We start from the raw sequence: 55,822 nt of genomic DNA, 5'->3' as shown, positions 1-55,822 counted from the left end.
CCGCGGAACTCGTACGCTACGAGACGAAGGTGGACTGGGCCGAGCGGCTGTGGGTGGGCTTCGCCGACAGTTTCGTGCCCGGCTGGTACGACTCCGGAACCGGCCGGATCGCCATCCCGCTCGGGCAGGGTGCCCTGTACCTGGCGATTCCTTTGGGGCTGCTGTTCTACGTCCGGCACCGCATCGGAGCGAACACCTGGAGGCGGCTGCACCGTTTCGTGATCGTCGTCTACGTGCTGAGCGTGTGGCACACACTGCTGTACGGAACCAACGTCTGGTACGGGGAGTGGCCGCGCACTGTCCTGTGGCTGCTGCAACTCCCGGTCGCGGTGCTGCTGTTGCTGCGTCTGATGAGGCCGGCCCGGCGGGCCGAACGGCTGGGCTCTCCCGGAAGGGGTGGAGGCGCGGCCCGGTCGGGGTGGTGGCTGCGGGCGGCAGGACGGGCCGCCGCCGGGGCCGTCGTCGTCGGGCTGGTCGCCGTGGTGGCGTCCGGCCGTGACGGTGGGCGAGACCGCCCGACCCATCCGCCCGCGACGGCCCCGCACTCCCAGGAGACGGACTGAAGGCTCGAACGGGGCGGTGGGACGGCGTCCCGGGATGGGATGATGTCCGGTGACAAGGCGACGGCGGACGAGGAAGCCGGTGGAAATCCGGCGCGGTCCCGCCACTGTGATCGGCGAGCGAGTCCCGACAGGCCACTGCCCGGCAGCGGGCGGGAAGGCCGGGAGGAGCATCGACCCGAGAGCCAGGAGACTCACGCGGTCGCCTCCTCGACGGACCACCGGGGCGGATCTCCCCGGAGAGAGGGACGGCACCGCATGCCCGCAACGCCGACCGGACGAACGACAGACGACACGAGGGCCGCAACGGCCGCCGCCCAGGTGCCGTGCCGCATCGTTGTGTGCCGCGACTGCTGCTGCGGCAGCCCCAAAGTGACCGGCGTCGACCACACGGCCCAGACCGACCGCCTGCGCGCCGCGGCACCGGTGCGCGTCTCCGACTGCCTCGACGTCTGCGACCAGGCCAACGTCATCGTCGTACTGCCTTCCGCCGAAGGCCGTGCCGCCGGTGCCCGTCCCGTCTGGCTCGGACTGGTCAACGATCCGGACGCGACCGAGGACATCGCCGCGTGGGCACGCGCGGGCGGACCGGGGGTGGCACCCCCGCCGGACATCCTCGACCTGTACGCCATCAAGCCGCCGCGACGGCGCACGGCTCCCTGACCGTACGGACGGTGAACCGGAGGAGGGCATGAAGCGTGCTCGACGGCCGCGCCCCCAACCGTGTCCGTTCACGCCGCCCCGCACGACGCGGCGGGCTTCGTCGGCTTCTTCGCCCCGAGAGTCGGCGGACGGGGCGAAGGCCGGCATCCGGTCGCCCTGCCCTGCGCGGCAGGCTTCACCGACCTCGCCGAACCCGTCGCACGCCGCCACTGTGACCACGCTGCCGGAACCGGTCTTGATCCTTAACACCCCCCGGTCAGTCAGAGATCGAACTCGCGGGGTGGGAGGCAGAGGGCGTGACACACCTCGCGAACGACTGCCTGGTCGTCCTGAGCCCCCGGGCGATGCGGCCCGGGGTCGTAGAAGGCCGGTGTCGTGGTCGGGAAGCGGATGGCCGAGCGGGTGGCTCCGCATTCCTGCACCCGGGGTGGGCTGTCGCTCAGTCCTCGCTCTCGTCGTCGCCCTCGAAGAAGTCCCCCACCTCGTCGACGACTTCGGCGGCGACCATGCCGCCGACGACACCGACCGCGAGGCCGGCGGCTCCGGCAGCGATCGCCGTTCCCACACCCGGACCGGAATGGCGGTGGTCGTCGTGGTGATGCTCGGCGTGTCCATGGTGTCCGTGGCCGCTGAAGGACGCACCGTGCCCGGATGCGGACCGGTGCTCGACGAGCTGACGGATCCAGCCGTCGACTTCGGCCGTCCAGTCGCGGGTGTCGTGGTGGCCGACGGTGAAGCGGGTGAGCGCGTCGTGGCCGGAGAAGGAGAGGCCGCCGCGCTTGTCGGCTTCCAGGACCACCTCCAGTCCTGCGGGGTTGGCCAGGAAGGTCAGCTCGATCTCGTTGACCTGGTGCGCGTACTGGGGCGCGGGGTGGAGTTCGATTTCCTGGTAGAAGGGGAGCTGTTGCCCGGTGCCGCCGATGTGTCCGTATTCGAGGTCGGCGGACTTGAAGCCGAAGCCGAGCTGTCCGAGGGCTTCCAGGACCGCTTCCTGGGCCGGCAGCGGGGCGACGGTGAGCTGGTCCAGGTCGCCCCTGTCCCTGGCATCGGCGACGGCGAGCTCGGTGCGCACGCCGAGGACGATGCCCAAAGGCTGCCCGTACAGCTCGGTGACGGGTGTCTCCCAGGGCAGCGCGACGGTGAAGGGGACGCTGCGTGTCTCTTCGGCGGCCAGCCGGAAGCCGCCGCCGACGGTGAACCGGTCGAACACGACGACCCCCTCGCTCTCCCCTTCCTCGTGCTCGGCCTCGACCCGGGCCACGAGGTCGAGCGTGATGTGCTCGATGTCGAAGTCGGCCTGGCCGCCCTTGAGGTGCACCTGCCCGCTGAGCGCGCCGCCGGGTAGGACGGGAGCCGGGTCGAGGACCGTGTCGACCGTGGGGGCGCCCACGCCGAGCGAGCCGAGAAGTCGCTTGAACACCATCGTGGCGTCCACTCCTTATACGTGCGTCTGTTCCATCGGTAAGGTGCCGTCCGCGGCGACGGACGGCACCACAGCCGTTGACCGGCCGGCTACTTGGCCGCTTCGAGGGCAGCGAGGGCTTGCGCCCAGCGGACGTATTTCAAGTCAGCCAGGTCCGCGACGGTCTTGACACCGAAAGCCTCCTGGAGCAGCTCACCGTCGCGGTCGGAAACCCCCTTCAGCGCTCCCACGGGGGCGGCGAGTATCTCCTGCAGGCTCTTGTCCGCCCATGCCTTGTCCAGGACTTTGTCCAGGTCGATCGAGGCCATGTGTGTCGTCTCCAGAGGTGCGTGGCCTGGGCTGACCCAGGACCTGTTTCTACAAACGTGTAGAATCATAGAGTGGGTCAGGCGGGTGGGCAGTGCCCTGCGGGCCGCCTCGCAGGGAAAGGCTTGAATTCGCTCCTGGGCTGGCCAGCGACTGCTTGGTTCGACGACCGGGGTTCGGCCCTTCGGGGCGCGGCCTTCTACCATTCCGGCGTACGGTTGTTGTCTCCTGCTCTCGGCGGGCCGCGCCGGCCGGCCCGGTGCCCTCTTCAAGGGGCTCGGGTTTGTCCGATCTGACGGTCACCCTGTGTGCCTTTCCGCCCTTCCCGCGCGGAAGCGGCGACGCCCTGCGGCCGCAGCCTCTGGACCGCAAGCTGCGCGCCCCCGCGTCTTCTGCAGGAACTCACCCGCTCCGCACCCACCCGTCGGCGGCAACCGGCCGGTCCACGGCGTCCCAGCGTGACGAGGCGGCCCCCGTCGCCACGAGCAAGGGCGTGTCGTGTGGAGCGGTTCGCTGGTGGTACGTGACAGTCGACTTCCGGCTCCGACTCACACCCGCGAAGGATGATGTGCACCGTGCTGACCGAATTGTGGCCGCTGAGCTGGAGCATCGGCGTCTTCCTCCTGGCCACGGCAGTCACCGTGCTGTGCAGTATCCGGCTCGCCGGTGTGGGTGACACCCTCGCCGATCGCACCGGATGGGGCGAAGCCCTGTTCGGGGCCGTCCTGTTCGGGCTCGTGACGTCCCTCTCGGGCATCGTGATGACCGCCGTCAGTGCCGCCTCGGACCAACCCGACCTCGCGTACAGCAACGCCGTCGGAGGTATCGCTGCCCAGACGGTCGCCCTCGTGGTCGCCGATGCCTTCCTGCGGAAGGTCAACCTCGAACACGCCGCCGCATCGGTCTCCAACATGCTCTTCGGATGCCTGCTCATCGGCCTGTTGGGACTCGCTCTGATGGCGGCGTTCAGCCCGTCGGTCACCGTCCTGGGGCTGCACCCGGCCTCCGTGGTGATGGTGGCCTTCTACATCGGCGGCCTACGGCTCATCAACAACCACGGCGCACCCATGTGGCGAGCGGTGCGAACGGAGGACACGCTTCCCGACGTGCCGGAGGAAGCCACCCAGGGACTGGCCCGGCACAGAACCTCACGGCTGTGGACCGAGTTCGCGGCAGTCGCGGCCCTCGTCGTGGTCGGGGGCTGGGCGGTGGCCCGCGCAGCGGAGGGCATCGTGCAGCACACCGACCTGAACGCCGGTCTCGTGGGCGCCGTGTTCATGGGTCTCGTCAACGCCCTGCCGGAAACGGTCACCTCCATCGCCGCCGTCCGGCGCGGAGCCGTCACCCTCGCCATTGCCGCCATCATCGGCGGCAACTGCCTGGACGCGCTCAACCTGGTCGTCGGCGACGTCGCTTACCGAGACGGGTCCCTGTTCCACGCTGCCAACCCGGACGAGCTGTTCCTCACCAGCGGGGCGATGGTCATGACGGCGGTCCTGCTCGGTGGCCTTCTCGTCCGCCAGAGGCGTGGCTGGCTGCGGATCGGCTTCGACGGCATTCTGCTCATCGCCATCTACACGAGCACCGTCGCCGTGCTCGCCGTCTGAAGCCTCGGCCGGTTCCGAGGGTCGTGAGAGCGGCGATCCTGTGAAGCTGAGCCTGGGGATCCACGAGTGCCGTCCTGCGCCCGGGGGCGCGCCGATGCGGCTCAGTGTGCCGAACAGCTCGGTACCGCCACCGCGCACTGTCAGCTCGGACCACCCGGTAGCGCACGCGGGACGGAACCGTCGGCCCGACGCGGCGCGTGACCCGGCCGTCGCGCACCAGGTTCCGCAGCGTCATCGCGAGCATCCTCTGTGAGATTCGGTTCCCGGCATCCGGTGCTGCGGTTCCGCGAAGCGCACCTTCTGCGGGGCGGCCTCCATCAGTACCTTGACCGCCCCGTGCCGATCCGTCGAGCACTGCGGGGCGAACAAGTCACCGCGGGCGCCCGAAGCGCCCCTGGCCGACGCCGCCGTTGTGGGCATCGACGCCGGCACCCCGCGCGCCTTGCTGCTGGCCATGCGTAGGCCGGGCTCGTACCGGGGCTGGTGCTCACGGAGTCGCTGCTGGGCCGGCTGTCCGGGGCCGATGCATGGACTCGATGACGACAGCCGCCGCTGCACATAGCCCGAGGCATTTCGCCCCCGACAGGCCAGGGCGCACTGTCGCCAGCAGGATCGGCAGGGGCACGAACATCAGTGCGTTCGCCACCCATTGCCGTACTGTCATCTCCTTCTCATGGGCAGTGACGTAGGTGCTGTCCGCTGTGAGCGTTTCGATTCCCGGGCTCAGCCAGAGTCCGCCGCCGCTTCCGCCAGTGCTGCCGTCAGAGGCGGCGAACGTTGCCACGGCTATGAGCGCCAGCCAGAGAGCGAGTGCGAGAGAGCCGAGGCGGAAGACGGCCCGCGGCCAACGGTCAGAGGCACTCCGGAGTACCAGTGCCCCCGGTAGGGGCAGCGACAACGCAGCTGCCACCGTCACAGGCGTCAGATGCAGAACGACGCGCCACACGGCTGTCTCTTCCTCTGGTCCCTGAAGAGCATCTTGCGCGGCCGGGGATTCCAGCCGTTGATCAACTCGGAGCTCAAACCGGTCGACGGAGTCCGTCGCAGCGACCACAAAACTCAGCCGACCCGACAGCACTGATCGTCCACGATGGAGTAATCACACGCAAGGCGCGGCCTACGGCGCTGTCTTGGGCGTCAGGACGCCTCCGTGTTCCTGCGGATCGGCGATACCGTCTTCGCCGCCTGTCCGGACGAGCCCCTCCGGTCTCTGTATCACGGCGTGGAGCAGGGGCGAGAGCCGTATGGTGGCCAACCGCGCGGTCCTGGCATGCATGTCGAGTCGTGAGGGGGGGCGAGGCGCGATCCACCGCTGAAACGCTCGCTCATACCCGCGCGGCATGTCGAGGAGAGGCAGACGGGTCGCGTACATCAGGCACCGACTTGCGATGGTCACCGGACTCGCTCCCAGCGTATATATCCAGCCATCTTCAATCGGTGACCGGAGAGCATCGGCCACCAGTCGCTCGTGTCCAACCAGCGCGGGACTCGGATGAGTTGCCTGGCCGACTTGACGGGTGCATGTGACGCTTTCCCGCCACCGTGGAATCGAACCCTCGTTCTCTGCGGTCGTCGCGTGGCTAACATGATCGCCGTGCTCGGCGGATCTGACCCGTCCGCTCTCATGCACGTCGACCAGTGACCGGGGGACACCGTCGACACGGGGGTCCGGCATCCCGGTGGCCGGCTGCTCCGCGCGCCGACCTCGCTTCGTGTGCTCCTCCGATGGCTGGGCATTTCGGCTCCTGCCGTGAGGCAGAGGCCTCGACCACCATCTGGAGGGGGGACACATGCGCAAGGGCAGGCATCAGGTTCGTGCTGGCTTGTTCATCGCTGTCATGCTGCCCGGCACTGCGAGCAGCACCGTGAGTTCGCATCGACCGCGGCCACGACTCTGGCCGTGCGCTTGCTGCCTGCCTCACGCACCGTACAGCGGGGGGCCGGCGCCGGGACGGCCGTAGCGGCGCCGGCGGCATGGCCCTGTGCGCCAACACCGCTTCGAAGTGGGCTCACGAGGCCCCACGCCCCCAAGACACACCCGCAGCCTGCCGCGCCGGAGCCGCCCGCACCGCGGTCTCCGCGTTCGTCCCCGCTCTGGAGTCCTGATAGACGTGCGAACAACACTCACCGACCGCCTGACGAGCAGCCCCGTCGCCGCGCTCGTGGCCCTGGCAGGAGTCGCCGCCGGCGTCCTGGTCGGCCACGGCGGTCTCGACACGGTGGTCGGCTGCGGAATCCCCGGCGACAGCCACCCCTCCCGGACAGCGGAGGACTGGATAACCAACGCCGATCACGTCGTCGTGGCCACACCGACAGCCGAACAGGACACCAACCGGCGCAACTTCGCCAAGGGCCCCGTCGAGTACCGGACCGACCGAGCGGTGACCTTCCGCACGGACAGGATCCTCTGGTCTTCCTCGAACCCCCGGCAGCGGATCGGGCAGGACTTCGACATGGTGAGCGCCGGCTGGAACGTCTACCGCGACAGCGGCAAGCGCACGAAGCGAACGACCGCTGCGGCTCCCCGCCTCGAACCCGGTCACACTTACCTCCTCGCTCTGCGATGGGCCTCCGGCCAGTGGGCAGTACTCGGAGAAGGCGCCGCCGTCCCCTTCGACCACCAGACCGTCGGGCAAGGAGAATGGTGCGGACGCAACCTGAGCAAGGAGGATGTCTCCCGCGGCGAACGCTTCTCCCGCAAAGACGATCACAGCCTCGAGAAGGCGGTACACGGCCAGGACGAACAGGCTGTCATTCGAGAACTCGAACGGGCCAACACCGAATCACGGGCAAGAAAAGACTGATGCGTGATGACGGTGCCGCCCTCCAGGACACGAAGGCAATCTCCGAGCTCCCCTGCTTTCTGGGCGGCGTGGTCGCTCAGGGCCAATGGTGGTCGCGTCTGAGTTCTCCTTCCGGTGGCGTCCAGACACAGCTCGACTGCCCCGGCCTGGGCACGGGCGAACACATGCGCCAAGGTCCGAAGCCCATGTCAGGAGAGCCGGGGACCGCACACCCCGCTCGGCCAGGAGCCCCCGTACTCCTCCCCGGTGCCGGGCGCCTGCTCCGGTCGGGCACGGCTGGTCGGGCACGGCAGAGCCAGTCCCACACTCAGCCGCCGCCCCCCCGGCGTCGATGCGCCGACCGCGTGAGGCGTCCACCACGACGGGGATGCCGTCCGGGATCCGGCCCTCCAGCCGTTCGAGCGGAGACTCCACCGGTGGCAGGGTCCCGGGGACGCGGACGTGGACGTGGACGTGGACAAACATCGTTCGTGAGGTCGCGTCGACACTCGTGACGGACGTGCCCGGCTCGTCGGTAAGCCACTGCTGGGCCACGTCCTTGGTCCGCCCGGTCCAGACGTTGAGCAGTACCGTGACCACGGTGTTGGCCGTCAGCGGGACGAACACGGCGGCGAAGAGCAGGACCATGGCGGCGTACGTCCTGCGGGGGCCGGCCGGCCTGCTTGGTCGGCCTCCGCGGCGTAGCCCAGTGAGGCGAAGACCACGATGCCCCCGAGGACCAGGGCGAAGAGGTTCGACACGAACAGCACCAGCGCGCCCAGTGCCAACCATCCCGAGAGAGGACGAGCACTCCCTTTCCCTTCCGCACGGCCCCCGCCGGTGCCGTCCGTGCCCGCGTGCTGGCTCGCCCGGACGCGCCCCCGCGCGACCTTCCTCGATACCGGCGGACAGGCCAGACTCCAGCCTCGCTCCCTGACCCCCGTGTGCCAGGTCCGTCATCGCCACGTCTGGAACCGCGCCCGCCGCCGGTCACCGCGGCGGCCGATCCGGAGCGCGCCGTACGCGACTCCGACATCGCCTCACCGCGCCTTCGACGCGGTCACGCGCCGGTGCCTCGTGCGACGCCCTGGTCGACGCTCGTGCGCAGTCGGTGCAGGCCGCGGCGAGAGTGGCTCTTGACCGTGCCCAGGGGCAGGCCGGTGCGCTCCGCGATCTGGACCTGCGTCAGGTCCTCGTAGAAGGCCATGCACAGCACCTCTCGCTGAGCGTGCGGGAGCCGCAACAGGGCCTCGACGAGCAGCACGCGGTCGAGCACCTCGTCCGGCGCCCGCTGGACGAGCTCGCCCGGCGCGGTGTCCTGCGCGGCCGACTCGACCAGGGACAGGCGCCGCGCCCTGGCCGCCAGGGCATCGACGATCTTGCGGCGCGTGATGCCGACCAGCCAGGCGCCGAGCGCGCCCCGCTCGGGCCGGAAGCCCTTCCGCCCGCGCCAGGCGCCGATGAACACCTGCTGGGTGACGTCCTCGGCCTCGTGCGTGTCGCCGAGGGAGCGGGTGGCCATGGTGTGCACCAGTGCGCCCCACCGCCGGTAGATGGCTGCGAACGCCTCCTCGTCGGCGCGGACGAGGCCGCGGGCCAGCTCCTCCTCGCACCGCGTCTCCTCCACGGGCGGGACGAGGGTCGTCGTCGGTCGTGGGTGCGTGTTCATGGCCTTTCCTCCTGCGCCGTACGGAGACGGAGGGCCGTCCGCCGAACGGCGGGTCCGCCGGTTCGGCTCGCGCCGTCACCGTGCGCGTGCTTTCAGTCTTGGACGCGAGAACGACGCGGACAACATGCGTCGTTTGTGCGTCGTACATTGGAGGTATGAGCGCGCAGAGGGAGAACGGTGAGGGCCGGGCCGACGAGGGCGGCCCGCGGGGAGGCGGGCTGACCACCGGCGAGGTGGCCCGGCGTCTGGGGGTGGCACCCACCACGGTCCGCACGTGGGACCGCCGGTACGGGCTCGGGCCGGACGTACGCACGGGCGGCCGGCACCGGCGCTGGTCGGCCGGGGACGTGGCGAGGCTGGAGCGGATGTGCGCGATGACGGCGACCGGGATTCCGCCGGCCGAGGCGGCTCGGCTGGCGCGCAGTGAGAAGCCGCCGACGGCGGCACCCCGCTCGCGAGGCGCCGCCGGCGCACCGTGCCCCTCGAACCGCCCCCGAAGCCGGGCGGGCAGCGGCCTGCGACTCGGCGACGTACGGCAGGAGTGCAGGGGCATCGCCCGGGCCGCCCTGCGCCTGGACGCCGCCGCCCTGGACGAACTACTGCTCGCCGCGATCGACGAACACGGTCTCGTCGCCGCCTGGACCGAGGTGATCGTGCCGACGCTCCAGGCCGTCGGCCGCAAGTGGCAGACCTCGGGCGAGAAGTACGTCGAGGTCGAGCACTTCCTGTCGTGGCACGTCTCCGGCGCGTTCCGGCGAGCCACACCGCACACGGCCGCGGACCGTCCCGGGGCCACCGCGGTGCTCGCCTGTGTGCCGGGGGAGAACCACACCCTGCCGTTGGAGGTACTGTCCGCGGCACTGACGGAGCGAGGGGTGCCGGTGCGGATGTTCGGCGGTGCCCTGCCCGTCGAGTCGCTCGTCGCGGCGGTGCGCAGGACCGGGCCGGCCGCGGTGGGGCTGTGGGCGCAGTCCCGCACCACCGCGAGCCGGCCGCTGGCCCAGCACGTGGCCGCCATGGAGTGGGGAGTGCGCGGCGCCCGCCGCAGGCCGGCCGTGCTGACCCTGGGCCCTGGCTGGGCCGGGCAGGCGGTGGCCGGGCTGGCGCGTCCGTCGGGCCTTGCCGAAGCGGTCGCCGCGCTGACGTCAGCGGTGTCGTCGCGGTCCTTGTGACGTGCTGCCTTCCGCCGGCTCTTGGCCGTGGCGCCTGGGCAACGGTCGGGGGGAAGGGCAGGATGCCTGGTGCCCCGGGGATGTCCGTGAGGCCGTACTCGCGGACGCGACGGGGCTCGTGAAGGTATGTCATTCTGGGCCGGGCTGTCGGTGCCCATGGCAGGATGAGTGGAGTGATCCCCAGGCTCGTCGCTGAGCGGACCGGGTGTATCAGGGGGTGCGTCGGGTAGGGCTGTGGCCACGAGGAGTTCGTGGTCGACGGGGGGAGAGTTGGCCTGCATGCTGCCCATGAAGGTGTTCCGCACCGCGGATCTGCCGCGCGGCGAACGGTTCGATGCTTGGCGGGACTGTATGAACCGCACCATCGCCCCGATGGAGACCGTGTGCGACCGGCCCTCCGAGTTCATGGCCGTCCAGCACCTGCTGCGGCTCGGTCCGCTGGTCGCGTGGCGGACAGTGTTCCGGCCGTGCCGTCATAGGCGAACAGCCGTGGACATTCGCAGGTCGGACCCGGAGCTGCTGCATCTCACGCTGGTCCTGCCCGGCAGTGTCCCGCTTTACACCGAACAGGCCGGCAACAGCGACACGCATCATGCGCACGACCTCTATGTGATCGATGTTTCCCGCCCCTGCGAAGTCGGGGCACCGTTCGGCGACTCCCCGATGGTGGCTATCGGGCTGGAGATCCCCAAGGCGCTGGTTTCCTTGCCCCCCGCCCTGCGTTGCCGTACCGACCGGCTGCTCGGGCGGAGTCTGTCCGGGCGGCGTGGCTTCGGGCTGCTGGTCGCGCAGACCCTGGTCCAGCTCTTCGGCGAGCAAGGCGGCTACCGTCCGTCGGACGGCGGGCGGCTGGCCACCTTGCTGGTCGAGTTGGTGACGGGGATGCTGGCGCATGAGTCCGAGACCGCGGCCGGGCTCCCGGACGAGAGTCGCGAGCGTGCTCTGGTGCTTCATGTGCGCGAGCACATCCGACGGAATCTGCATGACCCCGGACTCTCTCCGGCCACGGTCGCCGCTGCCCACCACTTGTCCGTCCGCCAGCTGCACCGTCTCTTCGAGAGCGAGGAGGAGACGGTGGCGGGTCTGATCCGCACCGGCCGCCTCGATGCCGCCCGACGGGATCTCGCCGACCCCGCGCGGCGTGGAGTTCCCGCATGCCGCGTTGCCCTCCGTTGGGGCTTCACGTCGGCGGCCCATTTCGGCAGGGCGTTCCGTGACGCCCATGGCATCCCGCCGGGCGAGTACCGGCGGCGTGTCCTCGGGGAGGCGAGGTGAGCCCGCCCGGCCAGGTGGCCGGGGCGGGACTGTGTCTGTCGCTGGTCGGGCGTCAGGCCCGGCCCTGGGTGGACTGGATCAGGTCGGTTCCGTTGCCGTCGAACAGCTTGACGGAGACGTAGGTGTCTTCGGGGATGTTCAGGTCGACGGTCCGGACGTCGATGGACTTCGCGGTGCCGGGGGCCTTGTAGACCTGGGACCCCCCGCCGGACCACGTCACCTGGGCGTAGAGGGCGTCACCGTCGTTCTTGGTGTCGTAGATCCAGAGCTTCTCGTCCAAGGGGTGGAACTCGACCTTGCCCACGATGTTGGAGGCTTTGCCCACGGTCGCCAGTATCTTGACGCCCACACCTCCGGCGTCCTTGTGGAAGTACGTCCCGTCGATCAGGTCGCCGTGCGTGCAGGGGCAGTTGTCCGTCGCTTGCCGGGTGACGTACGTGGTCGGGTCGGGGTCGTACGCCTGCGCGGGGGCTGCGGTGACGGTGGTGAGCAGTGTTCCTGCTGCGAGCATCGCTCCCGAGGTGAGCGCTGTGACTCTGCTGCGCGTGCCCATGTTCGTGCACTCCTGGTGTCGGTGTGTTGTCGATGTGCCGGGGCGTCGGTCGCCCGGCGCGGTGTGGGGCGTTCCTGGGGGGTACGCCGGTGACCGGATGCCGGACCCCGACGGCTCGACGTTGGCACGGACCCGGGCTGTTCGGTGCCGAAGCAGCTCTTCCTGGCATGGGTGATCAAGAGCGCGTGGCTTGCTTGGCACTGATCGTCAAGGCAGCGCGAGCGAGGAAGGATACGGCGCGGAGCGTGGTGAACAGGACGCTGTGCACTGGCGGGCGAGGCGGGGAAGAGCTCGTGCGCCAGTCGGTTCGGCACGCCCGCGCCTCGCGTACCCGGCCCTCCCCGCCCACGCGCCGCAGGCGCGGCGTGCGGAAGGGGCGCGCGTCACGGCCTGTACAGGGACTGGACCTTGGTCACCTGACCGGAACCGTCGAAGCTGAGGTCGTATCCGATGCCCTTGGCGAGGGCGGGGTCGAGGCCCTTCACCAGGGTGACGAACTCGGCGTGTGAGGAGGGCAGCGGCTCGGCCCTGCTGGCTCCGGGGGCCTCCTCGCGGACCGGGGTGGTCAGCAGGACCCGGGCATCCCCGGTCAGGGTCACCGTGGTGAAGTCGCCCGTGCCGGGGGTGACCACCCATGTGTCGAACTGGGTGTTGACCTCCTTCTGGGCGGGCCGCACCGACAGACGGGTCACCCCTTCCTCGGTCCAGACTCTGTCGATGGTGACGAACTGCTTGGTGCCGGCCCACGGGGAGGTCTCGGCCGAGGGGGACTTACCGGCCGACGGCTGCGCGTTCGTCGTCGCGGCGACCGGTGTGGTGGGGTCGCCGGACTCCTTGCCGCTCTCGCCGCATCCGGTCAGGACGAGGGTGCCGAGGGCGACGGCGGTGAGCAGGCGGGTGGTGGCGCGGCGGTGTGCGGCAGACATGGTCAACGCTCTCCTGAAAGGCCGGTGCGGTTGGGTCACACGGTCTCTACGCCGCACCCCGGCCTCCGGGTTGCATCCCCGTCCGCTTTTTTTCCGGCACCCTCGCCGAAGCGCACCCGCCGGTCACCAGGACGCCTCCCGCAGCGACCGCACCCGGCCCTCGCCGTCGTAGTCGACGGCGAACTGCCACCGAGGCCCGCCGCTGAGCCGGTCCACCAGCTCCCCCAGACGCATGTCCGCCGGCTCGCCACCGGCGACGTGCTCGACCTCGACCGGGAGCTGCGGGGAGAGGGTCAGTGTGTGCACCGCTCCGGTGCGCGGCTTCACGGTGACCCGGACAGAGTCTCCCGCCAGCACGGCGTCGTACACGTAGCCGATCTCGCTGGCGTACTCCTCACCCGGGGCCGGTGTCGGAGGCACGAACCCGGAAGAGCTGGGCGAGGGGTGCGCGGCGGGCGGTGCCGTTCCGGAGCCGGGCAGGGCCAGCCACAGGCCCCCCGACACGACGGCGACAGCCAGCAGCGCGCCGCCCGACACCTGGGCCACCCGCTTGCGGCGCCGACGCCGCTCCCCGCGGGCCCGGATCTGTTCCGCCGCCGGCGGCACCGCGAACCGCCGTCCCTCGGCGGCGAGATCGGCGAGGCGTTCGTCCAAGCCGGTTCCGTCAGCCATGCTCCACCTCCGACACCCGGCCCGTTTCCGACACCCGGCCCGCCCGTGGGTCCAGGTCGGTGTCGGCGAGAATCCCCGCCAGAGCGGCCCGGCCCCGGCTCAGCTGTGCCTTGATGGTACCGACGGGACAGTTCGTCTCCGCGGCCACCTGCTTCACCTCCAGATCACACAAGTGGTGCAGCACGATGGCTCTCCGCTGCGCCGCGGGGAGCTGCCGCAGCGCCTGCACCAGCAGCACGTGGTGAGTGTCCGGCGGCGGTACGTTCGGGGGCGGCCCCTGGCGCCGGGCGAAGGAGAGCGCGGTGCGCACCCGCCGCCACCGGCTGACCGCGAGACGCCAGGCCACGGTGCGCACCCATGCCTCCGGGGCACCGTCCGCGTCCAGCCGGTGCCGGTGCTCCCAGGCCCGGACGAAGGCTTCCTGGACCACGTCCTGCGCCTCGGCCCGGTCGCCGGTCATGGCGTACAGCTGGCCGATGAGCCGCCCCACGCTCCCGGCATAAAAGGCGTCGAACGCCTCTTCGTCCATCCCCCGCACCCGCAGTTCCTGGTGGCCTTACGTCCTTCAAGCACGTGCACAGTGCCACCCGGTGCGGCGCGGGTGCAAGATCCGTTACCACACCGAGCCCCGGGGCTGTGGCCGCAGCGCGCCCAGGATCCACGGCACATGCTCGCGGTCCGCCGTGAGCAGCACTTCGCGGCCGCCGTCGCGGCACTCCACCAGCAGCGGTCGCGACACACCCCGGACGTGGGCACGGCCGACCGACTCCGCGCGGTGCAGGCGGACGAAGGCCAGGGACCCGGGCAGGGGAAGGCGCCAGCTCACCCCCCGCGCATCGGGTGTGACCGCCAGGCCGCCGGGGGTGAGGACCAGGTGGTCGCAGTCGACACGGCTGTACGGAACGTCGCCCGACACCCGCGCGGGAATCACCGTCTCTGCCACCGGAACGGCGACCCCGGTCGCGGTCAGCAGCTTGGCCGCCTTCGCCTCGGCCGTGTTCCGCCGGCCGCGCCAGGCCAGGGCGGAGAGCGGGACGGCGGCGACGGCCACCGCGCCCGCGGCGATGACCGCGGCCGTGAAGCTCGGGGAGACCGCGATCGCGATCATGGCCGAGAAGCCGTACAGCACGGCCGTCACGAACGGGACCGAGGTGTGCCACCGGCCGGTGGAGACGAGGCTGCGCCCGGCACGCCGCAGCCGCCTCGACCAGTAGGCCATCCACAGGATCGAAGCGCCCGACGGTGTTCCGATCACGGCCACGAACAGCAGGGGCACGTACGAGCCGACCGGATACGCCCAGGTGGTCAGCCGCTCGTCGTCGGGCGTGGTGATCTCGCGGATCTCGTCGCGCCAGGAGACGACGGTGACCGGCTCGCCCGACTCGACCTTCCCATGGCTGTCCTTCCTCAGCCGTGCCCGCTCCTGCGTGCCGTCCGGGAAACCGATGACGAGGAAGTACTTCTTGTTGTCGCCGTTGCCGGTGACGTGCTTGGCGGCCACAGACGCCTGCCGGGACAGCAGACAGTCGGCGTCCGCAGCCGTCGCTCGCCTCGGGCACGGCGCGGCCTCGGTGTAGGCCCGTTCGTCCGCCAGCGCCGAGGGCAGCATGGCGGCGGGCACCGCGACGCCCGCCAGGAACAGCGGCAGTCCCAGGAGCACCAGCTTCCAGGGGCTGATGCCGCCACCGCGGTACATGGGCATGTCTGTCCGTCCCCCCCCGTAGTTCTCATGTACGACGCGATCAACGTATCGATCGGTTCACGACACTGTCCCCATCGGGTACTGCCGCCGCCGTGCCCGCCCGGCACCGGTTAACGTGCCCGGTCGCGGCACCGATCGCGGGCTGCGCTTCGCACTGTTCACACGGCTCACGGGGGACAACGACATGTCATGCAATCACCGCTCGGCGGAAGAGATGCCCGACCGGCGGCTGCTGCTGCGGCTGGCCGGGGGCGGCCTCGCGCTGGCGGCGTTGGGGGCGGGAGCCGCCGGCTGTCGTGAGGAGGAGACGGCCGACGGAGGGGACTTGGCAGACCGGGCAAGCCGCGCCCCGTCCACGGGGGCCGCCGAGGACGGGGCGGGGCCCAAGGCATTGTGGACGGAGTCGACCTCGGCGCAGACGTACGGGGACAACGACGAACTCGTGGCCGCGGACGGCGTGGTCATCGCGACGGGGGAGCCACTCGCCGCCCTCGACGCGGAGACCGGCGAGGAGCGGTGGTCGCTCGCGGACGCCGCCATACCCGGCGCGCCGCTCCTGCTCGGCAACGGCACCCTCTACCTGGCCAGCGGCAAGTACGACGGAAGCGTGGCCGGGTACGACCCGGCCACGGGCAAGGAGACCTGGCGCAGCCGCCTGGGAACGGAGTACCGGCAGCCGAGGCCGGTCGCGGTGGACCGGGAGCAGGTCTACGTCATCGCCGAGATACTGGAGGACGACGGCTCGTCCCACACCAACGTGATCGCCGCCCTGAACGGCACCACGGGCAAGGTGGCGTGGAAGGAGCAGCGGGACCTCGGCACTCAGCAGAACGGAGTGCGCGCCGCCGTACAGGGCCGCTACCTCGTCTACACGGACTACAAGAAGAACCTCACGGTCCGCGACACCGCCACGGGCCGCCAGGTGTGGACGCGGAAGACGACGCGGACGAACTGGGACTCCTTCGCCGTCCACCAGAAGCTGGTGATCGTCCCGCAGGGGCGGAAGCTGCAGGCCTTCAACCTTTCCGACGGCAGCGAGAAGTGGTCGTTGGAGACCGAGAAGTACGGTTCCTTCCAGGCACCGGCCGTCCTGGAGGACGAGTTGTACGTCGCGGACGGCGGCAAGACGCTCTGGGCCGTTGAGCCGCAGACCGGCAAGGAGATCTGGCGGAGCACGGCCCTGGCGGACGCGGGGGTCCGGGAGCCGCAGCAGTTCGTCAAGGCGGGTGGCACCCTCTACGGCGCCACCCGTCTCGACAAGCGGGGCGGCGTGCACGCCGTCGACGCGAAGAGCGGTGACCTGCTCTGGACGTTCAATGACGAGTCCGGCGACTATCACGCGTGGCTGGTGGCCACCGACGGCAAGCACGTCTTCGCCCTGCACGGCAAGAACCTGCACGCCTTGCCGGCCTAGTTCCGCATCAGACGACGCCCGCCCGGTCGACGACGGCACGTGGTCACCGGTCGCCGGCAGGGCGGGATCGCCGGATGAGGTGGCGGCGGATCATGCTGTCCCGTTCCTGGTGGGTGGCACGGTCGTGACGGTCGAGGGTGAAGTCGCTCAGGGCGGTGAATCGGCCTCACATCGGCTGCTTGCGTCCGGGGTGGTGGTCGTGGAACACCGGGCCGAAGCGGTCAGGGGGCAGGCGGGGGCGGCCGTGCGTGCTGCTCGGCTGCTCGTCGGACGGCTGGATGGCCAACGCGGTCGCCGCCTGGCTCGAACGGCAGGTCCACGCACCGGAGGCGGTGGTGCTCCCGACACGCATACATCCACGGCCCCGTTCGGAACCCGCTCGGAGGGGGGCGCCGAGGCGGCGGGCGGCCGGCAGGACGTGTTCGAGCTGATGACGGGAGCGCAACGGGGTGGGGAAGGAGGGGCGGGCGCGCGGAGTGTGGAGGCTGGTGCCCGCGGTGGCCCCTGCCGCACGAGGGAACCGACGTCCCTCCACGGACGTGCGCTCGGTCGACAGCACGTGCCGTGCGGTCAGGGCCGGCCGACGCCCGGAGCGCGGGGAACTACTCCTGAACAGTGGGGCGTTGCGCGCGAGCGCGACAGTGGCACGCACGCGTACGAGCGAGTACGGACACCCACAGCGGGACGGACGATCAGCACGGCCCTCTTGAGCACTCCGGACGGAGATACGGGCCACAGGGCCGTTTGACGTGGTGATACGGGGTATTCGGATGCACACGTAGTCAGGCAGGTGCCTACCGAGGACCGCCGCTGTCACCAGGCAGCCGGGGCAGGCAGGCAGCAAGGGACGGTGGCGGGGATGCGCGCGGGAGGGAACGGTCATGCTCCAGTGGAAGGCCACTGGCCAGTGGGCCGCCGGGCGGCGTTACCGTGGCCGGCGGCAGGAGCCGGGGCCCATCTGTCGCATCATGCGGAGTGGGCGTCCCAGCCCGCGTCATGGTGTATCCGGCTCGCCGCGGTGTCGCAGAAGGCCTCCAGGCCGGCCAGCAGGGCGCTCCGTTTGGCTGCGGGCATCTGTTCCAGAACCGCTCGCAGTTCCCGCTCCCTTCGCTCGCGCAGGTCGTCGAGGAAGGCGCGGCCCCGCTCACTGAGATACAGGCGTACTTCGCGTCGGCTGGTGGCGCTGACGGCGCGTTCGACGAAGCCGGAGGCCTGTAGCCGGTCGCACAGTCGGCTGGTCGACGGCGGCGTGGAGGCGAGGGAGTCGGCGAGCGTGCGCAGGTTGATGCCCTCATGGTGTTCGAGGATGAACAGCACGCGCAACTGGGACGCCGAAGCGGGCGCCGTCGAGGCCCTGCCCCAGAGCACTTCCAGCAACTCCGCGGCCGTGGAGGTCACCCGGGCGACCTCGTCGGGCTGTGGGCGGGGACGGGAAGCAGTCACGGTCACACTCTCGCAGGCGCTGGTACGCATGTCAGCGTACTAGGCGCGCGAAGCTGGGCGAAGACCACTCGGACGACCGGGACAGCCGGCGAACGAGCCAGGTACCGAGAGCGAGGCCCGTACGGGCCCGGCAGAAGATTGGTGTTTCTATCCTCGTGAACAGATTCGTAGCCGCTGAGCGCGCTCTGCGTACGGCGGCGCCGCATCAGTTGCTCGACGCCGTTCGACGCGTGCTGGCCGAACACTACGGGGCGCAGTCGGTGGAACTGCTGATGGCCGACTATGGGTTGACCGTACTGCAGCCGGTGTCCGTGCTGCCGCACACCATGGAGCCCATCTCGGTGCACAGCAGTGCCGCCGGTCGGGCCTTCGGCGCCCAGGAGCCCTTCGTCGAGCGGGCCGGAGACGGCATGGCTCGGCTGCACCTGCCCGTCACGGTGCGCGGTGACCGACTCGGCGTGCTGTCGGTGACGTTGCCCGACGGTGATCAGGCGGCAACGGTTCTGGCCGAGCTGGGGGACGTCGCCCAAGTACTCGCGCACGAGGTCGTCGTCGCGGAGCGCGACACGGACGTGTACACGCAGGCGCGGCGCAGGGACCGATTGACGCTCGCCGCGGAGATGCAGTGGCAGTTGCTGCCCGGCCGCTCCTGCGCCCGGCCGGAGTACGAGCTGGGTGCCCAACTGGAGCCCGCGTACGCCATTTTTGGTGACAACTTCGACTGGTCCGCCACCGCGGACCACCTGATGCTCTACGTCACCAACGGAATGGGGGAGGGCACAGAGGCCTCCGTGCTGACGAACCTGGCCATCAGCGCCCTGCGCAACGCACGGCGGGCCGGGCTCCCCCTGGCCGACCAGGCTGTTCTCGCCGACCAGGCGCTCTACGCCCACTACCGGGGCCAGTGCTACCTGTCGGTGCTGATGCTCGACTTCGAACTGGCCACCGGGCGGGTATCCGTGGTGGACGCCGGCTCGCCGCGGATGCTGCGGCTGCGGGACGGCGTGGTCGATCGCGTCGAACTCGAAGCGCAGTTGCCCCTGGGTATGTTCGACGAGACCGACTACGTGTCACAGGAGCTGTACGCCGAGCCCGGTGATCGGCTGATCTTCGTCAGCGACGGTGTCTACGGGACGGCCTCCCCGCGGGGGGAGGCGTACGGAGACGCGGCGCTGGCCCGGGCCATCCAGGCCACACGCCTGCTGCCCGCGGCCGAGGTACCGCGTGCCGTCCTGAGGGAACTGGCCGACCACCGCGGCCGGTCGGCCTCGGACGACGATGCTCTGGTGGTCTGCCTGGACTGGCTGGGGCGTTGAGTGCGGGCAGGGCGTGCGGCTCCCGTCATCCATCCGGCGCGCTCGGCACGGCGTCCGCACGGTTCGGTCGGCAGGAGGATGTGCGCAGAATGTGAATCTTGGCGCTCTCGCAGCTGCCGAGCGACCTCACAACTCCCGGAAACCAAGGGATAGTCGTCCTTTGCCAGGCTGTACCGACGGCCACGGGAGAGTTCGGTGGTTGCACAGAACCACCGTGCTGGGGGACTGTTGTCTTTCGACATCTTTTCTTCGCTGAGTGAGGTGAGGGTCCACGCGAAGGGGCCCCGTTCCATGACTTCTTCCCCGGCCCGCCACCGCACCGGTGCCGCCAGCGCGGTGAGCGCTGCCACCGCCCCCTACCCGGTGGTGGTCATAGGCGCGGACGGGTACGTCGCTGAACTCAACGACGCCGCCTCGGTGCTCTTGCCGACCGCGCGTCCCGGTCGGCGGCTGCGGTCCCCTTCGTGGCTCGCCACCGCCACCGGGAGGGCCGCTCGTCCTGTCTCGGTGAGCGGCGCGGTGGGCAAGCGGTTCTTCTCCGCGCATCCGTCCGTCCTGACGGCCGGGGCAGTCGCCTGGTGGTTCGTGGACGAGACCGAACACCAGTCGCTCCTGGTCGAACTCGCAGCGGAACGCGAGCGCACACAGTTCCTGAACCAGGCCTCCACCGCGCTGTTGGCCTCCCTGAACCTGGACCGCTGCATGGAGGTCACGGCGCGCCTGGCCACCGAGTATCTGGCGGACGCCGCGCTGGTCATCGCCCCCAGTGCGACCAACAAGCTGCCGATGGTCGTCTGTGACCAACGCGGTCGGCTCTCTTACGGCACTGTCGCGGGACCGCCGGACAGCGTGCCGGGACTCACCGAGGCGCTGCGGGGCTTCCCGCCTGTCCCCTCGCAGTGGATAGACCCGGCTGCTGCTCCGCGGTGGCTCGTACCCGAGGGATTCGGAGAAGTCGGATCACTGGCCATCACGCCGCTTCCTGGCCACGGAGTGCCGGCGGGTGCGCTGATACTGCTGCGCCGGGTGCGAAAGGTCGCCTTCACGGAAGGGGAAGAGGTGGTGGCGAGGCTCTTCGCCGCCCGGGCCGGCGCGGCGATGTCCGCGGCCCGTCTCTACGCGGAGCAGAACACGATCTCCGACACCCTCATGCGTGAACTGCTGCCGCCCACCCTGCGACAGGTGGAGGGAGTGCAGTTCGCGGGCGCTTACCGTCCGAGCAAGGACACAGAACGCGTCGGCGGTGACTTCTACGACGTGCACCCGCCCGGCGATGACTTCCCCGAGACCCTCGCCGTACTCGGAGACGTGGCAGGCAAGGGGCTGGAAGCCGCAGTACTCACGGGCAAGATCCGCAACACCCTGCACGCTCTGCTCCCCATGGCCGACGACCACACCAGGATGCTGCGCTTGCTGAACAACGCGATGCGCACCAGCCATCACACGCGCTTCGCGACCCTGGTGCTGGCCTCCGTCCGCCGGGAGGAACGCGATGTGGTGCTGCGCGTCACCGCGGCCGGCCACCCCGCACCGTTGATCATGCGAAGTGACGGGTCAGTGGAGGAGGCCGACACCAACGGAACCCTGATCGGCGTCCTGCCCGCCGTCACGGCCCGCACCGCACACGTACGGCTAGCACCCGGGGAGACCTGCCTGCTGTTCACCGACGGTGTCACCGAAGCCAAGGGCGGCCCCCTGGGTGACACCATGTTCGGCGAGCAACGCCTGCGGCGCGCGGCGGCGGAGTGCGTCGGCATGCCGGCCACGGCGATCGTGGAGCGGATCCAGATGATCACCGCGCAGTGGCTCGACGCCGGTCGTCACGACGACATCGCCGTCATGGCCATCACCGCCCCGCGCGGCAGCCACCTCAGTGCCGTGGACGGAACGACACGGGGCAGGTATACGGCATGAGCACCCGCGCCTTCCGCATCGACGACGCATCGGGCCCGCGCGACGACGGCGCCCGCCTGCTCACCCCGGCTCGTGGCGACGAGCGAGCCCTGCAATGGGTGGACGAACTGTGGACGGCCGTCCGCGCCGGAGACGAGTTCTCGGCCGTCGACGTCGTCCACGAAGCGCTCGACGCGGGACTCCGGCCGGAGACCTTGCTGCTGGACGTCATCGGCGCCGTCCAGCGCAAGGTCGGCATCGAATGGGCCGCGAACCGGATGAGCGTGGCCGACGAGCACGCGGCCACCGCCATCAATGACCGTGTCATCGCCTGCCTGCCAATACGGCGCCCCACCGCGCCGCGCGGACGTGTCACGGTCGCCTGCGTGGACCAGGAATGGCACGCCCTGCCGGCGCGGCTGGTGGCCGAGACACTGCGACTTCGGGGCTGGCAGGTCGAATACCTCGGCGCCCAGGTGCCGACCGCCCACCTGATCGGCCACCTGCACCGCACCGGGCCGGACGCGGTCTGCCTGTCCAGTTCCCTGCCCACCCGCCTGCCAGCCGCTCACAGCGCGATCACCGCTGTCCAGGCCGTCGGTACCCCTGTCATGGTCGGCGGCCTCGCCTTCGGCGCCGACGGCCGCTACGCCCGCCTGCTGGGGGCCGACGCCTGGTCGCCCGACGCTCGCGCGGCCGCGGACAGACTCGCCACCGGCCCTCTGCTCCGGCCGCCCCCCGCCCATCAGACGATCGACGACCTGCCGCATCTGGACGACCAGGAATACACGATGGTCGCCAAGACATCCACCCGTCTCGTACGCGACGCCTTCCTCGGCCTGGAACAGCGTCTTCCGGCAATGCGTGACTACACCGACGAGCAACGCGAGCGCACTGCCGAGGACCTCGCGCACATCGTGCACTTCCTGGCCGCGGCCCTGTACGTCGACGCATCGGAGATCCTCACCGACTTCCTCACCTGGACAGCGGAGGTACTCGCCGCCCGAGGCGTTCCCGCGCAGTGCCTCCTGCCCGGCTTGGAACTGCTGGCAAGGCAATTGCGCGACTTTCCGCGTGCCCGCCGCTTCATCGACGCCGGGCGCGACGCCCTCGCCGCCTCCCATTGACCCCGAAACGTTGGACGAACACCGTGACCACCTCACCGGACGAAGACCCCACTGCCGCTTCGCCCTCCGTCACCGGTCCGCACACCGTGCGCCTGGCCCTCGACGGCGACCTGGATTACGACACCTGCGGTGAACTGCTCCGCCGGGTGCGGCTGGCCCTTGACGAGCGTGCGGACGTCGAGGATCTCCGACTGGACTGCAGGGAGCTGGGAGTGGTGGATTCCATGGGTTTGTCGACGCTCCTGCAGATCCACCGTTCCGCCTGCCGGGACGGCATCGGCTTCCACTTGGACAACATAGGCCCGGCACTCAAGCGACTGCTCGAACTCACGGGTACCTACGACTATTTGGTCAGCCCCCAGCGCACGGCGGCTCCCGCCGACGAATGACCGGCAAAGGCTCGCTCACCCTCTGCTCGCTTCGGGGGGCGGTCGCGGGTCCCTTCCCACTCACGCGGTCGTGCTTGCGTTCCGGGTGTTCGCTGTTCGCTGTTCCAACCGGCTCCGTGTTCCACCCAGTAATTCCTGCAAGCGGTTCTGATCGGTGAGCGGTCCGACTCCCCGGCTGAGAGCGACAGGGAACGGGGACGCCGCCGCGCCTGGGGCGAGCGCCGTGGATGACGGGCTGGTCGTTCGGCGGGCACTCTCCCAAGAGCGACGACCTCGCCACATCTGCAGGTGGCTGAGGAGTGCACGATACGGAAGCGGGGCCTCGGTCGTGCTTCCCCGCTCTACCGGCTGCCGGACGGTCGATGACCGGGTCGATGACCGCTCCTGTCCTCCGGGCTGGGCACTCCCCGCGACCGGCGCTGAGTACGTTCGGCCGGGCGCGGCGCGGTCATGGGCCAGGGGTCCGGCAGAAGGGGTGTGCGAGGTCCAGCCCGTGAGCTTGCCTCGCGCATGGTCCCGCGACCCGGGGGCAACCGACAGACACCTCTCACGTTCAGGAGTCCCACATGATGATCGTCGGGATCGTCGCAGTGTGTGTCGTCCTCGCTCTTCTGGCCTTCCTCTTGCCGCGTCTGTCCCGCCATCCGCAACGCGGTGCTCAACGCTCACTCGGTTTCGGGTCACGGGCCGGCGGGAAGGCCCCCGGCATCCTTGGACGAGCGCTCAGCAAGCCGTTTCGCAGCAGCTCCAGGGCTGTCGGCCGCAGCGGGTCGGCCGGCCGGCGAGCCCGTGGCCGCATGCCTTTCTGACCGCCGACGTGGTCCGTGGTGAGCACGCCAGGAGACGGTATGCACTCGGACGATGCCCTGCGCGCCGTCGCTCACAAGGGCGGCGAATCCCACCCCCGGCTCGTACTCACCGCCATCGGCGCTGATGTTCGTTCTCGCGTTGCGCAGGAAAGGGCAGTGCGGAGATGCCCAACTATCCGCATTAATAAGTGTGTTGATGGGTATTCGGGGCATTCGGCCCAATAGGTCGGCGTGACGAGGCGGCGGCTGGTACTTGTTGAGGAGATGGGGATTCACATGCGTCACAGGGTGACGAAGGCCGGAGCGGTCGTGGTTGCCGCGGCGATGGGGAGCGTCGTCCTTGCGGGTTGTGGTGACGGCAGCGGTTCGCAGGCCGACGGGGGCGGCGCGACACCGAGCGCGAGCAGAGGCGCCGAGGCCCAGGAGCAGGGCACGACGCAGGTCCGGGCCGCTTACGAGAGGACAGCCGAAGCCGAATCCGCCCGGATGACGATCAAGATGGATGTGGCCGCGGCGGGCAAGAGGATCACGTCCGACGGCGAGGGCGTCCTCGACCTGGCCGAGGGCGACAGCGTCATGACCATTACCGCGCAGGACAGGACCATCGAGCAACGCGTGGTCGACCAGGTTCTCTACCAGCAGGTGTCGGGCCAGAAGTCTCCGGGCGGCAAGCCCTGGATCAAGATCGACCTGGAGAAGGTCGCCGCACAGCAGGGCCTGGGCGATCAGCAGATCGGCGACCCGGCCCGTACCGCCGCCTACGCCAAGGCCATCACGGACCAGGACGTCACCAAGGTCGGCACCGAGAAGGTCGGTGGAGTCGACACCACGCACTACAAGGTCTCTGTGGACGTCTCCAAGCTGCCGGGCGGCGAACGGATGAGCCAGCAACTCGGCTCGACGCTGCCGATGCAGATCTGGCTCGACGACGAAGGCCGGCTGCGCCGCCAGCAGATCGACATGACCGTCAAGGCCCCGGCCTCCGCCTCTGCCAAGCCGGAGGGCAGCGCTTCGGCGCAGCAGCTGAAGATGAGTACGGTGATGCAGTTTTCGGACTTCGGCGTCGAGGTCAATGCCGAGGCCCCGCCGGCCGACCAGGTCGCCGACATGACCGACAAGGCCTTGCAGGGCAGCCGGCAGTCGAGCTGACCGGCACGCACCGGGGCGAGGCCCTGCGGTACCGGCGTCCAGCGGCTGCACGTGTCGTAGGGGGCCGGTGTCGCAGCCGATGGCGGCCGGGGCGGTGCCCCCGTAGAGGACGATCTCGTTGATTCGTCCCGATGCGTGGCTCGCAAGAGTGCGCACCTTGCCGGGGGCTCTCGTCGTCACAGTTGACGCCCCGGACGCCGTGGCTGCCCGCGTGCGGAGTCTGGGGCACGGAACGCCGGGCAGTCCCGATCCTGTCGGTGACCAGCGTCCTGTCCGCGTGGACACGGACTGACGTCGCGTATCCACGCGGCCACCTCGAGAAGCCGAGAGGGAAGGCGTCCGCAAGGCCGTTGTGCGGCGCCGGTGGTGGGCGGAGGCCAGACCGAGACACCCTGCTCGGAGCGTGCGGGCGTCCAGGCGGATGCGGAGAGTGGCGGCGGAGTCTTCGACGCGGCTCAGCTGGATACGCGGCTCCTCGATCTGGCGGCCGAGGCCCGTTCGGTCCGAGAGTCACGCCGTCGGCGTCGGCCACCCCGCCGGCGCACCGCGTGCAAGCCGTCGCTCACCATGTAGACCGCGCTGCTTCCCTCCCGCATCCGCCCGTGCACGCTGGCGCCGTGGCGGGTCGGCCCGAACACGAGCGCAGCGCCGCCCCCGGCGGCGCCGTAGTGCAGGTCCGGCCAGACGGATGACGGAAAGGCATCGGGCGCCCGAGCCCTGCGGAGGTTCACTCTCCCGGGGTCTGGAGCTCCGATCAGTGTGCGTGCATCAGTGTGCGTACATCAGGCGCGTACAGAGAAACCGAAGAGCACCTGGCGGGAACACCGTTTCCGCCGGGTCCACGAGGTGGGGCACTGCCCTGGCTTCGACTCGGGTCACTGGATCGCGGGGCGCCGGTCACCATGCGCTGATGACCGGCACACCGGGTTCGTGGTGCCGCCAGGCCTCATTGAGGCGCGCGAGCCGCTCCGCGGCGGCGATGCCGCGCAGCGACGCGATCTTGCCGTCACCGATCTCGAAGGCCACGGCGCCCACGACCCGGTCGCCGACCACGGCCAAGACGGCCGGAGAGCCGTTGACCAGCGCGAAGTGCATCGTGGGGGAGCCGCCGGCCAGCCGCCGCTTCGCCGGAGTGGCCTTGAACCCGGCCCGTACGAACGAGGCGACACGCTCGCGCGTCGTGTACCGCAGCAGCCGCCTGGCCAGTCCGGCACCGTCCGAGACCGCGGTCGCGTCGGCGGTGAGCATCGCCACCAGCCGTTCGGTACGCCCCGACGTGGCCGCGGCGAGGAACTCCTCGACGATCCGGCGCGCGGACGCGGGGTCCACCTCGTGGCCGCCCCGGCGCTCGGCGGTGACCCGCCGTCGGGCCCGGTGGACGTGCTGCTGGCTCGCGGACTCGGTGATGTCGAGGATCTCGGCGATCTCGGCGTGGGGGTACGAGAAGGCCTCGCGCAGGACGTAGGCGGCCCGCTCGACCGGCGAGAGGCGCTCCATGAGGGTCAGGACGGCCAAGGACACCGATTCGCGCTGCTCGAAGGTGTCGGCGGGGCCGAGCATCGGGTCGCCCTCCAGAAGTAGCTCGGGCAGCCAGTCTCCGGCAGCGCGCTCGTGGCGCGTCTGTGCCGAACGGAGCCGGTCGAGGCAGAGGTTGGTGACGACCTTGGTCAGCCACGCCTCCGGTACCTCGATGCGTTCACGGTCTGCGCCTTGCCAGCGCAGGAACGCGTCCTGCACCGTGTCCTCGGCGTCGGCGGCCGAGCCGAGCAGACGGTACGCGAGCGAGGCCAGCCGGCCCCGGCTGGCCTCGAACCGATCGATGGCTGCGCTGTCCATGCGGAGGAGCTTATGCGGCGACCCTCGCACCGGCACGGTCAGGTGCGGTGGCCAGGCGGCGCTTGCGCTTCGGCATGCCGAAGGTCGGGTGGGCGATACCCCACCCGGCCCCCCTGAGCACGCCCGACTTGAGCCGCGCGGCGGTCCGGCCGCCCAGGTACCAGGTCTTCGACCGGGCGTCCCCGTCCACCATCTGGAAGATCGCGTCCCGCCGTCCGAGGCTGATGTGGTTGCCGTAGTACTTCATGCCGGTGTTCGGTACTTCGCCGCCCGTCAGGCGCGCGATGATCGCGGCGGTCGCCTGCATGTTGGTGAGGCCGGCCGAGGCGCAGGACATCGGCAACGGCCGGCCGTTGTCCCCTATCGCGTAGGCGCAGTCACCGGCGGCGTAGACGTCCGGGTGCGAGACCGAGCGCATGGTGCGATCGACGACGATCTGGCCGCTTTCGGCGACCTCCAGGCCGCTGGCCGCCGCGATGGGGTGCACGGCGAACCCGGCCGTCCACACGGTCACGTCGGCCGGGAGGGACGAACCGTCCGCCGCGATCACCCGCGTCGGCTCGACGGCTTCGACGGCGGTGTGCTCGTGGACCGTGACGCCGAGCCGGTCGAAGGCCTGGCGCAGGTGGCGGCGGGCCTTCGGGGAGAGCCAGGTGCCCAGCTCGTCGCGGGCGGCGAGGGCGACCGAGAGGTCGGGCCGCGACTCGGCGAACTCGGTGGCGGTCTCGATACCGGTCAGTCCCTCACCGACGACCAGCACGGTGCCGCCCTCGCCCAGGCCGGCCAGGCGCTCGCGCAGTCGCAGCGCCGAGGACAGGCCGGTCACATCGAAGGCGTACTCGGCCACGCCGGGGACCCCATGGGGGGCCACGGAGCTGCCGAGCGCGTAGAGAAGTGTGTCGTACGCCAGCTCGTCGTCGCCGTCCTCGCCGGTCACGGCGACGGTCCTGCGCTCGGGGTCGACGCCGGTGACGCGCGCCAGGCGGAGCCGGACCCCGGTGCCCGCGAAGACGTCGGCGAGCTTGCGCCATGCGAGGTCCTGACCGATCGCGAGCTGGTGGAGCCGCATCCGCTCAACGAAGTCCGGAACGGCGTTGACGACGGTGATCTCGGTGTCGGCGGGGGACAGCCGGCGGGCCAGGTTTCCGGCGGCGAAGGCCCCGGCGTATCCGGCGCCCAGTACGACGATGCGGTGCTTCATGGTGATGCTCCTGTCTGGATCGCGTGCCCCTTGAACGAGACGGCGCGCCGGTTGCTGACAGGAGCCGGGTGTGACGTGAGTCACTAAACTGGGTGAGCGGCGCAGCCTTCGACGACACTTGGAAATTGTCATGGGCAGACAGAACGGGGCGATGGCCAAATCCAGGCGGCTGCTCGTAGCTGCCGAAACGACTGACCTGTGCCGCCGAACCGCAAGCGTGTGCCGATGAGAATCCAGCGGTGCGGGCCCGTTCGCTCGCATTCCTGGCGGAGGATGTCGAGAAGGCGCCACCGGCTACGTCCCAGGGGTACCGGCGTCCGCGGCGGCTGAGGAGGAAGGCAGGAGTCAGCATGGCGATTCAGCGGATGGACAACGTCGGCATCGTGGTCGAGGACCTGGATGCCGCCGTCGCGTTCTTCGTGGAACTCGGTATGGAGCTGGAGGGCCGGGCGGAAGTCGGGGGCCCGGTCGCTGACCAGTGCACCGGACTGGACGGCGTCCGCTGCGACATCGCGATGCTCCGGACCCCTGACAGGCACAGCCGACTCGAGCTGGCGAAGTACCGCAGCCCCGCGGCGATCAGCGCCGCGCCGCGCAATCAGCCGCACAACGTCCTGGGTACGCACCGCGTCATGTTCGCCGTCGACGACATCGAGAACACGGTTGCCCGCCTGCACGCCTACGGCGCGGAACTCGTCGGCGAGCTGGCGCAGTACGAGGACAGCTATCGACTCTGCTACGTCCGCGGGCCGGAGGGCATCATCGTCGGACTGGCCGAGCAGCTCGGCTGAGCACCCGCGAACGCCGAGTCCTCCTCGGGCCGGGACTGCTCGAGGGCGTAGCGGACGACGTCGATGTCCTCATCCCCGGAGACGGATCCGCTTTGCGCACTCAAGAAGCTCCCGGCATGCGGGATTGGCGATCAGCAACCGCCGACCGACAGCCGGGACCGTCATCCACTCCGGTCACGGCGTCCAAGGCGAATTCAACCGGCCGTCGCGACATCTGGATCACAGAGGTCTTTGCCGTTGGCCCGCTACGTCATGGCGGCGAGACGTGACCGCGGAAGCGGCTCCCGCCGGGTGTGACCGCCCCTGATGCGCCCGACCCATTGATCGACTACATGCCGTGAGCGGACCTGGACGCGTCGTGCGTGTCGGGCCTGTTCGCCGCGGCGCTGCGCGGCCGATCCGCGGAGATGACGAAACTCTTACGGGCACGCCGCCACAGCTGACACACGGGTGCCCCACGGTATGCACTCTCAACAGCCGAATACTTGATCTTTCGATGGAGTGAACATGAGAGGGATACGTTCCATGGTCACGGCGGCTCTGGGCCTGGCCGCCTTCCTTGGCGTTCCTGCAGCCGCGTCGGCGGCCACGACGACCGACGTGCCCGAGACGTTGCGGATCTCCGACGGCCCCTACGCGGGCTTCCAGCTCTGCGGCCGTCAGCCGCAGCCGACGTTCAGCACGGCCAATACTTTCGGACCACTGTTCGCGGCCTCGGTCAAGGGCTTGGACCCCCAGCCCGACCTGGGCGGGACGCTGGAACTCGCGCGCCTGGGCGAACAGCCTTTCCAGACCATCGCGGTCAGTACGGGACCGCTCGGCCACGGGTGGGACGTCCAGTTCCCCACCAGCACCTTCACCCCAGGTGACTACCGGTGGCGGATTCGCGCCGAGGGCCCGCACGGCCCATCCGCCTGGTCCGCGTGGTGCACGTTCTCCGTGACCGGCCCGACGGCCGCCCCCACGCGCTTCACCTACAGCCCTGATGGCGGCGCACACTGCTTGGACGTGAGCGGCGCCGCCAAGGAGAACGCCACGCCGGTGCAGTTGTGGGACTGCAACGGCTCCCTGGGACAGATCTGGGAGACCACACCCGAGGGCACCTTGACGAATCCGAACTCCGGCAAGTGCTTGGACGTGGCCGACGGGGCGACCGCCAACGGCTCCAAGGTGCAGATCTACACGTGCAACGGCACTGGCGCCCAGCAGTGGCGCTACGGCCAGCTAGCCCCGACCGCTTTCACCAACCCGCCGTCCGGCAAGTGCCTGGACGTGCCCTATGCGGACTTCGCCAATGCGATACGGGTCCAGATTCACGAATGCAACGGCACCGGCGCCCAGTCCTGGCAGCAGTTCATCCCCGCCTGACCCGACGACCTGACGGTGGCCGCCGCCCTCCCGAGAGCAAGCCCGGCTCCGAGCAGTTCCCCAACGTCCAGGACCCGGCGGAGCGCTTGGGCGTCGGCCTTCCGTCAGATCCTGCTCGTCTGTTGCGCTAGGACATCCGTCGTGGGTTCGTTCTACGCCGCGTCCGCCGACTGCAAGGACGGGGAGGCCGGGGCCGGTGTCTCGACAACGGCACTGGAGATCCGGGGTCGTGAGGTGCTCTCGGGTCCTGTGGGGCGGTTCGGGGGCTCTTCGGGAAGGCAGGAGAAGAGTCCCAGGAGAACGGCGAGCGCGGCCGCGCCTGCCAGGATGCGCCCGAGGCGGCGTATTCGCCCGCGTGTGTCGAGGTGACGCCATGGGCGTTCGGACAGTGCGTCGTCGCAGTACCAGATGTCGCCCACGTGGCCGCTTCTCTCCGGATGTCCGGTCCGCCTCCAAGCTGATGGCTCTCGCGGTGCGGACCGGGCGATGGCTTCCTCGTTGTCCGTGAGGAATCGTGTCCACACCGAATCGGGGGTGGGGTTCGGCACTGTCGCTCACTTCCGGGGAGTCGGTGTGTCATGGCCGGCACGGCGCGGCTCGTCCGGTGGACAGGTGTCTGCCTCGAGGCGGACGAAGGGGATCGTGCGCCCGGCCTCGCGCAGGGCCGACTCGGAGCCGTCGGCGGGCAGTCCCAGGTATGCGCACAGGCGACGAGCGGTGCGGGGGTGGCGCCGGCCGTAGCCCGTCATGATGTCGGCGCCTTCGTCCGAAGTGAGGAAACGGGCGGTGACGGCGTGGTGGCGGTTGCCGAACTGTACGACCGTCTTCGGCTGGGCACGCAGGTTGCGATACCAGTCGGAGCGCGGACCGAAACCGGAAGCGACCGTCCAGCAGCGATACGGCGCCTTGTACTCCACGACTTCGAGAACCACCCGGCGGTCGCTTCCGCTGACCCGGCCCACATGGTGCAACAGCAGGAACCGTCTGCCGAGTAGCGGCCCCAGGCCGGCCCTGAACAGGAGGATGGGCGCGCGAGCGGCCAGCCGGCGCCAGCCGGCGGGGACGCGTGGTCTGGCGGGGTCCGCTTCGTCAGGTGTCATGCTCGCCTTCCAGAGGGTGGGCGGTGTCCACTCCCCGCTTCGACGGGGCGGAAGACCCAAGGACGATCACTTCGGCAGGCAAAATTTTGCACAGTCTAAATGAAGTGTCCCGGTAGAAAAGACCCATGATGGAGCGCGAGTCCCGCGAGGGGACCATGGAGGATGTCGATGCCGTCACGCGGGAGGTTCTGACCGCCTCCCGTCTGCTGGTGGCGGTCTCCGCCCGTTCCCTGTCCGCCGTCGAGGACCGGGCCACGCTGCCGCAGTTCCGGATGCTGGTCGTCCTGTCCACCCTGGGCGCCACCAAACTCGTCGCTCTCGCCGACCTCCTCCGCGTCGCCCCCTCGACGGCCATGCGCATGGTGGACCGGCTCGTCGCCGCCGGGCTGGTGGACCGCCAGGTCAATCCCGACAACCGGCGGGAGACCCTGCTGCGGCTCACGGCGGAGGGACACCGTACGGTCGAGGAGGTCACCGCCCGGCGGCGCACGGAGATCGCCGTCATCGTCGAACGTCTGAGCCCGGAGAGGCGGCGGGCGCTCATCGACGCCCTGGCCGCCTTCAACGAGGCGGGCGCGGAGCCCTCCGCCCCGGCCGGGGACACCCGGCCGTCCCCTCTCGGCTGGGAATGACGACACCGTACTCTGTTTTGCACAGTGCAATGAACCGAAGGAGCGGGTCCCGTGCCCGTTGCGGGCGTGAGGGGGCCCACGTATGAGCAGACGGCGCCGGGTCCCGTCCGAGGACGGGTCTCGCACGGCGGCTCACGTGCGCGCCATGGTCTGGGGGGCGGCGGAGTACACGGGCCTGCCGCCTCGGTGGTTGATCGGTGAGGGTCTCTTCGCCGGAATCCTTGGATCAGCGCTGATCGTGGGCGCCGGGGTCTTCGGCGCGTGGACCGGCGAGTCCGCCTTCGCCGCCGGCGAGGTGGGCTTGGTGTGCGCGCTGGGCCTTGTCCTCTACCTGCTCCTGGTCCGCGCCGGCCGGGCCATGGTGGGGATCGTCGCCGTCCTTGCCGTGGGCCTCGCACTGCACACGCCTCAGACCGCCGCCGGAGTGGTCCTCACGGCCCGGGGGCAGGAACGGCCCGTGGTCGTGACATCCGTCCAGGCGAGTGAGAGGGCGTCCGGGGCCCGGGGCCGTTATTTCTGCTCGGTGGAAAGCCGGGGCGGAGCGCCCTCCACAGCCCGGATCTGGCGGGGGTGCACCCAGACCACCCGCCCAGGAGATGCGCTGGCGCTCGTCTACGACCCGAAAGGGCTCGTACCTCCGCGTGGGCTCGAGGGCGCGACGGGCATCGTGGAGGCGCTGAGGGGCCTGGCCGGCTGGGCCGTCGGGCTGGTCATCGCCTGCGCCATCGCGGTGGTCCGATCCTTTCGCCTGCTCGACCGCCCGGTCGCCTCCGACTCCGATCGTTCTGGTGGCCGGAGTCCGACTCGTGCGCATCGTCGGGGGACGGGGGGCAGCGGGGGGCGACGACTTCGACGAGAGGACCGCTCTGAGGGGCCCGCTCCGACATGACGCGCTCGGGTCACGCGACTGGTCGAGCGTCTCTGTGCTGACCGGTCCACTCCGGGGTACCTGTCCACCTGATCATCGGCGAACTGACGAACGGGCAGGTGAATGAACGGATGGAGCGGTACGTACAGCCGGCCGACTGGATCGAGGCGGTGGCCTGGTTCAGTCTCGCCGTGGCCTTCGCCAGTGCGCTCGTCATCCTGGCCGACATCGTTCTCGGCGGCCACCGCCAGAAGATGTGGATCATGAATCTGGTGTATCCGGTCACCGCCCTGTACTGGGGGCCGGTCGCCCTGTGGTTCTACTTCACGCGCGGTCGGCGTACCTCGAGGCCGGTGGTCGAGGAGGAGGGCATGCCCGACTCCGACAAGCTGCCCCAGTGGAACGTGCAGTCGAAGGCCATCAGCCACTGCGGTGCAGGATGCACTCTCGGCGACATCGGGGCCGAGTGGCTCGTGTACGCGGCCTCACTCACGCTCGCCGGCAAGGCCCTCTACGCCGACTTCGCCCTGGACTTCGCCTTCGCCTGGACCCTGGGCATTCTCTTCCAATACTTCACCATCGTCCCCATGCGCAACATCGGTCGGCTCAAGGGCGTCTGGGCAGCCGTGAAGGCTGACACCCTGTCCATCATTGCGTTTCAGATCGGCCTCTTCCTCGGCATGTGGCTGTATCAGGAGGTCATCTTCTCGCCCGGCCTGCTGAAGACCAGTGCTGCCTACTGGATGCTGATGCAACTGTCCATGATCCTCGGCTTCTTCACGGCGTGGCCGGTCAATGCCTGGCTCGTGCGGATCGGCTGGAAGGAGAAGATGTGAACCGGGTCACGGGCTTGCCGTGCGAGGGCCAGCGGTAACAACCCGGTGCGGACAAGGCGAGGTGCTGCTTGTCCGTTGCCGGGCTCCGGCAACGGACAACGCTCGTTCCTGCTGCACTTCGCCCATGGACGTCCGGTGAAGGAGTCCGGGAGCATCAGGTGGTCGGGTACCGGGGAAGTAGATGGAAGCCCCCAACCAGACCGCTACCAGCGCTGACAGGGGGAGGGCAAGGGATGCTCCGACGCGGGCAGGCCAAGGGGCGGTTCGTTTCCGGTAGCCGCACGCAGCGCGCCACGGGTGAGTCCGGCACCGGGAGTGGTCTTTGGGCATGCCCGGAGCCTCCGGGGGAGGAACACGGAAGGGGCGCTCCCGTTGTCGTTCACACGCCCACCGTTCCGGAGGGCGGCCGTGCCATGTCCGTGCAGGGCAGAGCGGTTGGTGTGGCGCATCGTGCCCAAGACGTCATCCTGCTGGTGCGTCGGCACGGTGTGGAGCTGGATCGCGAAGACCTGGACCGCAGTCCGCTCGTCGAGTGGCGGGGAGGCGACTCTGCGGCTTGGGGGCTGCAGGGAAGCGTTTCGTCCTGAGCCCGATTCGGTTGGTCACGGAAGGTGCGCGCGCCTTCGTCCGGTTCACGGCCCGCCCGGTGCGGTACCGCCTCCTGGAACGCGACACCAGGCCGCGAGCCGCGCCGGACAGGACAAGGTGGCTGGCAGCACGCAGTCAGGCACCATGACGAGCACGTAGACCAAGTAAACGGCGAACGCCACGGTTCCGACTCCGGTACCCACGAACTCCCTCCCTCCACTGCCACGGCACCGGTCAAGATCGTCGTTGCCGGCACCAGTGGTCGCCCGACCATCACCACCGACGTCCTCGTCCACCTCAAGCAGCCACCCTCCACCCCGGACCGTCACACCGGGTCGACCGTGGTCGCAGGCCGGGCGCAAGCACTGAAGGCCGGCTGATCGCTCGCGAGCACAGCAGGCTACGGTGGACGGTCGCTGCCCGGCCAGGCACCTGTCAGGGACGCGTAAGAATCGTGTAAAGTCCGTCGCGGAGTGCCGGGAAGACTGGTCGGCGATCAGGGAACAGATGTCTTCGCCGATCGGAGTTGGTCTTCGTGGTACTCGTCGCGGTCTTCGGCGCCGCATTGCTCATCGCGGTTCTTCTCTCCGGACTCGCGGCCCGGACCGTACTGTCCACCTCCTTCCTGTTCCTGGTCGGCGGCGCGCTCGTCAGCGACGGCTTCTTCGGCCTGATCCACATCTCACCGGACAGCGACATCGTCGCGGTCACCGCCGACCTGGCGCTGTTCGCGGTGCTGTTCACCGACGGCATGCACGTGTCCTTCCCGAAGCTTCGGAAGAACTGGAAGAACCCGGCCCGCGCCCTCGGCCTCGGCATGCCGCTCGCCTTCGTCGGCATGGCACTGATCACCCACTACCTGGTCGGGTTGGACTGGACGACTTCCTTCCTCGTGGGCGCCGTTCTGGCGCCCACGGACCCGGTATTCGCCTCGGCGATCGTGGGCCGCAAGGAAGTGCCGGCCAAACTGCGGCAGTTGCTGAACGTGGAGAGCGGCATCAACGACGGGCTCGCCCTGCCATTGGTGCTCGTCCTCATCGCAGCCGCCGGCCCGACCAGTGGCCACGCGGAGTCCGCTCTCGGAAAGATCGCCCTCGAGCTCGTGCTGGGGCTCGCTTTCGGCGTAGTGCTGCCCCTGTTGGTGAACGGGCTCGTACGGTTCCGGCTGCTGGGGGCGGAGCCCAAACTGCAGCCACTGCTGCCGCTGGCCACCGGCATCATCCTGTACGCCGCCTGCCACCTGACCCACGCCAACCCCTACCTGGCCGCCTTCTCCGCAGGTGCCGTTCTCACCGCCGTGTCCCCGGAGGCGAAGACGGCCTTCGAACCGCTGGGCGAAGCGCTCGCAGAGCTGGCCAAGTTCGCCGCACTGCTCGTTTTCGGTGCCCTGTTGACGCCCCAGCTCTTCGCCGACCTGTCCTGGCCCGGGTACGTGGTGGTGATTCTGGCGATCCTGCTGGTGCGGCCCGCCTCGATGCTGATCTCGCTCGTCGGCACGCAATTCGACCGACGGGAGAAGCTGGTGGCCGCGTGGTTCGGCCCCAAGGGTTTCGCGTCCGTGGTCTACGGGCTTCTCGTGCTTCAGGCCGGTATCCCGCAGGGGGACCAGGCGTACACGCTCATCGCCGTCTGCATCGCCTTCTCGATCATCGCTCACAGCAGCACCGACGTGCCCATTGCACGGCTCTTCGATGTCGAGGACCTGGCCGGCATCCCCGAGCCGGCGACCAGCGTGCAGAAGCGAGACCCGAGCCAGGAAGAGGGCCGTGCCCGCCAGTCGTGACCACGGCGAGCGCCGGCCGGGACGAGGTGCTGCGGGACCGCTGCTGGGCGTCGGCGCACTGGTCACGATCGCCGGGAGCGCGATGTATGTGCTGCCCGGACCTGGGCTTCGGCTCTTGGCCACGAGCGCGGTGCTCCTGCCCGGCGCGGTCGGCCTGCGGCTCCTCAGCCGGAGGCGGAGGTGACCGGGCCGTCCTCGGAAGCGTACGTGTGGCGTGCGGGGTGGCTCGGTCGCGTGGCGACTGCGGGGTGGTGTGTGCTGTTCGTGGAGTTCGTCGGGCGTCCCTCCGGCGGGGCGCTTGCTGATCCGCGGCCCGGCGCGGTGTTCTTCGCGGTGTGGACGTCGCTGGTGGCGGGGTGGCTGTGCTGCCGGGTGGGACTGTGGCGCCTCACCGCGGACCGCGACGGGGTCCACATCCGCAGAATGTGGACCGTGACGTTCCTGCCCTGGTCGAAGATCGAGCGAGTGGAACCGCGGCGCGACGGACTGCTCGAGTTCGTGGGGACGACGCAGGCTCCGCCGGCGGGTCTGTTCCCTCCGCCATGGGCCGGCAGGCTGGCCCGTCGTAGTAGGGGAGCCGGGGTCCGAGCGGCACAGGCGCTGACCGAGATGGCACGACACGTCGACGCACGCCCGCAGGTCCGGGCAGGGCGGGCCACCATCGGATCGGCGTTCGCTTCACGGGTGATGCCGCTGGCAGCCGTCTTGTTCATCGCAGCGGAGTACGTCCACCGCTGATCAGCCACCTGGAGGAGAGTTGTGGGCGCCTACGTGAAGTGCGGATACCTGACCGGCTTCAGCGCGCTCCGGTAGCCCTTCGCAGTCGCGCAGGGCCGCGCCGCCCGTCCCCGCGGCTGCGCCACCGCGGCCCATACGGTGCTCGGCGCAGCGGGTCCGGCCCTGTACGGGGTGTTGGTCGTCGACCGCGTTCCCCGTTGACCGACGCCGCACCGGAACCCTGACGACGTGTCCTGCGTGGCGATTGCCCTGACCGTGATCTACAGCGCTCCGCTCGTCGTCTACGCGGTCAGGGCGTCCGCGGCCTCGCGCACGGGATGCGAGCGACATGGATCAGTCGCACCCCGGCGGCTCACTGGGTAGGCCGTCACGGGGCCGGTCACGGTTGTTCAGGCGATCGCGCCGCACCGAGCCGCCTGCATGGCGCAGTGGCGTTGCGCGTCGCCTGCCTCTCACATGATCAGCGCGGCCGAGACGGCGAGAACGACCAGGAGGATCAGCACAGGGCCCAGGGGCAAGCCGTGCTCGCGCAGAGGGCTGGATTCGGTGGGGCGCAGCTGCGGGTGGTCGGGCAGGGTGGTGACCTCGTCGGTCATGCGGACGTACACAGGGCGTAGCTTCAGACGTCGTTCGAGCCGTGTCCCATGCCAGTCAGGCGTCAGGTGTCACCGGCTCTGCGGCGGCCGCGTTGATCACCGACTTCGCGCAGTTGCCCACCCACGAGCGCAACACTGTGCGTCTCGCCATCCGGCTGGCCGGCACCCCCTGCTCGGCACCCGTCGGCGCGGAAGGCCACTTCGCCCGGCAGTCCGCCGCCCACCTGCGCGCGGCCGGCGCCCGTCACCCGGCGGACCGTGCGCTGGGCGAGCTGGTCAACGAGTACGCCGCGCACGACCCGGACTTCGTCGCCGGTTGGCGCAGCCATGACGTGCACCCCCGGTCGACGCTGCGTAAACGCCTGCATCATCCCCCACTCGGCGAGCTGGAACTGGACCGTCAAACCCTGCTCATGCCCGGCACCAGCCTGCGGCTGGTGCTCTACACCGCAGATCCCGGCAGCCCGAGCGCCACCGCACTGGCCAAGCCGGGCCCTCCCGACGCGACATCGTGACCGTTGGCCCAGGCCTGACGGGACGGCAGAGATCCCTGTCCACGAGCGCTCGGGAACCCAGTCCAGCGGCTGGCAGACCTCACCTCGGCGGCGGGTGCCCCCCCAGAGAGCGCCGGATCGGTCTGGATACCCTGCCGGGCTACCGCTCAACTGGTCGGCTGGAGCACTCAGTCACACTTCAGCCGGCCAGGTCACCGGGAACGCCTGCTCCCTGCCCCTCGAACGGGGGGCGGGCCATCGGTCGTGCCTGCAGCCGGATCGGGGCCGACGGCATAGCTCTGTTGGGCGCCCGGGCCCAACGGGTCTCCGGCGCCGGGACCTGCTTCCGCCAGGACCGCGGCGGAGCCCCACGAGAGATCGCGCTCTGCCGCGGGCGAGTCCGCACAGCTCGGCCGACCCGAGGGGGCCGGGATGTCGGCGTTCAACAGACCCGCCCGTACGTCCGTGGCCGCGCATACATCACCCGGCTCCAGCACGCCCGTGGCACCGCCCCCGGAGGTGCCGGTCGCCCGGCCGGCGCGCACAAGGTGCCGTGTCAAGCCGGTGCGCTGGTGGTACCCGCAGGTTGATGCGTGCCGTCGTCAGACGACCGGCCATCGTGATCAGCCGTCCAGCACGGCCAAGTCGTCGATCTCGACGAGCAGTCCCGGCGGAAGCCGCATGTGGACGGTGGTGCGGGCGGGGAAGGGGCTCGCCGACGGTCGCCGCGCACGCAGCATCACGACGTCCGGCACCCGCCGCCTGAACGACGGCGGTGACGTGGCTCAGGACCTGTGTGGCCTGCCCGGCGACCGTGGTGCCGACGACCTCGCCGGTGTTAGGGGCGAGGGGGAGCTGCCCGGGGACCTGCTGGGACGGTGCCCTTGCGGATGCCCTGGGACAGCGGGGCCGACGAGGGAGGGCGCGTTGTCGGTGGTGATGACGGCTCTGGTCATGGTGCTTCCTTGAAGGGCGCGGTCAGCTGGTTGGGGATCAGGTCCAGGCCTGTCGTTCCTGGCCGCGGGGGTCGTCGACCTGGATCCACTCGGTGTCGATGCGCATGGTGGCGCGGCGGCCGGTGTCGTACGGATCCCAGCCGGGGTCGCCGGTCCGGGCGAACCGGATCCAGGCCTTGTGGACGCGGGTGGCGAGGTCAGCGGGGGCCTGGTCGGGGCCGAGCAGGGCGTAGAGGCCGCTGAGTTCGCCCCGGTCGGTGAGGTCGAAGACGAAGGGCAGTTCGACCCCGTGGGCGGCGCCGAGTTCTCCGCCCAGGGCGCGCGAGCGCCAGGCGAACTCGTAGGCGTAGGTGGCGCACCGCGGACGGACGGCATGGGCGTCGGCCAGAGCGCGGCTGCCCACTCCGAACAGGGCGTCGGCCATGATGGCGGAGCGCAGTTCGGCGAAGGACGCCCCAGGGCGTGAGGCGCGGTAGGTCTCGACGAGCCGCGCGGGGTCGGGGTGCGAGCGCGCGGCGGTCTCGTCGACGTCGGCGGCGGTCGAGGTGGCGTACTTGCCCACCGGGACGAGGTAGAGATTCCCCTCTTCGGTGTTGGTGCCGATGAGCAGGTCGACGTCGGCGTCGCCGCCGGCGGCGACGGATACGGCGGGCTGGGTGTCCAGGACCAGGCTGAAGGGGCTGAGGCCGATCAGCGGATCGCCGTGGGTTCCGGTCCGCAGATCGATGCCCGCGAGCTTGCCGGCCGCCTCGACGAGCCGCTCGTCGGGGATGCGGGCGAATGCGTCGGCCAAGGGCTCGATGCCCAGGGCATCACCCGCGGCCTTGGTGACGCGGGCGGCCTGCTCGGGCGTGAACGCGCCCAGGCCGCTGCCGCTCTGCACGATCGCGCGGCGGAACAGCCCGGCGGCCTCGGGGGTGGCGAGGACGCCACCGACGACGGTCGCCCCGGCCGACTGGCCGAAGAGGGTGACGTTGTGCGGGTCGCCGCCGAAGGCGGCGACGTTCTCCCGCACCCAGCGCAGTGCGGCGACGACGTCGAGCAAGCCTCGGTTGGCGGGCGCCCCGGGGAGGTCGAGGAACCCGGCTATGCCGAGCCGGTAGTTGAGGGTGACGAGGACGACTCCGTCGCGGGCGAAGGCGGAGCCGTCGTACAGGGTGGCCCGCGTCGATCCGGCGACGAAGCCGCCACCGTGGACGAAGACCATGACCGGCAGGTCGTGGGCCCCGGTGGCGGGCGTGAAGACGTTGACGGTGAGGTAGTCCTCGCCGCGGCTCCAGCCGGTGCCGAAGTAGGGGGTCATGTCGATGTCGCCGAGCCTGCGTTCCGCCTGCGGGGCGGTGGGTCCCGGCACGGTGGCGTCCCGTACGCCGTGCCACGGTTCGTGCGGGCGCGGTGGGGCGAACCGGTCGGCGCCGCGGGGCGGGGCGGCGTACGGAATGTTCTGGAAGGTGAGGGTGCGACCCCGGCGCAGGCCGCGAACGGGGCCCTGCGCGGTGGTCACGACGGGGTCGGGGTACTGGTTCATCTCGTGTGTCCTTCTTGCCTTTCCTGCCGCGGGCCTCAGACCTGCTCTGTGTACGGGGAGAAGGGCGCCCAGCCCTTGACAGCGAACTGGCCGCCCGCACGAACGACTTCGGCGGCACCGTGGCCGCCGAGGTGTGCGGGGAAGACGAGGGCGTGGCTGTCGGCAGCCGAGCCCAGGAGCCTGTGGCGGGTGGCGCGGGCTTCGGCGGGGTCCTCGCAGAAGCAACTGTTGGCGTCGGGCTCGTGGATCTGGATGGGGCTGTGTATCAGGTCGCCGACGAACAGCGCGCGGTCGGAGCCGGACTCCAGCCGCAGCACCGATGAGCCGGGGGTGTGGCCGGGTGCGAGGTCGAGGCGCAGGTTGGAGTCGATGCGGTGGCTGTCCTCCCACAGCCGGGTGAGGCCGGCCTCGTGCACGGGGGCGACGCTGTCCTCGAAGACGTTCTGATTGCCGCGGCCGAGCAGGGTCTTGTTCTCGTTGGCGGGGTTCCAGTAGTCGAAGTCGGCCTTCGCCATGAGGTAGGTGGCGTTGGGGAACGTCGGTACCCAGGTCCGGCCGTCGAGGTAGGTGTTCCAGCCGACGTGGTCGATGTGCAGGTGGGTGTTGATCACGATGTCGACGTCCTCGGGGCGCACCCCGGCGCGGGCGAGGTTGCCCAGGAAGTCGGTGTCCAGGCGGCTCCACACCGGCGCGTACGGCCGGTCCTTGTGGTTGCCGACGCCGGTGTCGACCAGGATGGTTCTGCCCTCGCTGCGCAGGACCCAGGTCTGGATCGCGGTGTTGACGATGCGGGTCTCGGCGTCCAGGAAGTCCGGAACCAGCCAGGACCGGTGTGTGTCCCAGGCCTGGGCCGGGCTGTCCGGGACGAACGCCTCGGGCGTCATGCCGACGGGGCCGTAGTACTCCCGGACTCGGGTCACGGTGACGTCGCCCAGGGCGATGGTGTCCACGATTCTCTCCAGTTCGATCGGTTACGCGTGCTCAGGCCGCAGGCGCGGGCTGGACACGGATGAACATCCGCTCATGACGGGTACGGGGCGCTGCGCCCCTGCCGGTGCCGTGCACCGGTGGTGCCGTGACTGTGGGGCGCGGCGTCCTCTGCTTCAGGACGGTCCCGCAGCCGAGGCTGATTGCGGGCATCGGACCGCGGGGTCCTCGCCGGTGGAGACGGGCCGTCCGGTACGCGTCCGTTCGTGGACGACCCTGCTCAGCCATGGTGCGTCTTGCCGGGCGCGGCGCGGTATGCGTCACGTGACTGCACCTGGGCAGAGCGGTCCCAGCGCTGATGCGGGACGCAACGCGAAAATCGGAGGAGCCGTGCGTCGATCCGGGTCTGGGCGAGCGCGGGAACAGCTGCGGTTCGTGACCGGCCGGCACAAGCTCGCTCAGGAGGCGACTGCCCGTCCCCTGGGCTGGGCAGTGAGGAGACCTGGCCGCCCGTGGACGGAGCCATGGTGTTGTCGGCGGCCGGTGCGGGCGGGGCCAAGGCTTGAGTGAGTCCGGTCAAGGTGAGGCCGAGGCGGTCGATGTGGAGCAGTAGGCGTCGTTGTGGCGACGGTCGTGCGTTGCGTACACGTTGTTCGCCGGAGAGCAGGGACGGCGCTCTGGTGACCTTGGGGCGTGCCGAGCGGGGACAGTGTCCGGCTGACGACTCACGAGGCGGACCAGGTGCGCCACCCTTTCCGGGACGTGGTCGGTCGCACGGTGACCGGGACGGCGTAATCGGCGTCGTCACCCTGCGGGAGGCGCCCGGCCGCGACGGCCGCGCGGGCAATTGAGCGGGTGGGTGAGTCGCAGACGTGCCTTGCGCAAGGACGCCGGTGCCTGGTCGACCCGGTGCTAAGGCGCCCGCCTTGGGACAGACCTCGACCTGCGAGCACGCACTGCCGCAGCGGCGGACGCAGCCTTCTCACATCTGGGTGCCGGTGCCTGACAGGGTGCCTTCGATCACATCGCGGAGTTGCGACCGGGCGGTGATGCCCAGTTTGGGAAACACCCGGTAGAGGTGGGAGCCGACCGTGCGGGGCGAAAGAAAGAGATTCTCTCCGATCTCGCGGTTCGTCAGACCGCGGGCGGCAAGTCGAACGATCTGCTGCTGCTGAGGGCTGAGCTGGGTGAGGGCACTGGGCACTACGCTGCTGGCTGCGTCGATGCCGGCAGCTCGAAGTTCTGCCTTCGCCCGCTCGATCCAGGGCCGCGCGCCGAGTCGTCGGAAGGTGTCGAGTGCCGCGATCAGCAGCGGGCGGGCCTCGGCGATGCGACGTTGTCTTCTGAGCCATTCGCCGTAGTCCAGCCGAGTCTGTGCCCGCTCGAACGGCCGCTGCTCGCCCGTGTCGTCCGCCAGCGAGGCCTGGAAGTACTGTTCTGCGTCCTCCGGCTCGGCGAGCAGAGCACGGCCTCGGTCGAGCAGTGCGCCGAGCCGTGCCGACACGCCTGTACCCAGGCGCCGCGCCGATCGCTCCAGCAGTTCGGCGGCGTCCTCCCGTCGGCCTCGGCGGACGGCCGCCGAGACGAGCTCGGCCAGGACGGTGTAGGAGACATGGTAGTGAACCGGACCGCCGTCGTCGGTGAAGGCGGAGCGGAACTGCGCGTACGCGGTGTCGTAGTCACCCTCGGCCACTGCCGCCAGGCCCAGGGCCCGGCGTGCGAACACCGCGACGGAGCGGCTCTCCAGCGGGTCGACGAGGACCAACGCCCGCTCGGCACTCCGTCGTGCGTCGGCCGCCTCGCCGAGCAGCGCGAGCACCGTCGCGTCGAGCACATGCGCACACGCCTCGGCGTGGTCCAGCCCTGCCACTGACGCCACCGCCGAAATCTCAGCGGCCACCGAACGGGCCTCAGCCCACCGGCCCTGCTCCAGATAGGCCCAGCCGACGGCACATCCCAGACCGTCCGGCAGCGAGCCACGGGCCTGCCACCGGTCGAACGCCTCGTCGAAGGTTCTGGCAGCCAGGGCGGTCTGATCCAAGATCCACGCCACGATGGCGAGCGCGGTCAGACTGTCGGCGTCGTCCTTGGCCGCAACGATCAGTCCGGGCAGCGCCGGGACGAGGGAGGCTCCCGCACCGCAGGGGTCGGAGACGGCCAGCACCCAGGCGCGCAGGGCACCCCTGCCGGTGGCGTCCGGCACACTGGTGAACAGGCTTTTGATGTGTTGTTGCTGGGACTCATCGCCCGAGTAGTAACGGACCACCGCCGCCGCGGCGAGCGCCTCCAGCAAGCGGGGCGACCGGGTGTCCGCGGCTTCCTCGGCGATACGCGTCAGCAGGGCGAAGGCCGCCGCATGGTTCCGACGCAGGGTCATGAGCTGCCCGGTGGCCAGCGACGCCCTGCTGATCAATGCCGGATCATCACTGTGCCCCCGGACCTCAGCGGCCAGGCGGTCCACCCAGCCGAGCTGACCGGTGAAGACGGCCATGGCGGCGGCCTCGGTCAGCAGCCGAGCCCGGCCCGCGCGGCTCGGGCTCAGCTCCGCGGCGCGTTCCAAGGCAGCGGCAGCGGCCGCATAGCCGCCCCGGCGCCGGGCCCGGTCGGCCGTCTGCCGCAGGGCGGCCGACACGTCCTCGTCGGGGCGTGTGGTAGCGGCGGCGAGGTGCCAGGCGCGGCGGTCAGGTTCCTCGCTCAGCAGCTCGGCGAGAGCGAGGTGCGCTTGCCTGCGTTCCTCGAAGGGCGCCGCATGGTAGACGGCCGAGCGGATGAGCGGGTGGCGAAAGGAGATCCGGAAGCCGTCTTGGCGTACGAGACCGGCCCGCTCCGCAGGTGCCCACGTCCTGTCGTCGGCCTGGGGGAGTCCCCGATAGGCAGTCGGGGCGTCCGTCGCATCAGCAGCCGCGAGAAGTAGGAGGGGTCGGCGAGTTACTTCCGGCAGGAACTGTGCGTGCTGCCCGAAGATCCGTTCCAACCGGTCGGTGACGGGCAGCGGGCCCTCCACGCTGCCGCCATCGAGCTGCCGGGTAGCGGTGGCGCGGGCCAGTTCGATCAGGGCGAGCGGGTTTCCGGCCGCCTCCTGCAAGATTCGCGTCCGGATTCGACCAACGGGTGTTGTCGGCTGTTGGTCGAGCAACCGGTTCGCTGCCTCACCGCTCAACGGACCGATGTCGAGACGGTCGTAGCCCTTGTCGAGCCCGGGCAGCGCGGCCGCGGCGCGCACGCCCACCAGCAGCGTGACGGCTTCGCTGTCCATGCGCCGGGCCACGAAGGAGAGAACGTCCAACGATGCGCGGTCGATCCACTGGGCATCATCGATCACCACGAGCAACGGCGCCGGTTCCGCCAGGTCAGACACCAAAGTGAGAACCGCAAGACCGACGAGCATGCGATCAGGGACCTCGGTGCGTTCGCCCAGCCCCAGGGCCGCCCGGAGCGCGGAGTGCTGCCGTGGTGGCAGGCTGTCCAGTTCGCCGAGCACCGAGCGGAGCATCTGATGAAGGCCCGCGAACGCAAGGTGCGCCTCGGACTCGCTGCCGACCGCTCGCAGTACCCGGCCGCCCTCGCGCCGCGCGCGGTCGGCCGCGAAGTCGAGCAGTACGCTCTTGCCGGCACCGGGTTCGCCCGTGAGGACCAACACCTCGCTGTGACATCGGTCAGTGGCGACGCGCCGCATGATTTCTGCGGTCTCGGTTTCCCGGCCCACCATCTTCAGATCAAGATCGCGTGTGGAGCCTTGGTCCCCTTGCGTCGTTCCACCATTTTTCACGATTGCTCCGGGAGTTGAGATTGGTCCGATAGTAAGAGGTCTCGACCTCCAGCGTCTCGATGCAGAGGGCGTGGGCGTCCAGCAGGGCCCCAACAGCACGCTCGTGTCCTGCCTCCACAAGCTGACCTGGCTGCTGACCGGGAACTTCCCCGGGCCCGGCGCCGTGCAGCCGCACTCGTGGATCGCCCCGCCGGCCCGCTGCACCATCAGCCCGCGCGGTACCCCCGTCAACGGCGCGGATGCCAGCGGCTGGTTCCCTGCGCCGTCCTGGCCGTCCTCGACGAGTCCACCGTCGCCATGGCCCCGCACCTGCTGTACGAGACCCTCGGCCCCACCCTCCCCGACGGTGCCCGCTCCGTCGCGGTGCTGTGGGCGCGCGCACGGCGCATCGCCAAGGTGTACGGCCGCTATGCGCCGGGCCGGACACGCGAGCGCCGACGCCTGGGACTTCGTCCCCCCATTCCGGCCACCGCATCCCGTTGCCCACCCTCGAACTCCTCGGCCTCCTCGTCGACCTGACTCTCCGTCCCGGCCGTCCACACCACCGAGGACGGGCGCCATGACTCGGCGAACGGGCAATTCACGCTGCACTTACATGTCTCCTGGAGAGCCTTGTCGGTCCTTCTGCCGTCCGGCTTCCGGCTGTCCGGGAAGGGCGTTCTCAGGATCGGATCGGAAGGCTCGGCACGAGGGCGCTTGAGCAGGAACGCTGCGAGCCGTGCCGGCCCCGCGGGCCGGCCGGGGTCACCCCGGATCGGGGGATCGGGGCGGCCCCGGCCGTAGGTCTGGCCGCGTTCGTGTCAGGCCGTGTCTGGCGATGTGTCGGTGTGGTCGGGGGCAGCTCGGTCGTCGATGACGATGCGGACGGGCTTGCCGTCGCTGTCGTGACATGGCCGGTCCGTGATCTCCCGGACGGCGGCGACGATCTTCCGCTGGAGGTGGTCGGCGATGGCCTGGGTGACGGGGTTGGATGCGCTGCGGGCCAGTTCGCCGAGGCTCGTGATGGCGGCGACGAGGCTGGGGCCGGAGAAGCGGACGCTTACGTATCCGTCGTGGTCGTCGACCTTGCCGGGGATGTGGAAGTGCTGTTCGCGGCCGGCGGTCTGGATGAGGAAGGCCCAGGTGTCGCGATGTGCTTCAAGCGTGGCGTGGGCGATGCCGGCGGCGGCACGGAGGGTCGCGTGGTCGGGTTGGGGGCCCGAGGACTCCGAGTCTGCCTCGTCGTGGCTGGGTCGGACGGTCGGCTCGTCGTGGGAATCAGGGCGGGGGTACGGCCCGGACCGGCCGGCGAGCTCGCTCGGCTGCGATGTCGGGTCCGTGGCGTCGACCGACTGGGATACAACTGCTCGCACGTCCGCCTCGAGCCGACCGATCATACCGTGGGTGGCGACGATCTCGTTGTTGATGTGGGTGAGTGGTCCGGTGATGAGGTCGGTGGTGCGTGTCATGGCGTCTCGGGCGACGGAGCGGATGTCGGCAAGACCGGAGCTGATGGCTCCGGTCGCGTCCCGGCGGATCTGGTCGATGACATGCTGCTGGTCGGAGACTTGCTGTTTGAGCGCGGCGACGCTTTCGCCGATGTTTTTGACCTGTCGCGCGATCTCACCGAGTGTGGCCCTGTCTGCACTGCCGAACGGCATGGTCCCCCCATACGGTCACAGATGACGACCTTGAAAGGGTGAAGGAAGGGAGACTTGTCGACAAGGATGCGTTCTGGCCAGGGGCCGCTGCTTGTTCAACGGCTGGTATTACTGGGGCATGCAGGAAGAGACGGCACGCTCCGCGATCGACATGTTCATCTCCGCGTTCAACACCTCGGACGACAGCTATGTGACTGCCCTGCTCTCCCAGGCCCTGACCTCAGACGTGGTCTTCTGGGGACCGTTGGGTCGCAGCGAAGGAATCGCGGCGGTCGAGCGGTTCGTGCTGGACATCCGGCGCCACCCGGCGGGGACCGGCACGATGGTGCGCTGCTCGGCGGTGGACATGCCTGACGAGTGGGCCCGGTACCAGTGGGTCTTCACCACGCCGGATGGAGGCCCCCGCCTGGCGGGAACGGACGTCGTCCATCTGCGGCGGAGCCTCATCGACCAGATCATCGTCTTTGCGGGGGAGATCGAACCGTCCGCCTCCTGAGTGGTTCTCCTGGCGCTGTCCTTCTCGTGAACTTGTCCCTTTCGACACTCCGGGGCTGTGGTTGGCGGTCTGTCAGGCAGCGCCGCTGAGACGGCGTCCGCCCCAGCGGATGCCATTCGCTGCGGATTCTCGCGCGCATTCCTTGCGTTGGGCGGCGAGTACGTCCTGGTGACGGGCGTTGGCGTTGGGCCAGCGCAGGCAGCGGTGCAGTGCCTGGGTTGGCGCGGGGCCGGGGCGGCTGGGCGGTGGAGGTTGGCCAGGGCGAACTGCCGCAGCGGGCCGAAGTGGACCTCGATCGGATTGGCCCAGGAAACGCGGGCCGGGGTGAAGCACAGCTCGACCCTCGGGAGCACGGTGCGGACGGCCCGCACCTTGGATTCGGCGCGGCTCCTTGTGCGTGAGGGCGGAGCGGGGGAGCGTTTCGGGCACGGACGGCCGGGTCAGCCCGTCTTGACGAGCGTCAGGGTGAATCCGTCGTTGAGCTTGCCCGCCCGCGAGAAGATCGGCAAGTCCGCCGCTGAGGGCGTACGTCGTCCTGGCTGCTCCTCGGTCACGTCACCGGTGACCGGCTCGGTGACGGTGCCGGTGACCGTCACGGTTGCCGTCTGCCGACCGTTTCCGCGCGGACAGCTTCACCTTCTGCGCGTCCCCGGAGTGCTGGACCGGCACCCGTACCAGGGAGCCGTCAGCCATGGCGATGACCGACGGGTCGCCCTCCGCGTACTCCACCGCGGCCATCCCCACGTCGTACAGGAACTCGGGGATGTGGAGGGTGCCCTGGGGCAGGTCGTCCCGGAGGAAGACCGAGGGGTTGCCTTCGGGTCCGATGCGGAACACGGTCGGGGCCAGCTCCCCGACGGCGTACGCGGTGACGTCGGGGCCACCGTCACATCGAAGATCAGGAAGCTGGGCGTCACCTCCAGGTCCAGGTCGCCGGCCTCGCCGACCGCCCCAAACCGGCGGAGGTCCGGGCGGCACTCGACGCGTGAGCCGGTGACCCCGGCCTACCGCCTTGCGCCGGTGTGTCCGGCCGCCGAGGACAGCGGCCGGAGTCGTCGTGTGCGGTTGTCCCGCCGACAGGGCAACCGCTGTCACGGCCCGCCTCGGGGTGCGGGCACAGGAATTGGACGGCGCAGACGGGTGGACCGTGAGGCCACACTCACCCTGAGTGACATGGCAGAGCGCGTCGCATACGCGTGCCCCGTGCAAGGGCCACGCGCAGGTTACGTACAAGGATCGTTCGGTGAGGGCGCGGAAGGCAGAGGCCGGCGGGCGTGGGGCCACGGTCCCCCGATACGCTGCGGGAAGCCGCCGCCGGGGGAGGGGCATCACCGGCTCGCGACGGCGTGCGGGCGACGTTCGTCCGGTGAGCGCGGCGGGCCGCCGGTGCAGGCCGCCGCGCACTCCTTGGACGGTTGTCAGTCGTCGAGCGCCTCCAGGACGTCGGCGAGGTCGACGAACTTGAAGCCGGTGGCCTCGCGATCGCCGTCATCCGGGGTCATGTGGCCGTCCTGGACGACGAGCAGGCCGTTCGGGTACCTGCTGCCGAGAGGCTCGGCGAGTACGTCCGCGCCGTCGCACTCCTCGGAGCCGTCCAGCGACTCGGAGGCGGCCCTCACCTGGAAGCCACCCTCGTACTCGTAGTCGTCGGAACGTTCACGGTCGTAGGCGACGAAGGTGTCGTCGCCCTGGCTGGAGGCGAGCAGGTAGCCGTCCCCGTCGTCCTGCTTCAGCAGGGTCAGACCCTCGACGTCCGCCGACAGCCGGTCACCGCCGAAGCCGGGGTCGTCACCCGCCACGCACTCGTCGGCCGCCTCGTCGTACGCGGCCGGCACGCCGTACTCGCGGACCTTGTCCTGCAGGACGGGAGCGCCCTTGAGATCGGCCGGCAGGCGCCAGATGCCCACGTCCTCCTGCCCGGCGAAGAGTGTGCCGGTCTTCGGGTCGACGACCATGCCCTCGACCTGGGGGCCCTCGCCGGGATCGCCGCAGGGGGACCACTTCGAACCGTCGGGCATCGTGAAGGCGGAGGGCAGGTCCAGGGTGCGGACCTTCCGGTAGGACACAGTGCTGTCTGCCGTCGTGGTCAGCTCCAGCAGCGCGATGCGGGTGGTCGCGTTCTGGCTGACGAGAGCGTAGGACTTGCCGGTCACGGAGTCGGTGTACGTGGCCAGACCGTAGGCGGTGCTCTCCTCGTTGACCTCCTCCTGCGAGCCGGAGAAGATCCACGGCGCCGAGGGGTCCGTGACGTCGGTGAGGGGGGCGTCGGGCCGGTCTCCGTCGATGCGGTAGACGCGCAGCTTGTCGCTGCCGCGGTCGCTGACGACCGCCACGTCCGTGTCGCCGGAGCCCAGGGACGTGCCGTGCACCAGGTCGACGTTGTTGAAGCGGCCGGGCGCGTCATCTGCTCCGGGCGCCGTGGGGGCGGGGACCGACTGCACCTGCCGGGCGTCGAGGTCGTAGACCCGCAGGCCGCCCTCCTTGGCCGTGGCGATGACGAGGCTGGCGTCCGGGTCGGCGGGGTTGCGCCAGATCGCAGGGTCGTCCGCGTTCGCGTTGCCGCCCTCGTCGTCGTCGAACAACGCGGCGGTCTCGGCCCGGGGAACGACCTCGGGCGGTGCGGCCGCACCTGCCGGAGTGCCGGATGCCGCACCCGCTGCGAAAGCGAGGGTTGCGGCCACCGCGACGGCACCGGACCGGCGTCTTGTGAACGCGCGCAAGAAGTTCTCCTCTCAGGGAGTGGACGGGACAACACCGCATGATCACAAGGGCACGCGGAATGTGGGCGACGTGTCGGCAACTCTCCGTCGACGGGCCGGTGTCTGACAGGTGATTGTCGGAGATGTGTGATTGGCCGGCGGTGGAGGCCCGGTTCCGGGAGCGCGTCGACCACGGACCTGGGCACCGCGCGGAACTGGCTGACCTGGGCATCCGCCGGTGGAGGGTCTGTGCTTCAAGAGGCTGGGGGAGCGCTATCGCCCAGAACGTGCTCAGGTGGTGTGGCTTGGCGTCGCGTGCGAGGTTGGTTGACGGGTTCCTTCTACAGCGACCGCGACGCCCGCCCGCTGGCGCACCGACTCGAGCAACCGTCCGGCGCCCGCCTCCCGGCCCTGGCCAATGTCATCCGCGAGGATCAGCGCGCGGTCGTGCAGGGCAGCACCGCCCCGTTCAACTCCTGCTCCGGCGGCAGAGGCCGTCGCCGACTGCTCCGCCCGCAGTAGGCGTGAACCCTGCCGGCGGCGGATGGGCGATCGCCCCCGCATCGGGCATTCTGGTTGGTACACCCTGATCCGGCCGCACGAGGGGAGCGCCGCATGCTGCTGATCGACGTGTACGTACCCAGGAACGCCCTGAGCGACGAGGAACGGCAGATGCTGGCCCAACGACTCATCGACACGCTCATGACCGAGGACGACAGCCACGCCGCCGAGGTCCTCGACGCCCAGCGCAGGCTCACGCAGGTGCTCGTGCACGAACCGGCAACCTGGGTCCTCGGCCGGCGCCCGAGGACGGACCCGGCGGACCCGCCCCGCTACCTGGTGCGGGTCACCGTCCCGGCGTCGTGGCGCAAGGAGATGAGCAGCTACACCGTGGAGATCGTCACCGAGGTCCTGGCGGAGACCGAGCGGGCAGCCGGCCGCGACCCCGAGCGGGTACGGCGCGAACCCGACGCCGTGGTCCTGGTCGACGGCATCTCCGAAGGCGGCATCGGCATCCACGGCAGGGCCGTGAGCAGCCTGGACCTCATGGAGCTCGTCTCCCGCCCCTACCGCGACACCGCCCCGCCCGGTGACGGCGCCCCGCCCCGTGACAGCGCCCCAGCCCGCCCGGCGCCCCCGGCTACCCGCAGTCGGCTCACCGACCCGGTGTGCGGGATGAGCGTCGACCTCGCCGACTCCCCGCCCACGCTGGTGTACGAGGGCGTCCTGTACGGCTTCTGCCACGGTCTGTGCCGACGGTCCTTCGCCGACGAACACGGGCTGCACGGACAGTACGGCACTGCCTCCCAGCAGACGGAGGATCCTGCCTGAACCGGAGAGAGCACGGCGAGGACGAGCGGGTGCCGAAGACGCCCGGCGGACTCCGGCGTCCGAGCGGGCGAGTTCGGACAAGGTGACCGCTCTTGTAGAGGACTTTCCGTCCGTGGGCGGTCAGTAGCGCGGCACCGCCCGCGTTCAGATCGATGGCCCAGGTCACCGACTCATCCTCGCTCAAGTTCGAGGACCTCGCCGATCAGCTCGGGCAACGTCGTCTCGTCGTCGGCCACCCGCCGCGACGGCCTTCGCTCACCTCCGGCATCGAGCACCGGGCAGTGATGCTCGCTCTTGCTCGCGTCCGTTCCCGCCCACAGTTGCGGCACCTGTGCCTCCTCGACGATCCGTGTTCCTGGTCCCAGCAGACGACCACGCCGACCCTGAACCCGACCCCCGCCCGGGCGCACCGTCGCGTCCGGTCACGGACAGGTTCGCCGGGAGCTTGGGGTGTTGGGCGTGGACGGGCTTCGTCAACCCTCCGTAGGCTGGTGATCGCCTACGAAGGGGGCCGGGTGAACGGCAATCCGCTGTACCACTGGACAGTGCTGGCGGTGTCCACGGTGCTACTGCTGCCTGTGCCGGTGGCGATACTGGCCGGGTGGACGCCGCCGTGGTTGCGCAAGAGACAGGCCGGGTTGCGGCTTCGCGCCTACGGCATTCTGTGCATCTACGCCCTCATGCTTGTCAACGGCATCCCTCGCATCGCTGACGTGTCATTCGAGATGGTCATGGTCTGCATGACCGTCGGTTTCGGCTTCATCGCCGCCGCTGCGACCCTCTTCCTGCTCTCGGTGCGCAAGGACTCAGTCGCCCGGACATCTGGCCCTGTCGAACCCCTTGAAGGCTGAGAGACAGCTTGCTCGCCTGCGGCGTGACGGAGTTGGTCAGGCTCTGGTTCGAGATGATGTCCGCCCCAGCGGATTCACTTCTCATCTCGGATGCGGGCGCGTTCCTCGCGCTGGGCGGCGAGCACGTGGGGGTGGCGGGCGTTGGCGTCGGCCGGTTGCGGCAATGATGGTGACGACGTGGACTGGACGGTCTGCCGAACTCACCAGCGTTCCGCCGGAGCCAGGAAGAGGGGGGCGCCCGGCCGGTCGGAGCCCGGTGATCAGGCACTCGGACGTCCCGTGGCGGGCTGAGCACGTGGACCCACATGGCCAGTGACAGCCGGGCTCGGCCTCTGGCCGTACACGTCACCGCCGGTCAGATTGGTGACGTGCGAGCCTCCGTGGCGGCCCCGGCCAGGATTCGGATGCCGCGCAGCCGACCCGAAAGGCCAAGTACCCGCCCGACAACTGTCCTGGCGGATCGCGCCTATCCGTCCCGCGGGATCCGGGGGCACCTTCGTCGCCGAGGCATCCGGGCTGTCAGCCCGCAGGCCACAGTCCGGATCGGTCACCGCCCTCGGCGAGGCCGTGCCGGATGCCGCCCGGCCAGCTTCGACGCTGAGAAGGACGAGGAGAGGAACGCCGTCGAACGGTGCATCGCCCGACTCAAGCAGTGGTGCGGCCGGGCCCTGCGGACCGACAAACTCGCCATCGCCGGCCGGGCCGCACTCCACGTCGCGTCCATCCGTGTCTGGCGCGTCAGTGACATGACTGCGGAAGCTACAGACCCAAGCTCAAGACGAAGCCCGAGAAAGTAGGGGCTACGACCCGCCACTGGCACAGAAGGGGGTCCGTCGGAGCCGGACGGCTGTGTCCCGCAGCCTCGAAGCGGCCCGCCCCCATCCCAGTCCTGCTGCTCCCCGGTGCCCGGCCCAACCGTGCGAGCGGCCTCGCTCGACGGCGCGGCGTCGTGTCCCGCGGCTGCCACCGGCCGGGCGGCAGCCGCGTGAACAGGGGAGGGGGTCGTGCGTCCGGGCGGGCGGTGCGCCTCGTCGGACGTTGTGGGCCTCTGCGGCCAGGCCGGGAGCGAGCGGCGACATGAGGCCGGGGGAGGGCCGGCCTGGAGGCTGGCGTCTCCGCTTCCTCCAGCTATTGGGCTTGCTTCGACTCCAGTCGTCCCAGCGGATGGGCGTCACCGGCGAGAGTGGCCTGCGCCGTTTCCCAGTCGGTGTCGTCGACGCCGGTGACGTGGCGCAGGTAGGCAAGGGTGACCTGCTGGACGAGGGCGACGCGCTCGGGGTTCTCGTCGGTGGTCTCCGCCGCCTCGTAGCCGGCGATGCCGCCGAGGGAGTGTTCCCCGCCGAAGACCGTCAACAGGCTCTTGTCGCCTCGGGCAAGGGTGTAGGGGTCGGTCGTCCAGGACGGCCCACGTGTGGAGAGGGGGAGTTCGTCCTTGTCGCCGGCGACGACGAGCCCGGGCGCGGTGATGTGGGAGAAGTCCTGCGCGCGCAGCCAAGGGGCGTTTTCCAGGGCGAAGGGCGTCAGATCGTCACCGCCCGCGCCGGCCGTGGCCAGCTGGACGCTGGCCATGACCCGGGGGTCGGACAGATCCTCCGCGGTTCCGGTCCGGGTGTCCGTGACGCGCAGGCCCACGAGGATGCCCGCAGTCTGACCGCCGAAGGAGTGCCCGGCGGCGACGACGCGGCTGTGGTCCACGCGGCCGGGCAGGGACGACTCCAGGACATCCAGTGCGTCGAGGATCGTCCTCATGGCCTGCACGCGGTGGTGCCACAGATGAGGCCTGCGGGGGTCGTCCGCGGCGAGGCCGAGGCGCCTGGAGTCGAGGTGGGTCGCCTGGAGCACCACGAAACCGTGGGAGGCCCAGTGGTCGACCAAGGGCGCGTAGCCGTCCAGGTGGGAGCCGAAACCGTGCGCGAACAGCACGATCGGCAGCTCGGTGCCGGTGACCGGTGCGGAGACGCGGACCTGCAGGCCTTCGTCGTGCTGGGGGGCGGGCAGCACGACCGGTCGGACGGACACGGTCGGGGCGGGCGCGGGACCGGTGAGGCCGGTCGCGGGGTATGTGGTCATCAAGTGGCTTCTTCCTCGCAGAAGACCCCGGCGAGGCGTACGCCGGGCCGACACCGGTTACGCTAAAACCTGACGCTGACGTCAGAGGCAAGTCGCGGAACGGCTGCCGCACAGGAGGGTCAATGCGCATCGGAGAACTCGCCGCTCGGACGGGCGTCAGCGTCCGGGCTCTGCGGTACTACGAGGAGCAGGACCTGCTCGGCGCCGAACGCAGCCCCAGCGGCCAGCGCCGCTACCCCGAGAGCGCGGTCGACCGGGTCAGGCTGATCCAGCAGCTCTACGCCGCCGGGCTGTCCAGTAGGACCATCACCGAGCTGCTTCCGTGCGTCGTCGACGGCCGCGCCACCCCTGGCCTGCTCGAGCGGCTGGCGGCGGAGCGCGAGCGGGTCGACCGGCGCATCACCGACCTCCTACACGCCCGGGACCGGCTCGACTCGGTCATGACCGCCGCCACCGCCAACTTGCGCACCGGTGCCTCCTGCCGCCGGGAAGCCCCTCACGGGGCCGCTGAGACCGGCCCCGCGGGCCGGTGAGCCGTGCACGGGCCTGAACAGCCGCATGGGCGTGGCAGCCGTTCGACAGCCCTCTACTGATTTCGCCTGGCAAGGGTGAGGCTGGTTCGTCGAAGGCCAGTCCGGTGCCGGCTGTGAAGCCGTCGCCCGAACCGGCCCCTGTCCTCACGCCGGTCCACCGACGGTCTGCCCGGCGACGGCTGGCGAACGCCGTGCGGACGGGTGGTGCAGGGCCGGGGGTGTGGCGGGCAACGACGGGTTGCCGGTGGTGCGCCGCCGGCTTGAAGAGCGGGAGGCGTTCCGCGAGCTGGTGGCCGTGTGGCACCCCTCGCTGTGGCGCTATGTCCGGGCCACGGTCGGCTCCTCGCACCTCGCGGACGATCCTGCTCAGGAGGTATGAACCGCTGTGGTGCGCGGTCTGCCGCGGCTGCGGCAGGCGGAGCGGTTCGTCCCCTGGCTGTTCACCATCGCCCGGCGCACGGTCACCGACCATCTGCGGCAGACGTACGAGGCTCCGGAGACAGCCATCGAGGTCTGGCCGCGCTGCCGCCTTCGGAGCGCGAGGTGCTGATCCTCTTCCATCTGGAGGGTGCTCGGCGTACGGGTCGACACTGTCAAGAGCAGGCTCCACCGCGCCAGGCGCATGCCGCGCGACCACCTCGCCGAGAAGGGATAGGAGGCGTGAGCGAGCAGAACCGCTCGGCACTGTGGGCCGTGCCCGAGCAACTGGAGCGGGTGTTGGCCACGGAGGTGTCGCTGCGGTATCGGCTGCGCCACGTGGCAGTGGGCCTGGTCGGCAGCTGCGGCGCCGCCGTGATCGCGGTGCTGTGGCCACCGAGCCGCATGCGCTGCCGCCGCGTGCCCAGGCCGTCTTCGCCGGACTGATCGCCCTCGGGCCCGCCTCGGCCGGCTTCGCCGGCTGGGTGCTGAGCAGGCGTCGGCCGCTGTTCGCCAAGGACCGGGTGCTGTCCGCCCGGATCGCACTGGCAGTGCCCGCGGTGACCGCTGTGGTCGGGGTCATCGTCACCGCCGCTGCGGTGCTCGCTCTGGTACGGGCGCGGCACCGACGAGGCGAGCTACTGCGACTGCGGGATGCCTTGCGACAAGGTGCCGCCTGAACAACCGGGTCCGTCCAACCGAGAGCACCTTGGTCGTCCGGGAGACATACATGAACGACAAGACCTGCTCCAGATAGGTTGGGTGAACAAGGTCGTCGGCCTGGCCACTCGACACTCGCACGTGTCGGCAATGGCTGAGGAACTCTTCCCAGGATGCCTCTGCGCACCGACGCCGAGAGCTTGGCTATTCAGATGCCGTTGGCGATGCGCTCGTGGTTCCGTTCGCCCTCGCGGGTCTGGAT

The 55,822-nt window shown here is 70.2% G+C and carries 55 protein-coding genes, 3 pseudogenes and 1 riboswitch (2 of these 59 running past the window's edge); of the genes and pseudogenes, 32 read left to right on the top strand and 26 right to left on the bottom strand.

Features of this window, described 5'->3' with window-relative positions:
* Window positions 1–563 carry the 3' portion of a ferric reductase-like transmembrane domain-containing protein gene (locus M6G08_RS25745; protein WP_272589524.1) on the top strand. It extends 424 nt beyond the left edge of the window, so the window shows 563 of its 987 coding nt (coding positions 425–987); the start codon falls outside the window, past its left edge; its stop codon occupies window positions 561–563.
* 25 nt (window positions 564–588) lie between these two features.
* Window positions 589–776: riboswitch (cobalamin riboswitch) on the top strand.
* 42 nt (window positions 777–818) lie between these two features.
* Window positions 819–1,223: a (2Fe-2S) ferredoxin domain-containing protein gene (locus tag M6G08_RS25740; RefSeq protein ID WP_383139041.1), complete on the top strand. Its 405-nt coding sequence runs from the start codon at window positions 819–821 to the stop codon at window positions 1,221–1,223.
* Window positions 1,224–1,662: 439 nt separating this feature from the next.
* On the opposite strand, the gene M6G08_RS25735 is transcribed toward M6G08_RS25740, so the two are convergent.
* Both M6G08_RS25735 and M6G08_RS25730 read right to left on the bottom strand, forming a co-directional pair.
* On the bottom strand, window positions 1,663–2,646 hold the full coding sequence (locus tag M6G08_RS25735) for a sporulation protein (protein WP_272589523.1): 984 nt from the start codon (window positions 2,644–2,646) through the stop codon (window positions 1,663–1,665).
* A gap of 89 nt (window positions 2,647–2,735) precedes the next feature.
* Window positions 2,736–2,954 (bottom strand): hypothetical protein, encoded by a 219-nt coding sequence (locus tag M6G08_RS25730; protein WP_215206717.1) that lies wholly within the window; start codon window positions 2,952–2,954, stop codon window positions 2,736–2,738.
* 573 nt (window positions 2,955–3,527) lie between these two features.
* Here M6G08_RS25730 and M6G08_RS25725 point away from each other — a divergent pair.
* Entirely contained in the window at window positions 3,528–4,559 is a 1,032-nt protein-coding gene (locus tag M6G08_RS25725; RefSeq protein WP_272589522.1) for a sodium:calcium antiporter, read from the top strand.
* Here M6G08_RS25725 and M6G08_RS36060 read toward each other — a convergent pair.
* Complete coding sequence (locus tag M6G08_RS36060; protein ID WP_443048949.1) at window positions 4,516–4,794, bottom strand: hypothetical protein; 279 nt, start codon at window positions 4,792–4,794, stop codon at window positions 4,516–4,518. The genes M6G08_RS25725 and M6G08_RS36060 overlap by 44 nt on opposite strands.
* 159 nt (window positions 4,795–4,953) lie before the next feature.
* On the opposite strand from M6G08_RS36060, the pseudogene M6G08_RS35900 reads away from it, so the two are divergent.
* Together M6G08_RS35900 and M6G08_RS25715 are read left to right on the top strand one after the other, a co-directional pair.
* Window positions 4,954–5,084, top strand: a pseudogene (locus tag M6G08_RS35900) (alpha/beta hydrolase); the annotation flags it as partial.
* Window positions 5,085–6,670: 1,586 nt separating this feature from the next.
* On the top strand, window positions 6,671–7,363 hold the full coding sequence (locus M6G08_RS25715) for a hypothetical protein (protein WP_272589521.1): 693 nt from the start codon (window positions 6,671–6,673) through the stop codon (window positions 7,361–7,363).
* A 1,039-nt stretch (window positions 7,364–8,402) separates the two neighbouring features.
* Here M6G08_RS25715 and M6G08_RS25710 read toward each other — a convergent pair.
* On the bottom strand, window positions 8,403–9,011 hold the full coding sequence (locus tag M6G08_RS25710; protein WP_272589520.1) for a sigma-70 family RNA polymerase sigma factor: 609 nt from the start codon (window positions 9,009–9,011) through the stop codon (window positions 8,403–8,405).
* 155 nt (window positions 9,012–9,166) lie between these two features.
* On the opposite strand from M6G08_RS25710, the gene M6G08_RS25705 reads away from it, so the two are divergent.
* Both M6G08_RS25705 and M6G08_RS25700 read left to right on the top strand, forming a co-directional pair.
* Window positions 9,167–10,183 (top strand): MerR family transcriptional regulator, encoded by a 1,017-nt coding sequence (locus M6G08_RS25705; RefSeq protein ID WP_272589519.1) that lies wholly within the window; start codon window positions 9,167–9,169, stop codon window positions 10,181–10,183.
* A 279-nt stretch (window positions 10,184–10,462) separates the two neighbouring features.
* Window positions 10,463–11,458: a helix-turn-helix domain-containing protein gene (locus M6G08_RS25700; RefSeq protein ID WP_272589518.1), complete on the top strand. Its 996-nt coding sequence runs from the start codon at window positions 10,463–10,465 to the stop codon at window positions 11,456–11,458.
* A gap of 52 nt (window positions 11,459–11,510) precedes the next feature.
* On the opposite strand, the gene M6G08_RS25695 is transcribed toward M6G08_RS25700, so the two are convergent.
* From M6G08_RS25695 to M6G08_RS25675, 5 genes are all read right to left on the bottom strand, one after another.
* Window positions 11,511–11,969 carry a hypothetical protein gene (locus M6G08_RS25695; protein ID WP_272589517.1) on the bottom strand — a complete coding sequence of 153 codons (459 nt, stop codon included), beginning with the start codon at window positions 11,967–11,969 and terminating at the stop codon, window positions 11,511–11,513.
* 425 nt (window positions 11,970–12,394) lie between these two features.
* The gene (locus M6G08_RS25690) at window positions 12,395–12,937 is read right to left on the bottom strand and encodes a hypothetical protein (protein WP_272589516.1); all 543 of its coding nucleotides are present in this window, start codon (window positions 12,935–12,937) and stop codon (window positions 12,395–12,397) included.
* A 123-nt stretch (window positions 12,938–13,060) separates the two neighbouring features.
* Window positions 13,061–13,609: a hypothetical protein gene (locus M6G08_RS25685; RefSeq protein ID WP_272589515.1), complete on the bottom strand. Its 549-nt coding sequence runs from the start codon at window positions 13,607–13,609 to the stop codon at window positions 13,061–13,063.
* Entirely contained in the window at window positions 13,602–14,138 is a 537-nt protein-coding gene (locus tag M6G08_RS25680; protein WP_272589514.1) for an RNA polymerase sigma factor, read from the bottom strand. Before M6G08_RS25680 ends, M6G08_RS25685 begins: the two co-directional genes overlap by 8 nt.
* A gap of 84 nt (window positions 14,139–14,222) precedes the next feature.
* Entirely contained in the window at window positions 14,223–15,311 is a 1,089-nt protein-coding gene (locus M6G08_RS25675) for a hypothetical protein (RefSeq protein ID WP_272589513.1), read from the bottom strand.
* 184 nt (window positions 15,312–15,495) lie between these two features.
* On the opposite strand from M6G08_RS25675, the gene M6G08_RS25670 reads away from it, so the two are divergent.
* Window positions 15,496–16,725: a BamB-related PQQ repeat family beta-propellar protein gene (locus M6G08_RS25670; RefSeq protein WP_272589512.1), complete on the top strand. Its 1,230-nt coding sequence runs from the start codon at window positions 15,496–15,498 to the stop codon at window positions 16,723–16,725.
* A 166-nt stretch (window positions 16,726–16,891) separates the two neighbouring features.
* Here the strand turns inward: M6G08_RS25670 and M6G08_RS25665 are convergent, their stop codons facing one another.
* Entirely contained in the window at window positions 16,892–17,077 is a 186-nt protein-coding gene (locus M6G08_RS25665; protein ID WP_272589511.1) for a hypothetical protein, read from the bottom strand.
* Between the two features lie 614 nt (window positions 17,078–17,691).
* Window positions 17,692–18,174, bottom strand: a complete 483-nt coding sequence (locus tag M6G08_RS25660) for a MarR family winged helix-turn-helix transcriptional regulator (protein ID WP_272591427.1) — start codon at window positions 18,172–18,174, stop codon at window positions 17,692–17,694.
* A gap of 149 nt (window positions 18,175–18,323) precedes the next feature.
* On the opposite strand from M6G08_RS25660, the gene M6G08_RS25655 reads away from it, so the two are divergent.
* The 6 genes from M6G08_RS25655 (at window position 18,324) to M6G08_RS25630 (ending at window position 24,851) form a co-directional block, all read left to right on the top strand.
* Window positions 18,324–19,484 (top strand): PP2C family protein-serine/threonine phosphatase, encoded by a 1,161-nt coding sequence (locus M6G08_RS25655; protein ID WP_272589510.1) that lies wholly within the window; start codon window positions 18,324–18,326, stop codon window positions 19,482–19,484.
* Between the two features lie 291 nt (window positions 19,485–19,775).
* On the top strand, window positions 19,776–21,398 hold the full coding sequence (locus M6G08_RS25650) for a PP2C family protein-serine/threonine phosphatase (protein WP_272589509.1): 1,623 nt from the start codon (window positions 19,776–19,778) through the stop codon (window positions 21,396–21,398).
* A complete protein-coding gene (locus tag M6G08_RS25645) occupies window positions 21,395–22,504 on the top strand; it encodes a cobalamin B12-binding domain-containing protein (protein ID WP_272589508.1) in 1,110 nt (369 codons plus the stop codon). Before M6G08_RS25650 ends, M6G08_RS25645 begins: the two co-directional genes overlap by 4 nt.
* Before the next feature lie 23 nt (window positions 22,505–22,527).
* The gene (locus tag M6G08_RS25640; protein ID WP_272589507.1) at window positions 22,528–22,893 is read left to right on the top strand and encodes an STAS domain-containing protein; all 366 of its coding nucleotides are present in this window, start codon (window positions 22,528–22,530) and stop codon (window positions 22,891–22,893) included.
* 566 nt (window positions 22,894–23,459) lie between these two features.
* On the top strand, window positions 23,460–23,702 hold the full coding sequence (locus tag M6G08_RS25635; RefSeq protein WP_272589506.1) for a DUF6411 family protein: 243 nt from the start codon (window positions 23,460–23,462) through the stop codon (window positions 23,700–23,702).
* 276 nt (window positions 23,703–23,978) lie between these two features.
* Window positions 23,979–24,851 carry an SCO4651 family lipoprotein gene (locus M6G08_RS25630; RefSeq protein WP_272589505.1) on the top strand — a complete coding sequence of 291 codons (873 nt, stop codon included), beginning with the start codon at window positions 23,979–23,981 and terminating at the stop codon, window positions 24,849–24,851.
* A gap of 897 nt (window positions 24,852–25,748) precedes the next feature.
* On the opposite strand, the gene M6G08_RS25625 is transcribed toward M6G08_RS25630, so the two are convergent.
* Window positions 25,749–26,687 (bottom strand): sigma-70 family RNA polymerase sigma factor, encoded by a 939-nt coding sequence (locus tag M6G08_RS25625; RefSeq protein ID WP_272589504.1) that lies wholly within the window; start codon window positions 26,685–26,687, stop codon window positions 25,749–25,751.
* Between the two features lie 10 nt (window positions 26,688–26,697).
* A complete protein-coding gene (locus tag M6G08_RS25620; RefSeq protein WP_272589503.1) occupies window positions 26,698–27,888 on the bottom strand; it encodes an NAD(P)/FAD-dependent oxidoreductase in 1,191 nt (396 codons plus the stop codon).
* 350 nt (window positions 27,889–28,238) lie between these two features.
* On the opposite strand from M6G08_RS25620, the gene M6G08_RS25615 reads away from it, so the two are divergent.
* Window positions 28,239–28,679, top strand: a complete 441-nt coding sequence (locus M6G08_RS25615; RefSeq protein ID WP_272589502.1) for a VOC family protein — start codon at window positions 28,239–28,241, stop codon at window positions 28,677–28,679.
* Between the two features lie 525 nt (window positions 28,680–29,204).
* Entirely contained in the window at window positions 29,205–30,047 is an 843-nt protein-coding gene (locus tag M6G08_RS25610) for a ricin-type beta-trefoil lectin domain protein (RefSeq protein WP_272589501.1), read from the top strand.
* A 554-nt stretch (window positions 30,048–30,601) separates the two neighbouring features.
* Here M6G08_RS25610 and M6G08_RS25605 read toward each other — a convergent pair.
* Entirely contained in the window at window positions 30,602–31,147 is a 546-nt protein-coding gene (locus M6G08_RS25605; RefSeq protein ID WP_272589500.1) for a nitroreductase family deazaflavin-dependent oxidoreductase, read from the bottom strand.
* Between the two features lie 125 nt (window positions 31,148–31,272).
* Here M6G08_RS25605 and M6G08_RS25600 point away from each other — a divergent pair, with 125 nt between their 5' ends.
* The 4 genes from M6G08_RS25600 (at window position 31,273) to M6G08_RS25585 (ending at window position 36,592) form a co-directional block, all read left to right on the top strand.
* Window positions 31,273–31,779, top strand: a complete 507-nt coding sequence (locus tag M6G08_RS25600) for a MarR family winged helix-turn-helix transcriptional regulator (RefSeq protein ID WP_272589499.1) — start codon at window positions 31,273–31,275, stop codon at window positions 31,777–31,779.
* A 999-nt stretch (window positions 31,780–32,778) separates the two neighbouring features.
* Window positions 32,779–33,483 carry a DUF4396 domain-containing protein gene (locus tag M6G08_RS25595; protein ID WP_272589498.1) on the top strand — a complete coding sequence of 235 codons (705 nt, stop codon included), beginning with the start codon at window positions 32,779–32,781 and terminating at the stop codon, window positions 33,481–33,483.
* A gap of 1,123 nt (window positions 33,484–34,606) precedes the next feature.
* A complete protein-coding gene (locus M6G08_RS25590; RefSeq protein ID WP_272589497.1) occupies window positions 34,607–35,854 on the top strand; it encodes a cation:proton antiporter in 1,248 nt (415 codons plus the stop codon).
* 234 nt (window positions 35,855–36,088) lie between these two features.
* The gene (locus M6G08_RS25585; RefSeq protein WP_272589496.1) at window positions 36,089–36,592 is read left to right on the top strand and encodes a hypothetical protein; all 504 of its coding nucleotides are present in this window, start codon (window positions 36,089–36,091) and stop codon (window positions 36,590–36,592) included.
* Window positions 36,593–37,044: 452 nt separating this feature from the next.
* On the opposite strand, the gene M6G08_RS25580 is transcribed toward M6G08_RS25585, so the two are convergent.
* Window positions 37,045–37,200 (bottom strand): hypothetical protein, encoded by a 156-nt coding sequence (locus M6G08_RS25580; RefSeq protein WP_272589495.1) that lies wholly within the window; start codon window positions 37,198–37,200, stop codon window positions 37,045–37,047.
* A gap of 29 nt (window positions 37,201–37,229) precedes the next feature.
* Here M6G08_RS25580 and M6G08_RS25575 point away from each other — a divergent pair, with 29 nt between their 5' ends.
* Entirely contained in the window at window positions 37,230–37,703 is a 474-nt protein-coding gene (locus M6G08_RS25575) for an MmyB family transcriptional regulator (protein ID WP_272589494.1), read from the top strand.
* A gap of 602 nt (window positions 37,704–38,305) precedes the next feature.
* Here M6G08_RS25575 and M6G08_RS25570 read toward each other — a convergent pair.
* The 4 genes from M6G08_RS25570 to M6G08_RS25555 all read right to left on the bottom strand — a co-directional run bounded on the left by M6G08_RS25570 (window position 38,306) and on the right by M6G08_RS25555 (window position 44,802).
* A complete protein-coding gene (locus tag M6G08_RS25570; RefSeq protein ID WP_272589493.1) occupies window positions 38,306–38,437 on the bottom strand; it encodes a RidA family protein in 132 nt (43 codons plus the stop codon).
* A 238-nt stretch (window positions 38,438–38,675) separates the two neighbouring features.
* Window positions 38,676–40,166, bottom strand: a complete 1,491-nt coding sequence (locus M6G08_RS25565) for a carboxylesterase/lipase family protein (protein ID WP_272589492.1) — start codon at window positions 40,164–40,166, stop codon at window positions 38,676–38,678.
* 35 nt (window positions 40,167–40,201) lie between these two features.
* Window positions 40,202–41,116, bottom strand: coding sequence for an MBL fold metallo-hydrolase (locus tag M6G08_RS25560; protein ID WP_272589491.1), 915 nt, complete (start codon window positions 41,114–41,116; stop codon window positions 40,202–40,204).
* 959 nt (window positions 41,117–42,075) lie between these two features.
* The gene (locus M6G08_RS25555; protein WP_272591426.1) at window positions 42,076–44,802 is read right to left on the bottom strand and encodes a helix-turn-helix transcriptional regulator; all 2,727 of its coding nucleotides are present in this window, start codon (window positions 44,800–44,802) and stop codon (window positions 42,076–42,078) included.
* A gap of 237 nt (window positions 44,803–45,039) precedes the next feature.
* On the opposite strand from M6G08_RS25555, the gene M6G08_RS25550 reads away from it, so the two are divergent.
* Window positions 45,040–45,381: a hypothetical protein gene (locus M6G08_RS25550; RefSeq protein ID WP_272589490.1), complete on the top strand. Its 342-nt coding sequence runs from the start codon at window positions 45,040–45,042 to the stop codon at window positions 45,379–45,381.
* 281 nt (window positions 45,382–45,662) lie between these two features.
* Here M6G08_RS25550 and M6G08_RS25545 read toward each other — a convergent pair whose 3' ends face one another.
* Window positions 45,663–46,502, bottom strand: coding sequence for a hypothetical protein (locus M6G08_RS25545; protein ID WP_272589489.1), 840 nt, complete (start codon window positions 46,500–46,502; stop codon window positions 45,663–45,665).
* 118 nt (window positions 46,503–46,620) lie between these two features.
* On the opposite strand from M6G08_RS25545, the gene M6G08_RS25540 reads away from it, so the two are divergent.
* A complete protein-coding gene (locus M6G08_RS25540; protein ID WP_272591425.1) occupies window positions 46,621–46,998 on the top strand; it encodes a nuclear transport factor 2 family protein in 378 nt (125 codons plus the stop codon).
* A 72-nt stretch (window positions 46,999–47,070) separates the two neighbouring features.
* On the opposite strand, the pseudogene M6G08_RS25535 reads toward M6G08_RS25540, so the two are convergent.
* From M6G08_RS25535 to M6G08_RS25525, 3 genes and pseudogenes are all read right to left on the bottom strand, one after another.
* Window positions 47,071–47,342 (bottom strand): annotated as a pseudogene (locus M6G08_RS25535) (IS630 family transposase); the annotation flags it as partial.
* A 211-nt stretch (window positions 47,343–47,553) separates the two neighbouring features.
* Complete coding sequence (locus tag M6G08_RS25530; protein ID WP_272589488.1) at window positions 47,554–47,835, bottom strand: hypothetical protein; 282 nt, start codon at window positions 47,833–47,835, stop codon at window positions 47,554–47,556.
* A 581-nt stretch (window positions 47,836–48,416) separates the two neighbouring features.
* A complete protein-coding gene (locus tag M6G08_RS25525; protein ID WP_272589487.1) occupies window positions 48,417–49,718 on the bottom strand; it encodes a phytase in 1,302 nt (433 codons plus the stop codon).
* A gap of 306 nt (window positions 49,719–50,024) precedes the next feature.
* Between M6G08_RS25525 and M6G08_RS25520 the strand changes: the two genes are divergently transcribed.
* Together M6G08_RS25520 and M6G08_RS25515 are read left to right on the top strand one after the other, a co-directional pair.
* Window positions 50,025–50,219, top strand: a complete 195-nt coding sequence (locus M6G08_RS25520) for a hypothetical protein (RefSeq protein ID WP_272589486.1) — start codon at window positions 50,025–50,027, stop codon at window positions 50,217–50,219.
* Window positions 50,220–50,312: 93 nt separating this feature from the next.
* Window positions 50,313–51,029 (top strand): hypothetical protein, encoded by a 717-nt coding sequence (locus M6G08_RS25515; RefSeq protein WP_272589485.1) that lies wholly within the window; start codon window positions 50,313–50,315, stop codon window positions 51,027–51,029.
* Window positions 51,030–51,199: 170 nt separating this feature from the next.
* Here the strand turns inward: M6G08_RS25515 and M6G08_RS25510 are convergent, their stop codons facing one another.
* Window positions 51,200–51,358 (bottom strand): hypothetical protein, encoded by a 159-nt coding sequence (locus tag M6G08_RS25510; RefSeq protein ID WP_272589484.1) that lies wholly within the window; start codon window positions 51,356–51,358, stop codon window positions 51,200–51,202.
* Between the two features lie 162 nt (window positions 51,359–51,520).
* On the opposite strand from M6G08_RS25510, the gene M6G08_RS25505 reads away from it, so the two are divergent.
* Both M6G08_RS25505 and M6G08_RS25500 read left to right on the top strand, forming a co-directional pair.
* Window positions 51,521–51,880: a hypothetical protein gene (locus M6G08_RS25505; protein ID WP_272589483.1), complete on the top strand. Its 360-nt coding sequence runs from the start codon at window positions 51,521–51,523 to the stop codon at window positions 51,878–51,880.
* Window positions 51,881–51,979: 99 nt separating this feature from the next.
* A pseudogene (locus M6G08_RS25500) lies at window positions 51,980–52,677 on the top strand (transposase); the annotation flags it as partial.
* Window positions 52,678–53,008: 331 nt separating this feature from the next.
* Here the strand turns inward: M6G08_RS25500 and M6G08_RS25495 are convergent.
* The gene (locus M6G08_RS25495; RefSeq protein ID WP_272589482.1) at window positions 53,009–53,950 is read right to left on the bottom strand and encodes an alpha/beta hydrolase family protein; all 942 of its coding nucleotides are present in this window, start codon (window positions 53,948–53,950) and stop codon (window positions 53,009–53,011) included.
* A 122-nt stretch (window positions 53,951–54,072) separates the two neighbouring features.
* Here M6G08_RS25495 and M6G08_RS25490 point away from each other — a divergent pair, with 122 nt between their 5' ends.
* From M6G08_RS25490 to M6G08_RS25470, 5 genes are all read left to right on the top strand, one after another.
* Complete coding sequence (locus tag M6G08_RS25490) at window positions 54,073–54,483, top strand: MerR family transcriptional regulator (protein WP_272589481.1); 411 nt, start codon at window positions 54,073–54,075, stop codon at window positions 54,481–54,483.
* Between the two features lie 220 nt (window positions 54,484–54,703).
* On the top strand, window positions 54,704–54,862 hold the full coding sequence (locus M6G08_RS25485; protein WP_272589480.1) for an RNA polymerase sigma factor: 159 nt from the start codon (window positions 54,704–54,706) through the stop codon (window positions 54,860–54,862).
* A 6-nt stretch (window positions 54,863–54,868) separates the two neighbouring features.
* Window positions 54,869–55,033 (top strand): sigma factor, encoded by a 165-nt coding sequence (locus M6G08_RS25480; RefSeq protein WP_272589479.1) that lies wholly within the window; start codon window positions 54,869–54,871, stop codon window positions 55,031–55,033.
* Window positions 55,034–55,143: 110 nt separating this feature from the next.
* Window positions 55,144–55,347 carry a hypothetical protein gene (locus M6G08_RS25475; RefSeq protein ID WP_272589478.1) on the top strand — a complete coding sequence of 68 codons (204 nt, stop codon included), beginning with the start codon at window positions 55,144–55,146 and terminating at the stop codon, window positions 55,345–55,347.
* The gene (locus M6G08_RS25470) at window positions 55,290–55,580 is read left to right on the top strand and encodes a hypothetical protein (protein ID WP_272589477.1); all 291 of its coding nucleotides are present in this window, start codon (window positions 55,290–55,292) and stop codon (window positions 55,578–55,580) included. The genes M6G08_RS25475 and M6G08_RS25470 overlap by 58 nt, the downstream gene beginning before the upstream one ends.
* A gap of 188 nt (window positions 55,581–55,768) precedes the next feature.
* Here the strand turns inward: M6G08_RS25470 and M6G08_RS25465 are convergent, their stop codons facing one another.
* Window positions 55,769–55,822, bottom strand: the 3' end of a protein-coding gene (locus M6G08_RS25465; RefSeq protein WP_272589476.1) for a hypothetical protein. It continues 183 nt past the right edge of the window; 54 of the gene's 237 nt are visible here — the last part of the coding sequence; its start codon lies off the right edge, out of view; its stop codon occupies window positions 55,769–55,771.

Source organism: Streptomyces sp. M92, assembly GCF_028473745.1.
In the GTDB taxonomy this organism is placed as follows: domain Bacteria; phylum Actinomycetota; class Actinomycetes; order Streptomycetales; family Streptomycetaceae; genus Streptomyces.
The sequence above is the reverse complement of the archived record's forward strand: the minus strand, read 5'-3'. Positions and strand labels throughout refer to the sequence as shown.

Coding starts and splice junctions, on each gene's coding strand:
- M6G08_RS25605 (WP_272589500.1), bottom strand. CDS start 31,147: ATGACACCTGACGAAGCGGACCCCGCCAGACCACGCGTCCCCGCCGGC.
- M6G08_RS25620 (WP_272589503.1), bottom strand. CDS start 27,888: ATGAAGCACCGCATCGTCGTACTGGGCGCCGGATACGCCGGGGCCTTC.
- M6G08_RS25600 (WP_272589499.1), top strand. CDS start 31,273: ATGATGGAGCGCGAGTCCCGCGAGGGGACCATGGAGGATGTCGATGCC.
- M6G08_RS25595 (WP_272589498.1), top strand. CDS start 32,779: ATGGAGCGGTACGTACAGCCGGCCGACTGGATCGAGGCGGTGGCCTGG.
- M6G08_RS25710 (WP_272589520.1), bottom strand. CDS start 9,011: ATGAACACGCACCCACGACCGACGACGACCCTCGTCCCGCCCGTGGAG.
- M6G08_RS25740 (WP_383139041.1), top strand. CDS start 819: ATGCCCGCAACGCCGACCGGACGAACGACAGACGACACGAGGGCCGCA.
- M6G08_RS25685 (WP_272589515.1), bottom strand. CDS start 13,609: ATGGCTGACGGAACCGGCTTGGACGAACGCCTCGCCGATCTCGCCGCC.
- M6G08_RS25705 (WP_272589519.1), top strand. CDS start 9,167: ATGAGCGCGCAGAGGGAGAACGGTGAGGGCCGGGCCGACGAGGGCGGC.
- M6G08_RS25635 (WP_272589506.1), top strand. CDS start 23,460: ATGATGATCGTCGGGATCGTCGCAGTGTGTGTCGTCCTCGCTCTTCTG.
- M6G08_RS25735 (WP_272589523.1), bottom strand. CDS start 2,646: ATGGTGTTCAAGCGACTTCTCGGCTCGCTCGGCGTGGGCGCCCCCACG.
- M6G08_RS25610 (WP_272589501.1), top strand. CDS start 29,205: ATGGTCACGGCGGCTCTGGGCCTGGCCGCCTTCCTTGGCGTTCCTGCA.
- M6G08_RS25540 (WP_272591425.1), top strand. CDS start 46,621: ATGCAGGAAGAGACGGCACGCTCCGCGATCGACATGTTCATCTCCGCG.
- M6G08_RS36060 (WP_443048949.1), bottom strand. CDS start 4,794: ATGACGCTGCGGAACCTGGTGCGCGACGGCCGGGTCACGCGCCGCGTC.
- M6G08_RS25700 (WP_272589518.1), top strand. CDS start 10,463: ATGCTGCCCATGAAGGTGTTCCGCACCGCGGATCTGCCGCGCGGCGAA.
- M6G08_RS25690 (WP_272589516.1), bottom strand. CDS start 12,937: ATGTCTGCCGCACACCGCCGCGCCACCACCCGCCTGCTCACCGCCGTC.
- M6G08_RS25645 (WP_272589508.1), top strand. CDS start 21,395: ATGAGCACCCGCGCCTTCCGCATCGACGACGCATCGGGCCCGCGCGAC.
- M6G08_RS25675 (WP_272589513.1), bottom strand. CDS start 15,311: ATGCCCATGTACCGCGGTGGCGGCATCAGCCCCTGGAAGCTGGTGCTC.
- M6G08_RS25670 (WP_272589512.1), top strand. CDS start 15,496: ATGTCATGCAATCACCGCTCGGCGGAAGAGATGCCCGACCGGCGGCTG.
- M6G08_RS25495 (WP_272589482.1), bottom strand. CDS start 53,950: ATGACCACATACCCCGCGACCGGCCTCACCGGTCCCGCGCCCGCCCCG.
- M6G08_RS25650 (WP_272589509.1), top strand. CDS start 19,776: ATGACTTCTTCCCCGGCCCGCCACCGCACCGGTGCCGCCAGCGCGGTG.
- M6G08_RS25490 (WP_272589481.1), top strand. CDS start 54,073: ATGCGCATCGGAGAACTCGCCGCTCGGACGGGCGTCAGCGTCCGGGCT.
- M6G08_RS25665 (WP_272589511.1), bottom strand. CDS start 17,077: ATGCGTGTCGGGAGCACCACCGCCTCCGGTGCGTGGACCTGCCGTTCG.
- M6G08_RS25615 (WP_272589502.1), top strand. CDS start 28,239: ATGGCGATTCAGCGGATGGACAACGTCGGCATCGTGGTCGAGGACCTG.
- M6G08_RS25730 (WP_215206717.1), bottom strand. CDS start 2,954: ATGGCCTCGATCGACCTGGACAAAGTCCTGGACAAGGCATGGGCGGAC.
- M6G08_RS25625 (WP_272589504.1), bottom strand. CDS start 26,687: ATGGACAGCGCAGCCATCGATCGGTTCGAGGCCAGCCGGGGCCGGCTG.
- M6G08_RS25515 (WP_272589485.1), top strand. CDS start 50,313: ATGCTGCTGATCGACGTGTACGTACCCAGGAACGCCCTGAGCGACGAG.
- M6G08_RS25545 (WP_272589489.1), bottom strand. CDS start 46,502: ATGCCGTTCGGCAGTGCAGACAGGGCCACACTCGGTGAGATCGCGCGA.
- M6G08_RS25630 (WP_272589505.1), top strand. CDS start 23,979: ATGCGTCACAGGGTGACGAAGGCCGGAGCGGTCGTGGTTGCCGCGGCG.
- M6G08_RS25680 (WP_272589514.1), bottom strand. CDS start 14,138: ATGGACGAAGAGGCGTTCGACGCCTTTTATGCCGGGAGCGTGGGGCGG.
- M6G08_RS25555 (WP_272591426.1), bottom strand. CDS start 44,802: ATGGTGGGCCGGGAAACCGAGACCGCAGAAATCATGCGGCGCGTCGCC.
- M6G08_RS25565 (WP_272589492.1), bottom strand. CDS start 40,166: ATGAACCAGTACCCCGACCCCGTCGTGACCACCGCGCAGGGCCCCGTT.
- M6G08_RS25695 (WP_272589517.1), bottom strand. CDS start 11,969: ATGCTCGCAGCAGGAACACTGCTCACCACCGTCACCGCAGCCCCCGCG.